The organism is Paraburkholderia jirisanensis (assembly GCF_054782355.1).
In genome coordinates, this window is sequence record NZ_BAAGSQ010000033.1 from 1,239,284 (window position 1) to 1,296,954 (window position 57,671).

General features: G+C 62.0%; 44 protein-coding genes (1 of these 44 cut by a window edge). 22 read left to right on the plus strand and 22 right to left on the minus strand.

Translation table 11 applies throughout. The features are described 5' to 3' along the window. On the minus strand, positions 1-264 hold a 264-nt coding region (locus ACYVNQ_RS37590), incomplete at its 3' end, for a manganese catalase family protein (RefSeq protein ID WP_460910936.1). Between the two features lie 993 nt (positions 265-1,257). Between ACYVNQ_RS37590 and ACYVNQ_RS37595 the strand changes: the two genes are divergently transcribed. Further along, positions 1,258-1,632 carry an MFS transporter gene (locus ACYVNQ_RS37595; protein WP_460910938.1) on the plus strand — a complete coding sequence of 125 codons (375 nt, stop codon included), beginning with the start codon at positions 1,258-1,260 and terminating at the stop codon, positions 1,630-1,632. Further along, positions 1,599-2,240 carry a response regulator transcription factor gene (locus tag ACYVNQ_RS37600; RefSeq protein ID WP_460910940.1) on the plus strand — a complete coding sequence of 214 codons (642 nt, stop codon included), beginning with the start codon at positions 1,599-1,601 and terminating at the stop codon, positions 2,238-2,240. Before ACYVNQ_RS37595 ends, ACYVNQ_RS37600 begins: the two co-directional genes overlap by 34 nt. Before the next feature lie 159 nt (positions 2,241-2,399). Here the strand turns inward: ACYVNQ_RS37600 and ACYVNQ_RS37605 are convergent, their stop codons facing one another. The 3 genes from ACYVNQ_RS37605 to cynR form a co-directional block, all read right to left on the minus strand. Continuing rightward, the gene (locus ACYVNQ_RS37605) at positions 2,400-3,320 is read right to left on the minus strand and encodes a proline dehydrogenase family protein (RefSeq protein ID WP_460910942.1); all 921 of its coding nucleotides are present in this window, start codon (positions 3,318-3,320) and stop codon (positions 2,400-2,402) included. 279 nt (positions 3,321-3,599) lie between these two features. Then, on the minus strand, positions 3,600-4,799 hold the full coding sequence (locus ACYVNQ_RS37610) for a transglycosylase SLT domain-containing protein (protein ID WP_460911274.1): 1,200 nt from the start codon (positions 4,797-4,799) through the stop codon (positions 3,600-3,602). A 114-nt stretch (positions 4,800-4,913) separates the two neighbouring features. Further along, positions 4,914-5,810, minus strand: a complete 897-nt coding sequence (gene cynR / locus ACYVNQ_RS37615) for a transcriptional regulator CynR (RefSeq protein WP_460910944.1) — start codon at positions 5,808-5,810, stop codon at positions 4,914-4,916. Between the two features lie 646 nt (positions 5,811-6,456). Here cynR and ACYVNQ_RS37620 point away from each other — a divergent pair. The 5 genes from ACYVNQ_RS37620 (at position 6,457) to ACYVNQ_RS37640 (ending at position 17,190) form a co-directional block, all read left to right on the plus strand. Continuing rightward, positions 6,457-7,587: a VWA domain-containing protein gene (locus tag ACYVNQ_RS37620; RefSeq protein WP_460910946.1), complete on the plus strand. Its 1,131-nt coding sequence runs from the start codon at positions 6,457-6,459 to the stop codon at positions 7,585-7,587. Positions 7,588-7,687: 100 nt separating this feature from the next. Continuing rightward, complete coding sequence (locus ACYVNQ_RS37625) at positions 7,688-9,661, plus strand: SWIM zinc finger family protein (protein ID WP_460910948.1); 1,974 nt, start codon at positions 7,688-7,690, stop codon at positions 9,659-9,661. A gap of 36 nt (positions 9,662-9,697) precedes the next feature. Then, positions 9,698-13,519 (plus strand): DUF4132 domain-containing protein, encoded by a 3,822-nt coding sequence (locus ACYVNQ_RS37630; RefSeq protein ID WP_460910950.1) that lies wholly within the window; start codon positions 9,698-9,700, stop codon positions 13,517-13,519. Between the two features lie 42 nt (positions 13,520-13,561). After that, positions 13,562-14,683, plus strand: a complete 1,122-nt coding sequence (locus ACYVNQ_RS37635; protein WP_460910952.1) for an ATP-binding protein — start codon at positions 13,562-13,564, stop codon at positions 14,681-14,683. After that, the gene (locus tag ACYVNQ_RS37640; protein WP_460910954.1) at positions 14,674-17,190 is read left to right on the plus strand and encodes a DUF5682 family protein; all 2,517 of its coding nucleotides are present in this window, start codon (positions 14,674-14,676) and stop codon (positions 17,188-17,190) included. The genes ACYVNQ_RS37635 and ACYVNQ_RS37640 overlap by 10 nt, the downstream gene beginning before the upstream one ends. Before the next feature lie 154 nt (positions 17,191-17,344). Here ACYVNQ_RS37640 and ACYVNQ_RS37645 read toward each other — a convergent pair whose 3' ends face one another. Beyond that, the gene (locus ACYVNQ_RS37645; RefSeq protein ID WP_460910956.1) at positions 17,345-17,638 is read right to left on the minus strand and encodes a GYD domain-containing protein; all 294 of its coding nucleotides are present in this window, start codon (positions 17,636-17,638) and stop codon (positions 17,345-17,347) included. Between the two features lie 192 nt (positions 17,639-17,830). After that, positions 17,831-19,276, minus strand: coding sequence for a DEAD/DEAH box helicase (locus ACYVNQ_RS37650; protein WP_460911276.1), 1,446 nt, complete (start codon positions 19,274-19,276; stop codon positions 17,831-17,833). 391 nt (positions 19,277-19,667) lie between these two features. Here ACYVNQ_RS37650 and ACYVNQ_RS37655 point away from each other — a divergent pair, with 391 nt between their 5' ends. Continuing rightward, on the plus strand, positions 19,668-19,850 hold the full coding sequence (locus ACYVNQ_RS37655) for a hypothetical protein (protein WP_460910958.1): 183 nt from the start codon (positions 19,668-19,670) through the stop codon (positions 19,848-19,850). Between the two features lie 49 nt (positions 19,851-19,899). Here the strand turns inward: ACYVNQ_RS37655 and ACYVNQ_RS37660 are convergent, their stop codons facing one another. After that, a complete protein-coding gene (locus tag ACYVNQ_RS37660) occupies positions 19,900-20,811 on the minus strand; it encodes a CHAD domain-containing protein (RefSeq protein ID WP_460910960.1) in 912 nt (303 codons plus the stop codon). Between the two features lie 239 nt (positions 20,812-21,050). On the opposite strand from ACYVNQ_RS37660, the gene ACYVNQ_RS37665 reads away from it, so the two are divergent. Further along, positions 21,051-21,419, plus strand: coding sequence for an NUDIX hydrolase (locus tag ACYVNQ_RS37665; protein ID WP_460910962.1), 369 nt, complete (start codon positions 21,051-21,053; stop codon positions 21,417-21,419). 44 nt (positions 21,420-21,463) lie between these two features. On the opposite strand, the gene ACYVNQ_RS37670 is transcribed toward ACYVNQ_RS37665, so the two are convergent. From ACYVNQ_RS37670 to ACYVNQ_RS37690, 5 genes are all read right to left on the minus strand, one after another. Beyond that, entirely contained in the window at positions 21,464-21,775 is a 312-nt protein-coding gene (locus tag ACYVNQ_RS37670; RefSeq protein ID WP_460910964.1) for a hypothetical protein, read from the minus strand. A gap of 144 nt (positions 21,776-21,919) precedes the next feature. Continuing rightward, positions 21,920-24,250 (minus strand): alkaline phosphatase family protein, encoded by a 2,331-nt coding sequence (locus ACYVNQ_RS37675; RefSeq protein ID WP_460910966.1) that lies wholly within the window; start codon positions 24,248-24,250, stop codon positions 21,920-21,922. 275 nt (positions 24,251-24,525) lie between these two features. Beyond that, a complete protein-coding gene (locus ACYVNQ_RS37680) occupies positions 24,526-27,375 on the minus strand; it encodes an Hsp70 family protein (protein ID WP_460910968.1) in 2,850 nt (949 codons plus the stop codon). A gap of 11 nt (positions 27,376-27,386) precedes the next feature. After that, entirely contained in the window at positions 27,387-29,249 is a 1,863-nt protein-coding gene (locus ACYVNQ_RS37685) for an Hsp70 family protein (protein WP_460910970.1), read from the minus strand. Beyond that, a complete protein-coding gene (locus ACYVNQ_RS37690; RefSeq protein ID WP_460910972.1) occupies positions 29,246-29,806 on the minus strand; it encodes a DUF2760 domain-containing protein in 561 nt (186 codons plus the stop codon). Before ACYVNQ_RS37690 ends, ACYVNQ_RS37685 begins: the two co-directional genes overlap by 4 nt. 487 nt (positions 29,807-30,293) lie before the next feature. Between ACYVNQ_RS37690 and ACYVNQ_RS37695 the strand changes: the two genes are divergently transcribed. Further along, positions 30,294-32,681: a phosphocholine-specific phospholipase C gene (locus ACYVNQ_RS37695; RefSeq protein WP_460910974.1), complete on the plus strand. Its 2,388-nt coding sequence runs from the start codon at positions 30,294-30,296 to the stop codon at positions 32,679-32,681. A gap of 406 nt (positions 32,682-33,087) precedes the next feature. On the opposite strand, the gene ACYVNQ_RS37700 is transcribed toward ACYVNQ_RS37695, so the two are convergent. The 3 genes from ACYVNQ_RS37700 to ACYVNQ_RS37710 form a co-directional block, all read right to left on the minus strand. Then, a complete protein-coding gene (locus ACYVNQ_RS37700; RefSeq protein WP_460910976.1) occupies positions 33,088-34,533 on the minus strand; it encodes a hypothetical protein in 1,446 nt (481 codons plus the stop codon). 1,027 nt (positions 34,534-35,560) lie between these two features. Continuing rightward, entirely contained in the window at positions 35,561-35,953 is a 393-nt protein-coding gene (locus tag ACYVNQ_RS37705; RefSeq protein ID WP_460910978.1) for a hypothetical protein, read from the minus strand. A gap of 285 nt (positions 35,954-36,238) precedes the next feature. After that, positions 36,239-36,661 (minus strand): CPBP family glutamic-type intramembrane protease, encoded by a 423-nt coding sequence (locus ACYVNQ_RS37710; RefSeq protein ID WP_460910980.1) that lies wholly within the window; start codon positions 36,659-36,661, stop codon positions 36,239-36,241. 511 nt (positions 36,662-37,172) lie between these two features. On the opposite strand from ACYVNQ_RS37710, the gene ACYVNQ_RS37715 reads away from it, so the two are divergent. Both ACYVNQ_RS37715 and ACYVNQ_RS37720 read left to right on the plus strand, forming a co-directional pair. After that, a complete protein-coding gene (locus ACYVNQ_RS37715; RefSeq protein ID WP_460911278.1) occupies positions 37,173-37,814 on the plus strand; it encodes a TonB family protein in 642 nt (213 codons plus the stop codon). Between the two features lie 520 nt (positions 37,815-38,334). After that, on the plus strand, positions 38,335-39,027 hold the full coding sequence (locus ACYVNQ_RS37720; protein WP_460910982.1) for an alpha/beta hydrolase family protein: 693 nt from the start codon (positions 38,335-38,337) through the stop codon (positions 39,025-39,027). Between the two features lie 333 nt (positions 39,028-39,360). Here the strand turns inward: ACYVNQ_RS37720 and ACYVNQ_RS37725 are convergent, their stop codons facing one another. Next, positions 39,361-39,984 (minus strand): LysE family translocator, encoded by a 624-nt coding sequence (locus ACYVNQ_RS37725; RefSeq protein WP_460910984.1) that lies wholly within the window; start codon positions 39,982-39,984, stop codon positions 39,361-39,363. A gap of 162 nt (positions 39,985-40,146) precedes the next feature. On the opposite strand from ACYVNQ_RS37725, the gene ACYVNQ_RS37730 reads away from it, so the two are divergent. Further along, a complete protein-coding gene (locus ACYVNQ_RS37730; protein ID WP_460910986.1) occupies positions 40,147-40,602 on the plus strand; it encodes an Lrp/AsnC family transcriptional regulator in 456 nt (151 codons plus the stop codon). An 18-nt stretch (positions 40,603-40,620) separates the two neighbouring features. Here ACYVNQ_RS37730 and ACYVNQ_RS37735 read toward each other — a convergent pair whose 3' ends face one another. Then, a complete protein-coding gene (locus ACYVNQ_RS37735; protein ID WP_460910988.1) occupies positions 40,621-41,616 on the minus strand; it encodes a LysR substrate-binding domain-containing protein in 996 nt (331 codons plus the stop codon). Between the two features lie 191 nt (positions 41,617-41,807). Between ACYVNQ_RS37735 and ACYVNQ_RS37740 the strand changes: the two genes are divergently transcribed. The 3 genes from ACYVNQ_RS37740 to ACYVNQ_RS37750 all read left to right on the plus strand — a co-directional run bounded on the left by ACYVNQ_RS37740 (position 41,808) and on the right by ACYVNQ_RS37750 (position 45,617). Then, entirely contained in the window at positions 41,808-42,659 is an 852-nt protein-coding gene (locus ACYVNQ_RS37740; protein ID WP_460910990.1) for an aldolase/citrate lyase family protein, read from the plus strand. Between the two features lie 80 nt (positions 42,660-42,739). Further along, positions 42,740-44,392, plus strand: a complete 1,653-nt coding sequence (locus tag ACYVNQ_RS37745) for an L-lactate permease (RefSeq protein ID WP_460910992.1) — start codon at positions 42,740-42,742, stop codon at positions 44,390-44,392. A gap of 70 nt (positions 44,393-44,462) precedes the next feature. Then, positions 44,463-45,617, plus strand: a complete 1,155-nt coding sequence (locus ACYVNQ_RS37750; protein WP_460910994.1) for a CaiB/BaiF CoA transferase family protein — start codon at positions 44,463-44,465, stop codon at positions 45,615-45,617. A gap of 640 nt (positions 45,618-46,257) precedes the next feature. Here the strand turns inward: ACYVNQ_RS37750 and ACYVNQ_RS37755 are convergent. Continuing rightward, a complete protein-coding gene (locus ACYVNQ_RS37755) occupies positions 46,258-47,166 on the minus strand; it encodes a pirin family protein (RefSeq protein ID WP_460910996.1) in 909 nt (302 codons plus the stop codon). Positions 47,167-47,524: 358 nt separating this feature from the next. Between ACYVNQ_RS37755 and ACYVNQ_RS37760 the strand changes: the two genes are divergently transcribed. Continuing rightward, a complete protein-coding gene (locus ACYVNQ_RS37760) occupies positions 47,525-48,190 on the plus strand; it encodes a hypothetical protein (RefSeq protein ID WP_460910998.1) in 666 nt (221 codons plus the stop codon). Beyond that, a complete protein-coding gene (locus ACYVNQ_RS37765) occupies positions 48,187-48,753 on the plus strand; it encodes a hypothetical protein (protein WP_460911000.1) in 567 nt (188 codons plus the stop codon). Before ACYVNQ_RS37760 ends, ACYVNQ_RS37765 begins: the two co-directional genes overlap by 4 nt. 114 nt (positions 48,754-48,867) lie before the next feature. Here the strand turns inward: ACYVNQ_RS37765 and ACYVNQ_RS37770 are convergent, their stop codons facing one another. Beyond that, the gene (locus ACYVNQ_RS37770; protein WP_460911002.1) at positions 48,868-49,632 is read right to left on the minus strand and encodes a bestrophin-like domain; all 765 of its coding nucleotides are present in this window, start codon (positions 49,630-49,632) and stop codon (positions 48,868-48,870) included. A gap of 469 nt (positions 49,633-50,101) precedes the next feature. Between ACYVNQ_RS37770 and ACYVNQ_RS37775 the strand changes: the two genes are divergently transcribed. Further along, complete coding sequence (locus tag ACYVNQ_RS37775) at positions 50,102-51,277, plus strand: porin (RefSeq protein WP_460911004.1); 1,176 nt, start codon at positions 50,102-50,104, stop codon at positions 51,275-51,277. 135 nt (positions 51,278-51,412) lie between these two features. Beyond that, a complete protein-coding gene (locus ACYVNQ_RS37780; protein WP_460911006.1) occupies positions 51,413-51,739 on the plus strand; it encodes a DUF4148 domain-containing protein in 327 nt (108 codons plus the stop codon). A gap of 108 nt (positions 51,740-51,847) precedes the next feature. On the opposite strand, the gene ACYVNQ_RS37785 is transcribed toward ACYVNQ_RS37780, so the two are convergent. Then, the gene (locus tag ACYVNQ_RS37785) at positions 51,848-52,774 is read right to left on the minus strand and encodes a LysR family transcriptional regulator (protein ID WP_460911008.1); all 927 of its coding nucleotides are present in this window, start codon (positions 52,772-52,774) and stop codon (positions 51,848-51,850) included. Between the two features lie 132 nt (positions 52,775-52,906). Between ACYVNQ_RS37785 and ACYVNQ_RS37790 the strand changes: the two genes are divergently transcribed. Together ACYVNQ_RS37790 and ACYVNQ_RS37795 are read left to right on the plus strand one after the other, a co-directional pair. Continuing rightward, the gene (locus ACYVNQ_RS37790) at positions 52,907-53,839 is read left to right on the plus strand and encodes a DMT family transporter (RefSeq protein ID WP_460911010.1); all 933 of its coding nucleotides are present in this window, start codon (positions 52,907-52,909) and stop codon (positions 53,837-53,839) included. Positions 53,840-53,885: 46 nt separating this feature from the next. Then, positions 53,886-55,649 carry a sensor histidine kinase gene (locus ACYVNQ_RS37795; protein ID WP_460911012.1) on the plus strand — a complete coding sequence of 588 codons (1,764 nt, stop codon included), beginning with the start codon at positions 53,886-53,888 and terminating at the stop codon, positions 55,647-55,649. A 53-nt stretch (positions 55,650-55,702) separates the two neighbouring features. Here the strand turns inward: ACYVNQ_RS37795 and ACYVNQ_RS37800 are convergent, their stop codons facing one another. Next, entirely contained in the window at positions 55,703-56,701 is a 999-nt protein-coding gene (locus ACYVNQ_RS37800; RefSeq protein ID WP_460911014.1) for an ABC transporter permease, read from the minus strand. A gap of 7 nt (positions 56,702-56,708) precedes the next feature. After that, positions 56,709-57,671 carry the 3' portion of a sugar ABC transporter ATP-binding protein gene (locus ACYVNQ_RS37805; RefSeq protein WP_460911016.1) on the minus strand. The gene runs 516 nt beyond the window's last position, so only the last 963 of its 1,479 coding nucleotides appear in the window; its start codon lies beyond the right edge, outside the window; its stop codon occupies positions 56,709-56,711.

Here is a 57,671-nt window from a genome sequence, read left to right on the forward strand (position 1 = left end):
TGCAAGCTCGCCCTTCGCGCCGCGGTTGAGCATCGCCACGATCGAGCCGATGATCTCGAGGTGGCTGAGCTCCTCTGTCGCGATGTCGTACAGCATGTCCTTGCGACCCGGATCTTCCTCGGCGACTGCCTGGGTGAAGTAGCGCATCGCAGCGGCAAGCTCGCCCTGCGGACCGCCGAACTGCTCGAGCATCAGATTTGCCAGACCGGGATTGGTCCCGCCAACGCGCACCGTGTACTGCAACAGCCTGTTGTGCATGAACATGAGAGTCTCCGTTTCAGTGAATGCCAGCAACACAGCGCATGGGGTATGCCTGCGAGGACGCGGTCTACCACTGAATCAGGCATGCCACGCACGTTGAGGGTGCGTCACAAGGTGCGCAAGCCGCCATGTTCCTCGTGGCAACAGCAAGACAGTCATGGATTGAGACGATCTGCGCGAACCGGGAAGCATGGCCATCGGAGCAAACACCGTGAAGTTATTTTTTTTAGAAGAACTGGCGTGCGTGACCGCAACACGGTGACGGCGACACATGTAGTAATGCTTTGGAAGCGAAATATTCTCGACGTACTCTGCTTGATTGATGAACCGAGAGTCTCCATACCCGTTTCTCGACGGGCCGAGCACGCCTGGAATGGGCGCATTTACATTGGGAATGCTGTTTCTACATTGTTTGCGGGCAACGCCCGCCTGGGCGGCATTGCCCCTGTCCGGCTCGCCGGTGGGTCGAGGTGAGGTGACCAGACCTCAAACCGTCCGCGCAAATCTGGATTTCACCAGTCTGACTTCGTGAGGGCGCGATCAACGACGTGTTCGGCGCTTACGTGGTTTCGTGCCGCCCGTCCAAATGGGTCTGGGCATGTCGTGGTCGGGTCGTGAGGCATCCGTGTTATCTGCCTCGCAATCCGGCTGCGATCGACTTCAGCGCACACCTCCGGCAGAAGGGTAGGCAGGGTCACTGACAATTGATGTGTCGACGCCCTGCCACCTGAAGTAGTAGACGCCTATGACAATGCACATCAAGCAGATCGTCAATGCGGCTCCGATGACAAGCCGCGCCGTGAAGAACAACCAGGTCGTGTTCGTTTCGGTCGCCCCTGCCTTTCACCAAACATCCACGACTGCGCCACACCTGTCCGGCTCGCCAGTATCCCGTTTCCACTGGACGCCGTAAGCCGGTCTGTCAGGCGCCCCCGCAATGCCTCACGCGCTCATGTCCTAAATCGACCGCAAAATTGTCATTTCAGAAGTCGGCGAATGGACATTATTCTGCGACTCACCGGTGCTGGTTTTTCTTTGTTGCAACGGGCACCCGTAACTTCGTCCTGGCATCAATCCTTCCCGGTGCGTCCGGATCTCCGCATTGTCAGGCAGGTCAGATTGTCACCTCGTAGCGCTGACCTATTGCCGCAATGGCGCAAAAATGACATTCGTGATGCGGCATGGCCTCGCAAGCCGGTCCTTGTTATGGCGCTCGCGATCTTCGTGGCCGGTGACGTGATTGGCGCATCAGCGAACGACATCTCCATGATGTTCTTCAGCCGCGTACTCGCTGGGCTCTATGCCGCGACGTTTTCTCCGACTGCTGTGAGCATGGCATGCAAAACAACGATGCACCCGTCGTCTATGTAGTGGATGACGATCCGAGCGTCCGTACGTCGCTCGACCTGTTGCTACGATCGGTCGGCTGGCAAGTACAAACCTTCACGAGCACCGCGGAATTTCGCGCAAACCATTTCGCACAGCGGCCCGGCTGCCTCGTGCTCGACGTGCGCCTGCGCGGTGAAAGCGGCCTGGTGTTCCAGCAGCAAAGCTACGACCGCCCCACCGTACCGATCGTTATCATTACGGGCTTTGCCGACGTCAATATGTGCAAGCGAGCCATGAAAGGCGGTGCGATCGATTTTCTGGTGAAGCCGTTCGCCGACCAGGAACTGATCGACGCCGTCAGCGCGGCGCTGCTGGCCGATCAAAAGCGGCGCGCCACGGAAAAAGTGCGTCGTGAACTGCGCAGCGAATATGAACAGCTGACACCGCGTGAGCGGCAGGTGCTGTCGTATGTCATCAACGGTGCCCAGAACAAGCACATCGCACTGCGTCTCGGCTTGAGCCTGATTACCGTGAAGCTGCATCGCGCTTCAGTGATGCGCAAGATGAACGCCTCTTCGCTGGCTGAACTCGTGCGCAAAGGCACGGCGCTCGAACTGCCCGTGGTGCCGACGCTGACGACGTCGACCTAAGCCGATATAGCCCGATGCCGTCCACAGCATGATCGATTCGATTACAACCGCCTCTGGACTCGTCTGCATCTCGACCGGTTGAATTCGCAGCCGAAAGCAGCCACCCGAACCGGGGCCAACAATCTCGTCAGCCCCACCCCATCAACCCCGCTGCAACTGCTAGCGCCCCCAGGCGCTACGCGCCATCGCCGCCAGGATATACCCGGCAATTCGCGGATTCTCCCTGATTCGCCGAGTACTATAGCCATACCAGTCATGCCCATAGGGCACATAGACTCGCACGTTAAACCCTTGCGCAAGCAAAGCATCACGCAGTGGTTCGCACACCCCCAGCAACATCTGGAACTCGAATCGCGATCTGTCGATCCGCTCGCTCTGCAGCCAACCGGTCAGTGCATCGATCAGGTGTGCATCGTGCGTCGCAATGCCCACGAACGATCCCGCCAGTATTGCGCTCGAAACGTGCCGAACGAAGTGTGCATTGATCGCGGCTCGATCTCTCGATGCGCCATCGACGAGATGCTCGTTTGCTTCCGCATAAATTCCCTTGCAAATGCGCATACGGCTCTTGCGCGCCTGCAGTGAAACGATGTCACCGTTCGTGCGCGTCAAATACGCTTGAAGCGCGACGCCGACTGCATATCCGTCGGTTTCGAACTTCGAGAACGCATCGAGCGTTTTCTGCGTGCAGCTGATGTCTTCCATGTCGAAGCACGCGCTGATTCCATGTGATGCGGCCGCTTGCAGAATTAAAGAGACTCGCGTCATGCACGCGTCTTCGTCGAGATGCAAGCCTAGCGCGGTCAATTTTATCGACAGCTCGCTAAATTCATTTAGCGCATCAGGCGCCTGAACGAGATCCAGATAATCGCGGGTCATCGACTCTGCCTGATCCGGCGACGACGCAGTCTCGCCCAGCACATCGACGGTTGTTCGGAAGCCCGCTGCGTGGAGCGCGTGGATACGCGAGCGGGCATCACAAAGCGTTTCGCCGGCGATATAGCGGCGGGAGATCTTACGAATCAACGAACGGGGAACGAGCGGGATGGCGTGGGCCGCCATCGTATTGAGAATACGCATGTTGTGGTCTCGCGAAAACGCCGTCGCACGAATCTGGCTGCGGTGAATCGATTCGAACGACCTCTCCGGACTGTTATGCACAACAGGTCCGGGACGAATGCCAGGGCGGATGCAATCACTGCACCGACACGGGCTTTCAGTACGTTTTCAACGGAGGCCAGGCAGCTGCGTACATTGTTCGAGTGGAGCCTTTTGCAGTTCACTACGGTGTGGGCCAACGCCTGCGTTCGTTACGTCAGCAGGCGCGCAAAGCGTAGCACGAACGCCTTCCCTCTCACGTCACTTGGCATTGATGTACCAGAGTGCGTCGGTGTTCAGCGCGGGTTTTGCGTTTTGCGGAACGGCTGCCTGCGGCGCGCCCGCTTGCAAGCTGGCGGGATGTGCGGCTACCTGCGATTGAGTCCCGGAGGACGGCGATGGGCTAGCCGGCGTCTGCCTTGTCGACGGGCTGGAGACATACCATAGCGCGTCCGTGGTGGGTGCATGTGCGCCTTGCACCGCAGGCCCCTTCGAAGCGGTGGGCGCCGGATCCGCCACCTTCGGCGCAGGACCGTGTCCGGCCACCATCGAAGTATTCGCCTCCGTGGCCGACACCCCGCTAGCCGTGCGCATTGCGCGCGCTTCGTAAGATCCGCTCTGGAAGATCAGTGTCTGCTCCGGCCGCCCGATCACCGCGTAGGGAAATTGCATATCCCAGCGCAGCAATACGCGCCCGGTTGGTGTTTCCGCGAAAATGGCCGGCACGTGCTTCATGTCGACGAACTGGACGAACACTTTCGAACCGTCGTCGAACACCTGCATCGGCTTCGCCTGGTCGGCGCCGGTGACAGTCCAGCCAAAATTGTACGCAGCAGACGTGGCGACTACCGCGCCGGACGCCGCCTGGGGGGAAGAAGCCACCAGCTGCGCGGCGGCATGCGGCCGGCCGGTCTGCACAGGCGTGATCTCGAGGCTTGCGAACGGGCTATAGGTTTGTGGCGGCGTAAAGGACGGCGGCAGAATGGGCATAGGTGAATCCGGCGATGCGGCTATGGACTGAACCGCATCATAGACCTTGCGCGCGTAGCTGAGGCGCTTGTCCGGCGACGCTGCGTTATACGCGCCGACCGCATTCCAGTTCGGGCCGAATTGACGAATGTTTTCCGACAGAATCCACGCGCCGACATAAGCATTGGTGCACGGATCGAACAGGCTTTGCTCACTGATTCCTTCGCGGGCAAGAACCGGTAGCCATGAACTGTTGATTTGCATGAGCCCGATATCGGTCGTGCCATTGCTATTGGTATTGACGCGATCGGCTTGCATGCCGGACTCGACCTGGGCGATACCGCGCATCAAGCTTACGTTGACATGTTGAAACGCGGCTGCGTCGTCAATGCAATCTGCATACGCTGTGCGATGCAGGCCGAATAAGGCGACACCGATCAATAGCGTCTGAAGCAGGGCATCACCGATCGAACCGTATTTTTCGAACTTCATAGCCATTGCATTTTCGTTGTCCGGCCGCGTTGAATAAAATGACGCAACCGTGTCGATCAGATTGCGTACCCAGCCAAGCAGCGAAATATCGGCGATGCTGGGCCACGGTCTCGGCTAGCCCTCAGCCAGTCCGTCGTCGGCGATCAAGCCGAACAACAAATCGGAGAATGCTTTCGCAGCAAGCGTGCGAGTGGAACGTTGCCTCGTCAGCAGCGCCACCGTGCGTTCAGGGAGTGGCGGGTCGAGCGGAAGGCTCACCAGACCGCGGTGCTCGCGTAACACCGCCGACGGCAGGATGGTTGCGAGCCGTCCATGCTTGACCGACTTCAGCACAGTGCCGAGCGCATTCGCCTGTAGCATGACCGACGGGCTCACCTGATTCGCGCGGAAATACGCATCCGCAAATTTGCGCACGACAAAGTCCGTGCTCAACAACGCCATCGGGATGTCTTGCAACTGCGCGAGGGTGACCGCCTGGCGGCGCTTCGCAAGCGGGTGACCCGTTGCGACGAGCAAGGCGATGTGCTCGGGGAAAAGCGGATGCGCGTCGATTTCTTCCGAGCGGGCATCGGTAAAGCCGATCCCGAGATCGAGCTCGCCGCGTTCCAGGCCAATCTCGATGTCCTCGAGCGGCCGCTCGCTCGCATCGATCGCGATGGCGGGATAGGCGTTCTGGAAGTGCCGCAACGCTGGGGCAATCAGATGTTCGGCGAACGTGGGAGTGTAGGCCAGCCGCAGCAAACCGCCTGCGAGGTCGCGGACATCATGAACCGCACGTTTGCCGGCCTCGAGGTGTTCAAGCGCCTTTTGCGCATGCTCGATATACACCCGGCCGAACTCCGTCAGGCTCACCACGCGCCCGCCCCGGTCGAAGATCGCGCTGCCGAGTTCGCGTTCGATCTGCCGGATCTGCTGCGACAGCGCAGGCTGCGACACGTGAAGCATTTCCGCGGCACGCGTGAAGTTTTTCACCTCGGCAACCGTCAACACATATCGAAGCGGGCGAAGCATCAAGGTCGCATCCTCCATAAGGCAGGCTTATAGAAATCATCGCAATATCGTCTTGGACTCGGCCGCACGGAAAGCTCAGAATGTCTCACGAGTTGAAAGCTGGCCATGCAAATGAAGGCAAGTCCCGGCGAGGCTTGCCGCACCAGCATTCTACTGTCTACTTTTACAGAGGCCGTGTATGTTGCAGCTTTTCATTCTGGGCGTCGTTGCGATAAGCGCAGGCGCGTGCGCTACCTGGTTGATCGCAGTTTCGGTTTCGCAAAAGGCAATCGCATCCAGCGCGGAAGCGGGGCGCTTTGCCGGACTTGGCGAAGAGTCTGAACAGCCGCACAGGGCACGAGGCAGGCGCCGGGAAGCGAGAGCCGTCGCTCAACCGCACCGGCACGCTGGCCTGGTAAAACGGGTGCGCGAAATGAGTTTGCGTGGCGCACGCGTGCGTTCGATGCAGTGCGTGCGGCGCGCGTAGTCCCGAATTAGATGCGCTTTCTGAAGACACCATCAAGGGTGACTATTTCAATCGCATAATCTCAACGATTTTCATCGTCTGGGGAAAAGACAAACGTATAATCCGCCGCAGACCGGCTATTGCAGCAGTTGCCGCCAGCCAATATCAGAATGACTGCACGTACATCTGCAACTTCCCAGCATGTCTTCCGACGAGACCTTGCGCCGCTGGCGGTTGATCCTGGGCCACTACGCCACCCGTCCGCTTGCCGGCACGGCATTCTCTGCCGATGACTGGAAGCTCGACCAGACTCTCGAATACCTGTACGGCCGCGAATACGAAGGGCGCGGCCTCGCGCGTCGCAATCCCGGCGGCGGTGGTTCGCTCGATCCTGCCCAGTTGCGCGCGATCGACTGGCTGTCGCGCTCGCGCAAGCTCTTTCCGCAAGACGTATTCGAACGCATGCAGACACAGGCGATCGAACGCTACCACCTCACCGAGATCCTCGAAGATCCGCATGTGCTGCGCTCGCTCGATGCTTCGCCGGCCCTGACCCGGGCGCTGCTCGGTATGCGCGGCCGGCTGTCCGCGCAGATGCGTGACGCCGTGCGCGAGATCATCCAGAAAACGGTCGACGAGATCACGCAGCAACTCAAGAAGGAGTTCGTGCACGCGCTGAGCGGCCGGCGCAACCGCTTGCGCCGCTCGCTGATCCCGAGTGCGCAGAACTTCGATGCCCGCGCAACCATTGCGGCAAATCTCAGGCACTACAGCGTCGAGCGCCGGCAGATCGTCATCGAGCGGCCGCGCTTCAGCGCTCGCGTCAAGCCTCATCTTCCGTGGGATATCGTGCTATGCGTGGACCAGAGCGGCTCGATGGCCGACTCCGTGATCTACAGTGCCGTGATCGCCGGCATCCTGTCGGCGCTGCCTGCGGTACGTGTCCGGCTTGTGGTGTTCGATACCGCCGTGGCCGACCTGACGCATCTCGCTCACGATCCAGCTGAAGTGCTGCTAACCGTACAGCTCGGCGGCGGGACCGATATCGGCCGCGCGGTGAGCTATTGCGAGTCGCTGATCTCCAATCCGCGGCGCACCGTGCTTGCGCTGATCAGCGACTTCGAAGAAGGCGCGCCGCCCGGGCCGCTGCTAGCGTCCGTGCGGCGTCTGGCCGAGGCCCGGGTCACGCTGCTGGGCCTCGCCGCGCTCGACGGATCAGCCATGCCGCTTTACGACCGTCAGATGGCGCAGCGTCTGGCTGACCGCGGCATGCAGGTGGCCGCGCTCACGCCGACGCACTTCGCACAGTGGCTGGCTGAAGTGATGAGCTGAGCGCGCAAACATGCCCTGGTTCGACACATACCGCGCCTACGACGACGACACGCTGATCGCGCTCGCCAATGCGGGCCTGCTGCGGCGCGCCGCAAAGGACGTGGAAGCCGGCAAGGTCGGATGGATCGAGCAGGAGGAAGCGCATGGTGTCATCGGCGCCGATGGCCAGCGCGTGCGACTAGACGGACGCGGTCCGCAGCAGGCACGCTGCGATTGCCCGGCTCCGGATCTCTGCAAGCACATCCTCGCCGCCGTGCTGTGGTTGCGCGCGTCGCCGACGCTAACGGCAGCCGATACGCCTGCGCCCACTCAAGCGCCTTCCCAGCCCCAGGCCGTTACGGCAGACCCACTGGCCGAGATTCTCGCGCTGTCGATAGCCGCGCTGTTCAAGGCGGCCGGAGCGGCCGCCGTTCGCCGCGCTGCCGCGACACCCGCAGGCCGCGTCGAATGGCGGCAGCAAGGCGGCGTCCTCGTGATGGAGCTACCCGATCTCGGTCAGAGTTGCCGCTGGATAGCGGGCGCTGGCTTTGCCGGAATGGTTTCCGACGTACCCGCCGCGGAACGCAAGGCGGTGCACCTGATGGCGCTCGTCGCGCTGCGCGACGCGCACGGTCTTGCGCCTAGCTGGCCAGCCGATGTCCAGCCGGCGGCCGCCGAACCGGTGGCCGCACTCACCGCACTCACCGCACTCACCGCGCGCGAGCGGGCATTCCTCTCGCAAGTGGAATCCACGCTGTCCGAGCTGCTGACCGGTGGCCTGTCGCACGTCAGCGAACTGACTTCGGCGCGGCTGCTCGCGCTCAATATGTCGGCACGCGGCGAGGGCCTGCCGCGCCTCGCTGCCCTGTTGCGCAACCTCGGCGGGACTGTCGATCTGCTGGTGCGCCGCGACCATCGTGCCGAGGAACGCGACGCGCTGGCCGCAATTGCGCGCATCCACGCATTGTGTGCCGCGCTGGGCACCGCGGACGGCGAGCTGGCATACGCGCTGCGCGGCCAGTTGCGCAGGGATTTCGACGCCTCGCAAGCGCTTGAACTGCTGCCGCTCGGCGCGCATTGGTGGCAGACCCGCGGCGGCGCGCGCGGACTCACGCTGGCCTTCTGGGACCTGCAGGGCGCCCGGCTGTTGCAGGCCACGCTGGCCCGCCCCGACGGCAGCGACCTCTCGTTCACACGCCAGAGCGCCTGGACCACGCAGTCGATCTGGCCTGGTGCCGGAGCGGCACAACAGATCTGCAACGCAGCCTGGCGCATCGAACAACCGCGGCTTGCCGACGATGGCCGGCTCGCGGTCGGCGGCGCCACGCGCGCGCAGTCGGAGCCGCTGTGGGACGCCAGCGATCCACGCCTGCAAACCCTCGGAATTCACGACTGGGCCGAGCTCGGCGAACGCCTGCGCGCTGCCACGGGTCTGGCCGGCGAGCCGCTCGACAGCGTTCTGCTGCGCCCGGTCAACACGAACCCGCCGCGGCTCGACGAGGCTCGGCAGCATATCGACTGGGCGGTACAGGACGCGCAGGGCCGTTGGCTAACACTTGGCATCCCGGTCGATCCCGCGCATCAAGCGCGCATCGACAACCTCGATCGCCTGTACGCGCGGCGCGCCAGCGTGCTGGCGGTGCTGGTGCAGGTGGAGCGTGCGGCGGCCCAGACCACGCTGCTCCCGATGGCGATCCTCAGCCGGGATGCAAAGAAACGGCTACAGGTCATCTCGCTCGATTTCGCCGAGGAACCGGTACGCCCCACTTCGCTGGGCAACCGCATCCTGCGCCTGCTCGAAGCGCGCCGCGAACAGGCGCCCGCGGCAGCCGCCGCGACACTGACCGCGCGCCTGCTGGCGCCGGTGTTCGAACTGCTCGAAACCCAGGCCGCGACCGGCCGCCTCGGTGCGACCGCATCTCAGGCCGGGCGCATGGAGCAAGCCCGCCAGCCGATCAGTTCGGTCGGGTTCGGGACGCTTGCTGTGGCTTTGGAATCGCATCTGCGCAACCCGGACGCCGGCGGCATGCTGCGGCTGTACCGCTTGTGCGAACTCATGACCGAACTCGATGGGTTGCCGGGCACCGGCCCCTGACACACGAAAACGATACTTCCCTATTCAGGAGGACGCGTGGGCATTCTGGACAAGATACTGAGCGCAGTGGCAAGCAAGGCCGGCATGGGCAAAGGCGACGGCGCGCAGAGCGGCGGCTTGACCGGCGAGCAGACCCGGCACCTCCGGCAAGCGCTGGAACCACTCGAGCAGGCCGGCGCCGGCCTGGCAAGGCAAGCGCTGGACTTCGTGATCGACGGCGGAAATGTCGATGTGCTGCTCGCCTTGCAGCACGCCGCGACGTCCGAACCCGGCCAATGGCTCGGGGCACCTGGCCGCCTGCGCTGGAAATTCCAGCCGTGGCAGAACAAGCCGCTGCTGGAAGCCGGCGGCAAGAGCCTCGAGAACCGCGCGCGCTTCTACGCCAGCCTCGATGCCCAGACCGTGCCGCTCGAAACCCTGGCGCGGCTCGGCAAGTTGCTGGCCGCGGCCGACGGCGGCAAATCGCTCGACCAGCCGGGCGCACCCGTGCCCGACTGGCTGCAGTACCTGGTGAACGACGCGGTGTTTGCGTCCTTCAACGATCATCGTGCGCAGACGGATCTGGTCAAGACCCGACCGGCCTGGGACATCGTGCTGGTCGCAAGGCTGCTCGAGCAGGAAGGACTGGACCCGATGCTCGCGCTGCAACTGGTGTTCGAACGCCGCGATCTGTCCAGCTACTCCCGCAATCATATCGACGGCCTGACCCACCTCCCCGCCGTCGCCGGGTTCATGCGTGCGCATCGCGAAGCGACCGCGGCGCTTCCCGGTCAACTCTCGGCGGCAGGCCGCATCGTCCTTGCGCAGCGCATCGGCAATGACACGGCGCTGCTCAACGACTTCGCGGCGCTGTTCGTGCAGCTCGCGGTCGATGAAAGCAAAAGCGTGCGCGCGCAAGCCATTCCCTATCTCGAAGGCATCGCACAAGCCGAACGGGTGGCTCTGCTCGGCGCCCTGCTGACCGACGGCGACAGCACCGGGCGAACTCAGGCCGCCGAGTTACTGGCGCGCTTGCCCGTCGACGCCGCGCGCGCCCGGCTCGATGCCGCGCTTGCCACCGAGACCAGCAAAGCGGTCCAGCACGCGATCCGCGCCGCACTCTCGCGCCTCGACGCCGCCGGCGACGCCAGCAACGTCGCCCTGCCCGACCCGCCTGTCTGGGCATCGATTCGCGACACCGTGCTGGGAAAAGAAGCGATCCCGCTGCTGAACGAATCCCGCATCGAACTGCTCGAGCTCGCGCGCCGTCGGGCAGACGAGGAAATCGAGAGCAACCAGACCCGGCCGGTCAAACGGAAGTGGCAGCAGGAAGCCTATAAGAACTATCAGAAGTTCAATGACGACGATCTGCGCGCCGTGCTGCGGGTGTTCAACGGCGAGGCCAGCAAGAGCGATCGCGAGCGCGTGAGCAATTCGATGCTCCGGCAGATCGCGATGTACGGCAATCGGCTGCATGCGCTGCCGGAGTTCAGCGCGGCGCACATGATCCGCTGGGCCGCGGCCACGACCAACTGGTCGTTCTGGTTCGCCAACGATTTCCAGCTATGGCTCGGCCGCCAACCCGAAGGCAGTGTCGATCTGCGGGCCTTGGCCGAACTGCTGGTACGCGCCGGTCAATCGATCGACGATGTGGCGAGCGCCGCCCTCACGCCATTCTGGAACCGCCCTACCGCATCGAGGGTGCTGCCGCCCGGGTGCGTCTGGCCCTTCTTTGCCGAGCACCCGGAGTTCATCGACGAGGGCCTGGGACTCACCGCGCCCGTCGAGCGCTCGCACAGGCGCACCGGCTTCGACCTCGGCACCACGCTGGAGACGCTGTGCACCTTTCCCACGATGCCGCCGCGCTGGCTGCCGCGCGTCATGGAAATCGGGCTGGGCGAAGGCAAAACCCACCGGCCGGCCGCGCAGCAGGCGCTGTCGAAGCTGCCCGATATCGGCCGGCGCGTGATCGAATCGCTGACGCACTCGAAGAGCGAGGTGCGCATCGAGGCGGCCAACTGGCTGGCGGAATTACGCCACACGCCGGCCATCGAGGCACTGACGCAGGCGCTCGACAAGGAAAGCCGCGAAACGGTACGCGCCACCTTCCTGACCACGCTGGAAGCGCTGGGCGACGATATCTCCCCGCGCATCGCGCCCGCGACGCTGCTGGCCGAGGCCCGCAAGGGACTGAAGGCGAGGCTGCCCGCGGGCCTCGCATGGTTCCCCTTCGACGCGTTGCCGGCCTGCCGGTGGGCCAATGGCGACGTCGTCGAAGCCGACATCGTGCGCTGGTGGGTCGTACTGGCCTACAAACTCAAGGAGCCCGGCGGCAATGCGCTGCTGACGCGCTACATTGGCCTGCTCGATGCGGCCAGCCGCGAGGCGTTGAGCGCAATCGTGCTGCGCCGGTTCATCTCGCAGGACACGCAGCATCCTTCGCTTGAAGAAGGCATCGCTTTCGCCCAGGCTACCGCGCCGCAGCGCTGGCAGGGCAATCAGCAGCGCTGGCAGAATGCAAAGCCGGAGCACAAACAGTTCTACGAGGCCGAGTACAACAAGTCGCAGGAGCAGGTGTTCGAGGAATGCAAGCGTCAGAAGATGAGCGAGTACCTCGGCAGCGCGATCGGCGAAAAAGGTATCCTGGCGCTTGCCGCGTACGCGCCGGCGCACGAGGCGGTCACGCTGCTGCGGCAATACATGCGCGACCACTACCCGCGGCGCGCGCAACTGGAAGCCATGCTCGAAGCCACGTCAGCCGGCAATGATCCGCTCGTGATCCAGTTGCTGCTCAGCCTGTCGCGGCGCTACCGCACCGCATCGGTACAGGAGAAGGCGCGCGTGCTGGTGCAGCAGATCGCCGGGCGCAACGGCTGGTCGCAGGAGCAACTGGCCGATCGCACGATTCCGGGCGCCGGCCTCGACGAGACCGGCACGCTGGCGCTGCAGTACGGCGAGCGCGTCTTCACCGTGACGCTCGATACAGCCATGAAAACCGAGTTGCGCAACCCCGACGGCAAGGTCGTCAAGGCGCTGCCCGAGCCGCGCCAGACGGACGACGAAGCGCTGATCAAGGAAGCGAAATCGCAGTTCTCGGCGCACCGGAAGGAACTGAAGCAGGTGATCGAACTGCAGACGGCGCGCCTGTTCGAAGCCATGTGCGCCGGCCGCGCGTGGCCGCAAGCCGAATGGCGCGAGTACCTGCAGCGCCACCCGATCGCGGGCCGGCTGATCCAGCGTCTTGTGTGGTTCGAAGTCGACGCGCAAGGCGATATACGCACCAGCCTGCGCCCCACCGAAGACGGCAGCCTGATCGACACGCAGGACGACGAGGTCGAGCTCGCTCCCGACAGCATGCTGCGCGTCGCCCATGCATCGCTGATGGATCCGGAGACGGCCGCCGCCTGGGTTCGCCATTGCAAGGACTACAAGATCACCCCGCTGTTTGCGCAGATGACGCGCCCGACGCCTGCGCTGCCGCTGCGAGACGAGTCCGGCCGCGACGTCACCGGGATCAGTGACCGCCAGGGCTGGATCAGCGATGCGTTCACGCTGCGCGGCGCCTTCACGAAGCTCGGCTACCAGCGCGCGCAAGCCGAGGATGGCGGCTTTTTCTATCAATACACGAAGGACTTTTCGAGCGTCGGTGTGCGGGTGGCAATCGAGTTCTCCGGCAATACGCTGCCGGAAGAGAACGTGCCGGCCGCGCTCAAGACCCTGAGCTTCGAGGCCAGCCAGGTCCGCAACTGGAACGAGCGCATCCTGCCCCTCGCAAAGGTGCCGCCGGTACTGCTGGCCGAAGCCTATGCGGACTACCTTGCGATCGCCGAGGCCTGCGCGGGCTTCGACGCCGACTGGGAAAAGAAGATGCCCTGGTAGCCCGGCAGCGGCATCCGACACCCCTTCATTGACGACATCGCCATGACCGAACACTCTGCATCCGGATCGAACCTCGCCGTACGTCTTCCATCGGAACAGCGCTACGCCGACGAACTCGCGCGCCTCGCCGCCGCCGATCGCGAGCCACGCCCACCCGGCTGGAAGCTTTCGCCGCGAGCGGTGCGGCGTTTCATCATCGGCGACGAGCCGCTGCAGATCAGCCGCAAATTCTATGGCGACGATCCGCTGGTCGATCGCGCCATCGTCACGCTGATGGGCCACCAGGGCCTCATGCTGGTCGGCGAGCCGGGCACCGCCAAGTCGCTGCTGTCGGAGCTGCTGGCAGCGGCCATCAGCGGCGACTCGGGTTTGACCGTGCAAGGCACCGCCGGCACGACCGAGGACCACCTCAGGTACAGCTGGAATTACGCACTGCTGCTGGCCGAGGGGCCAAGCCCGCGTGCGCTCGTGCCGTCGCCGGTGCATCAGGCGATGCAGGCCGGCCGGATCGTGCGCTTCGAGGAAATCACCCGCTGTCCGCCCGAGATCCAGGACGTGCTGATCTCGCTGATGAGCGACAAGCAGATGATGATTCCCGAACTCGCCCGCAATGCCGACGAAGGCGCGCGCCTGCATGCGCAGCGCGGCTTCAACATCATTGCGACGGCCAACCTGCGCGATCGCGGCGTGCATGAGATGTCGTCCGCGCTCAAGCGGCGCTTTAACTTCGAGACCGTCCAGCCGATCCGCGACCACCAGTTCGAAGTCGACCTCGTGATGGCGCAGTTGACGCGCGAACTGGCCGGCGGCGAAGCGCCGGTCGAGGTACCGCGCGATGTGGTGGCGCTGCTCATCACGACCTTCCAGGAATTGCGCGCCGGGCAGACCAGGGAAGGCACGGCCATCAAGGGGCTGGACGCTGTGATGTCGACCGCCGAGGCCGTCAACGTTGCCTATGCGGCGGCGTTGCAGGCGCGGCATTTCAACCATGGCCAGCTCACCGCACGCGAGATTGCCGGGCAGCTTCAGGGCGTGGTGCTCAAGGACAGCCAGGAGGACGTCAAGCGCGTGCGCCACTACTTCGACACCGTCGTGCGGGAGCGCGCCCGCCGCGATGCGCAGTGGAAGGCATTTCACGAGGCGGCGCGCGCGCTATGGCAATAGGGCACGCGTGCGCGGCACTGCCAACGGCGTTGGGCGAAGCCGGTGCACGTCTGTTCGGCGACGGACAGGAGGTCTTTTTTGCTGGCGTCCGGCACCACAGCCCGGCCTGCGCGCTCGCATTGCGTCACATGCTGCGTGAAGTCAGACCGGCGGCGGTGCTGGTCGAAGGTCCCGACGACCTTGGCCATATGCTGCCGCTGCTGCTGCACGAAGACACGCGGCCACCGGTGGCCTTGCTGTGCCAGAGCGCGCCCGATCAGCCGGCGTCGTCCGGCAACGACGCCAGCGATGGAAAGCGCCACGCAACGCGCAGCGCGTTCTTTCCTTTCTGCGACTACAGTCCCGAATGGATCGCACTGCGCGAAGGCGCAGCGCTCGGCGCGCAGGTTGCGCTGATCGATCTGCCCTGGCAGCACAAAGCCTGGCGCGACAACGACCCGGCCGACGGCAGTGAAGCCGCCCGCAGCCTGATGGAAGAACGCCATTTCGCGCACAGCCGCTATCTGGGCGAGATGGCGCGGCGCATGGGCTGCGTCGACCACCACGAGTTGTGGGACCGCCTGTTCGAACTGCGCGCGCCGGCAGCGCGAACCGACTGGCGTGCGTTCTTCACCGATGTTTTCCACTGGTGTGCGATGGCGCGGCTCGATTACGAGCCCGAGGTGCTGGAAGCCGAGGGCAGCCTGCCGCGTGAGCGCCACATGGCCGCGCATATTCGCCGCTGGCGCGCACAGTGCCGCGGCCCCATCGTGGTCGTGACAGGGGGCTTCCATACGCTCGAACTGGTGCAGCAATGGCAGCAGATCGAGCCCCTGCCCGCCTCCGCGCAGACGAGGCGCAACGCCGATGCCTGGCTGATCCGCTACAGCTTCGACCGGCTCGACGCACTGAACGGCTACGCGTCGGGCATGCCCTCGCCCGGGTACTACCAGCAAGTGTGGGATCAGCTAGCCACCGGCGATGGTCCGGGCGACAACCATCGTGACCCGTATGCCGCGGTCGCGATCGAATGCCTGACGCGCTTCGCACGCCAGACCCGTGCCGACGATCACGCCGATGCAGTCTCCACGGCGCTGGTGCAGGCCGCCGTCGCTCAGGCGACACAGCTGGCCGCACTGCGGGGCAACGCAGGGCCGGGCCGGCAAGACCTGCTCGACGCGATCCGCTCGTGCTTCATCAAAGGCCCGATCGACGAAGGCCAGCGTGGCTTCATGGCCGACCTGCGGCGCTTTTTGAGCGGCTCGCAGATGGGCGACATCCCGCCTTCGGCCGGCTCGCCACCGTTGGTGGAAGACGCGCGACGCCTCGCTCGCGCGGCGGGTCTGCGGGTGGACGACAGCACACCGCGCGTGGCCCGGCTGGACCTCTATCGCAAGCCCGCGCATCAGGTTCGTAGCCGCTATTTCCACGCGATGGCCTATCTCGACGCTGGCCTCGCGACATGGTTGACCGGTCCCGACTTCATTGGCAACAGCCGCTTGCAGTTGATGTTCGAGGAGTGGCAAGCCGCATGGTCGCCGCTGGTGGAGGCACGACTGATCGAGCTCGCATCCAGTGGCGCCACGGTCGAGGCCGCCTGCATGGCCAGGCTGCGTCGTGAACAGGACGCGCTGGCTGACCAGGGGCACGCACGCAGCGCCAGTGCCGCTGTGCAGCTGTTGCTGCGCGCGTGTCTGATCGGCCTGCAAGCGCGGCTGCCGCAACTGTTAGCGATGCTGGCCACGCATCTCGATGAGGACGCCAATCTCGGCTCGGTGGTCGAATGCGGCCATCGGCTCGTGACGCTGTGGCGCGCTCGCGAACCGCTTGGCGTGCAGCAGCATCCGGCTCTGCGCGCCTTGCTGGAACGGGTCGGGCCGGCGGCGCTGTTTCTGCTGCCCAACCTGTCACAGGTGGATGAGGCCGGCGAGGCGGGCGCAGTGAGCCAGCTCACGTCTTTGCGGGAATTGTGGCGCCTGCTGGCCGCACTTGAGATGGACGACCGCCTCGACACCGACGATGCGCCACTGCGCGCCCAGCTTGAACGTTTCGCCTCTGCGGTCGACACGCCACCAGCCGTTTGCGGCGCGGCTGCGGCCCTTCTGTTTCTGGATGGACATTGGGACGAGCATGCGCTCGACAGCTTGCTTGGCCGGCACTTCGGCACAGGCTCGGACGCGCGGCAAGCGGTCCGCTTCCTGAACGGCCTGACAGCGGCGGCCCCCGAACTGTTGCTGCGCGTGCCTGTCCTGCTCGAAGGGCTCGATCGGCTGGTGCAGGACTGGGGCGCCGACGCGTTCATCGCGTACCTTCCCGATCTGCGCCGGGCTTTCACGCGTCTCAAGCCACAGGAGACCGCGGAACTCGCCAGCCGGATCGCCGGGCTGCATGGGGCCGAAGGCAGCGCGGCATCGATCGTGCAGATGCATGACGAAACCAGCGAACAGGATCTGCACACGGGCCTGAGGCTCGAATCCGCGTTGGCTGACTGTCTGCGTCGCGACGGACTCGCACGGTGGCTGGAGTGAAGCGGTGCTGAACGCACCGATGGCAAGCCCTCGCCGCATTCCACGTGCTGGATTTCAGCGTCGCGCAACCAGCAGCGCTTCGTGCTGCCGCAGCTTTTTTGCCCGCGCGGTTATCGGCCTGTGATGGCCCGCTTGCCGGCAGGCAGTACGGTCCTTATGAGAGTTTGCCGACAATCGCGCCGAATTCATCCTTCGTGAACGCACGCAGCGTTTGCGTGCGAATGTTGCCCGCGGAGCCGAGAGCGCAACCGAAAGACATGAAGCTTTGCTCATCGGGCGCTTCGATGACCGTGACGATGTCATATCCGCCCAACGTCCAATAGATCTCCTTCATTTCGCAGCCAAAGGACCTGGCCAGTTCCGCTGCCTGACCGGCCCGTTGCGGGCTGTTTTTGACCGTGCGGATGCCCTGATCGGTGAATTGTGAAAGAACCACATAGGTCATCATGATGATTCCCCTTACGATTAGTACGAGACGGGATTCACACGCGCAAGTCAGATCACCAACGGTATCGCGATGGCGTTAGCCGGAAGCTGTTTTGCGCGTAATCAGAGTGTATGCGTCGGGGGCGCAGGCCACCGGGTTTTCGCCATCGTCGTCGTTATTGTGGCCAACGCTGGTGTGACTCACTTCCACCGATCAGGGCTGGCGTTTGCCGCGGCCACCAGCGGGTTTGCCAGTCGGCTTATGTGAACCAACAGCCGGCTTGCCGGCGGGTTTGCTGCGTGGCTTTTTCACACTGAATGGGTTATCGCCGAACAACTCTGCACCTTTACCCGCGGCCACAGCCTGCTTCGCCACGGGCTTCCGTGTGTTTTCGCCACTTTGCGGGCGCGTCTTTTTGCCGGGCATTAGCATGGCGCCTGATGCAGCCTGCGGCACTTTCGGCTTCTTGGGCTTTTTAGGTTTCTTGATGATCTCGCCCGTCGCGCTGGTTTGCGGCACACGGTGTTCGGCTTCAAAACCCGGCTCTTCCTCACGGCGCAGCGTGTGCCGGATCAGCGCTTCGATCGCGGCCAGTTGCGGCGCTTCATCGGCACACACAAGCGACACCGCGACGCCGCTGGCGCCCGCGCGGCCGGTACGGCCGATCCGGTGCACATAGTCTTGCGCCACGATCGGCAGATCGACGTTGATCACCAGCGGGAGGTCGTCGATATCCAGTCCGCGCGCGGCCACATCGGTGGCGACCAGCATACGGACTTCGCCCGTCTTGAAACGCTCCAGTGCACGCAGACGCGCGGGTTGCGGTTTGTCGCCGTGGATGGTGTCGACCGCATAGCCCGCTTCCTCGAGTATGGCCGCCAGGTAGTCCACGCCATTGCGGGTCTTGACGAACACCAGCGCATGCTCCCAGTTGTTCTCAGCCACGAGGTGCATGAAGAGGTCGGGCTTGTTCTTTTTATCCACCGTCACCACCCACTGCCTGATCTTGCTGGCGGTGGCATTGGGCGGGCTGACGCTGATATTGACCGGCTCGCGCAGAATGCCCGCCGCCATCGCGCGGATATCGTCGGTAAACGTGGCGGAGAACAGCAGGGTCTGGCGTTGCGCGGGCAACGCAGCAAAGACGGCGTCGAGTTCGCGCGCAAAGCCCAGATCCAGCATGCGGTCGGCTTCATCCAGCACCAGCGTTTGCACCTGATCGAACTGCACTGCGTTCTGGCGATTGAGATCCAGCAAACGGCCCGGCGTGGCAACGAGCACGTCCACGCCTTTGCGCAACTTCATCATCTGCGGATTGATGCTGATACCGCCGTAGGCAGCCAGAAATCGTAAGTCGAGGCCTTTGCCGTAATCGGTAAAGCTTTGCAGCACCTGCTCGGCCAGTTCACGCGTGGGCACCAGCACCAGAACACGCACGCGATTGCTGGACACCGCTGGGCCGTGTTGCACCAGCCGTTGCAGCAGCGGCAGCGCAAAACCCGCTGTTTTGCCAGTGCCCGTCTGCGCCGCGGCCATCACGTCCTTGCCACTGAGCACCGCGGGAATCGCCTTGGCCTGCACCGGCGTGGGTGTCTGGTAATTGAGGTCCTGCATGGTACGCAGCAAGGGATCGATCAGGCCAAGCGAGGCAAAAGACATTGGCTTATTCCGGGGTAAAGCGGCAATTCTAGCGGGTAGCGCCTGGATACGCTCGCTGTCGACGTGTCGGCGCTGACTCTCGCCAGCGCGGCCATGCGATGCCGCGCGTCGATGGCAGTGAATGACGTGCCATTGGCATTGCGAACCGGTGTGCATCGATTGAAGACGGTTCACCAGGGTGCAACATTTCAATCAAGCAGTTGAGGAAGACGAACATTCTCTTGCACATTGCGGCGGCCAGATCTCAATCGTGCCGTCGCCGATGGCACTCACAGCAAGGAGCTCACCATGCAACCCCTTTCCTCTCCAGGTGACAAACCTCAATCGCGACATTCATGGATACATGCACGGTCTATCGACCGCACGACAAGCATTAACGAAGGAGACAATCATGTCCTGTTTCACAGTTTGTGACTTACTCATAGTCATCCCGATGGCGCTCGCGGGTGCGCTTTTTTTCGACGCATTGCCGTGCGACTCGATACTCAAGTGCAATTCGCTACGGGTAGTAGGCGCCCTGCTCGGTGTCGTATTCACGGTAATGCTGGTCGAAGGTCTGCCGGCGATCATGTAGTGTCGCGCGCAGATTGCTGAGACGTCGTCTATTCAAGCTCGCAGCAGCATCAGGCCACGATGGCCCGGACCCGCCGGGCTGCTGCATGCATTCGCCGGCACTTCTGCTGCGCCAGCCACTGCAGCGATTCCCGCACGATCTCAGGCGAAACCTCGTCGAATGACGTAGCGCGAATCAACGCTTCGCTTGCGGCAATGTCGTTGAATCGCCCCAGCTTGTTCTGCACGGACGTCAACTCATTGATGAAGCGCCCGCGTCCGCCTTTGATAACGGGTTGAAAAAACTCGAGTAGATACCTGAGCTTTTTGCCAGCCTTGCGAACGTCGTGAAGATATTCTTCGCTGGGGGTTTCGGTACGAGCCGCGCGCCGGCTTCTCTTTTGAAGTGCGTGTTGCGCCCGTCGGACACGCTTCCTCGCAAACGCCCGAATCGGGCGATCGCTACGACGCGATTGCAGTGCGGCTTGCGCGCGGTGCAAGACATCGTTCAAAAATGCCTCGACATCGTCGCTTCTGATCAACGTCTGGCTACGCAATACCGCCTGTGCGCGCTTCTCGTGAGCCGCCACGACCAGCGGGTCGATCGACACGCCTGATTCCTGAGCGACTCTCAAAAGATCGCCTGCAACGTCCCAGTCGCGCGTTTCGCCTGCAACCGCAGCGAGACGCTTGAATTCTTCGGTAGCCTGCGCGGTCGCTTCCTCTCCGAGGTAGGGCGAGTATGCCCAGTACAGCGCACGCAGTTTTCTGAACGCGACCCGCAACTGATGAAACCCTTCTTCATTGCCGTGTGTGGACAGCTCTCTTGCCCTTTGCACTGCTTCGGCAACCACCGGCGTCGCGAGTGACGAAAAGGTACTGGCGATCGAACTCGTTTTTGATAGTGATGTACCAGGCCGCCGACGGTCGACTTTGAAGACCGCGTTGAACCGTGGCAACCGCCAGTCGCCATCCATATCCATGTCAGCCTCGAGTGCTGCAAAAAAGGTTCCGAGACCATACCACACCACTTTCGCTTACCACGGTTATTGTGACATTGCGATGAAACAAATTTGAATGTGGTGTGTAAGCCTGCTTTCGCATACGGCAATGCCGCATACCGGCATTTCTGTACTAGGATATCCAGCTATATCAGGCACCGCCGATACGCTGGCGCGTGAGCGCCCCTTGAACATGTCGGGAATGCAAGCAGGAGTCCAGTTTGAAGAGACGCGCCACCGTGATCTGTCGCAGAGGCAAGCGGATTCTTCTGGTCGCACGCAGTCAGTCGAAGTGGGCCCTTCCGGGCGGAATCCTGAAGCGTGGTGAACAGAGTCTGGACGCCGCCCTTCGGGAACTCAGGGAAGAGACACGGCTATCCGGGAAGTCGGCCAAGCATCTGTTCGACTTTCGTGGCAAGCAAAAGCACCACCACGTGTTTTCATGCGAAATCCCGAATCGCGCGAAAGCTCGCCCGAGCAATGAAATCGCCAAATGTCGCTGGGTCCACCTCGACGACATCGTTCGCCTGATGACCAGCGGGCCGACGACCAATATCGTGAAGCTTATCGGTCAACGGCGCAGGAAGTAGCAGGTCGCGAAGGTAGGCAGCGCAAACAAACGCAGGCGCGACTATCAGGCGGTCGCGGCCACGCTTGGGGCCGAAGAGGGTTCCTCCGCTGCCAGATCCAGCGCCGACAGCACGATTCGTTCGCCCGTGCGTGGAAATGTTTTTCGCTCGACAGCCTGAAGAATTCGCCGCCGCCCCAATTCAAAGGCGAGCATTAACTGTCTGGACGTTACGTCGGCGGCGCCGAGCTGCTCGCATACAACGTCCGAGGTCACTTCAAAGGCGCAATAACCCCATCCGAACGCGTATGCCGAAAACCAGAGCGTCGGCCCGGATGAAAGGATCGGCGCCGTCAGGCGGGTATCCTGCTTGTCCATGATCGTCTACCTGTAGGTCCGATGACGGATGGCTATTTTCGCATGGCGCGATACTACCGGGCCACGAAAAACTCGGCCCGGTGAAGAACAATCACACACGTCATGTCACGGGCGACAGCGAACCGCCTCCCGTGACACGCGTGATTACTTGGCAAGCGCCCAGATGTTGGTCTGATTTGCGTCAGGACCCGCGGCTCGCGAGGCCAGCGACGTGCCGGTCACATCGATCGGATTCAGCTTCTGCGTGTAGCCGGCCGGCGTGATGTACGCGTGGTTCATCGGTCGCACGGAGTCGAGGTGAGTATCCGCACTGCCCGCGAGTTCCGGCAGGTTCACGATGTTGGCCGCAATGAACGATTCCGTGTACTTCGCGCGGGCGAGGTACGTGGACGGTTGCACCGGGTCGGCAATCTGGAACATGTCCTGCAGCGTACGCACCATCGAGAAGTGGCTGTACTCATCGCTGTCGACGACATTCGGGTTCAACTGGTTCGTTGCGACACCGAAGATCGAATTACCGTGACCGTGGTTCCCCGCGTTGTACAAAACCGTCGCGGTCGGCGTGAACTTGCCGTTCGCGAACGTGAGCGGTGCCTGGTTCACGTTAGACGTCACCGGGTTCCAGCCACAGCATGAAGTCGAACTCCCCTCCCCTTCGTCGAACATCACGACAATCGCCATCTTGCGTTGCTTGTTGGCCCAGAGCGGCGATGCCTCGATTTTCGTGACCACCTGACGCACGTAATCGTCACCGCGTTGAACGATCTGCGAGCTGCCGCTTGCGCAGGATGGATCAGAACCCGCGCCGTGCATGTCGTCGCAACGGTCGGGGATGATGAAATTCAAACTGCCCACGTCGCCCGACGCGAGGTCGGTGCTGAACTGGTCACTGTTAAAGCCGGCCGGGATCGGGTAAGCCGTCGACTTCGCCCAGTCGGCAGCGGTGTATTGCGTGCCGAAGATGGTGCGTGTGTCGGCGTTGAACTCAGGCAGATTGCGGGTCTGCTGAGAAACCAGGCCTGGGTGATGTTCGGTTTTAAAGAGCCCGTCTGGAACCGGAAAGGCGGTTCCGTTGCCGCCCGGGCCCGTGTAAATGTCCGACACCGCGGCGTCTGCGACGCCATCCGTGCGCGGGTCCTGGCCCGGGTTGATGGATTCGTTATAGGTGCGCCACGTCATGCCGGCCTGCGACAACAGATTGAAGATCGTCGGCTGCTGGAGGATGTTGTGCGAAGCATTGGCACCCACTGCACACGATGCGCTTCCAAAGTCTGGCAGGAGGTGGCCATCCGGTGGCGGCAACGCCCCGGTCGCAACCAGCGGTTGGCCGTCTGAGGCTTTGCCGCCGGTGAATGCGCTATCCGTGGGTGTCGGCGAGCCGCAGCCCCACCAGCTATCGTCTGCGATACCCCAATCGTCGCCACTGCTGAGCGCCACATAGTTCGGCTCGCTCGGATTGCCGGTCGAATAATAGGTGGTGAACTGATTGTTGGCGGTGAGGAACTGGTTGATGAACGGCGCGCTCGCTGAACCGAAAATCCCCGGGGTGCCCGGAACGGGAGCCACGCTGTGGTTCTCGAGCATGATGATGAAGACGTTGTCGTAGCGCGGAATGCCTTCGACGTTGAACGCCGCCTGTTGTGCCTGTGCGAACGTGATCGGCGTCTGCACCTTCGCCGGCGTCACGACGGTCGTGGCGCTCACGCCGGAAGCACCGACTAGCGCCGGGTCGCCACCGGCCACCGCGAGGTTGTCAGGGAACATGTCGCCGCGGTCGAGCTTGGTGGTCGCGTAGGTGTAGCGGTTCGCGAGCTGGTTGTCTTCGTAGAGCACGGCCTGCTGCTCCGCGCCGGCGAGCTTGTTCACATCGCCGAGCACGTCCGCAGCCGGCACCGATACCGACGTCGCACCCAAGGTCGGCGTGCTCAGGCGCGAGGCCAGGTTGGTCTTTTCGGTGGCATAGGTCGTGCCGTTCGCTTCGACGAGGCGCTGCACTTCGCTCGACATCGGGCTGATCACGACGGCCGTTGCGCCCTGGTCGGAAATTTGCGCAGCCGAGGCGCGCAGAATCAGGTGGCTCGCGGGGGCTGCGCTAATCGCGGTGTTGATGGCCTTGGTGCTCACGTCGGCGATCAACTGGCCGGTCGCCGTGGATTGCAGCGTGAAGTGACCTTTGCTGTCGGTCGTCGTGCTCGCTTCCGAACCGTCGCACTTGCCGTCGCCGTTTGCGTCGATGCAGACGGTTGCGCCGGCGTAGTAGCCGGCCTGAAGAATCGGGTCCCCCGTCGTGCTGCCGGGCACGAAGCCAGCGGCAGCAACGACACCTGTAAATGTCTGTGCGGCGCTTGCCGCAGGGCTGGTCGGTGACGCTGACGGATTGTCCGAATTGCCTCCGCAAGCAGTCAGCACACAAGCGGCTGCGATCGACGTGAGAAGCGGCGTAAGCGGCGTACGTTTTGTTGAATTGACCGGCATTGTTTTGAAGAATCCCTGTTGATTGCGCGAGTCCCCGTCTCGTGCTCTTGCAACGACAAATCCGGATTCGCGCGCAGCGTTTTTATTTCAACGATATGTACAGGGGCCGGCGATGTAGTCCGAAGGGCAACTGCGATGGCCACGACCAAAGCAGCGCACGCATTGGATCATTACAGAATGACTATGCAGGGACACTATCCCGACCAATTGCTTGCAGCGGAGATAACATCTGTAATCTGACGTGGCAGGTACATGACGAGCGTGCAGCGCTATGCCTACCCCAGCAACCGAAGCGCCGTCGGCAGCGTTTCACCGAACACACGCGAACTATCCGCTTCGTCGAGGCTCACCACCTCACGCACCATCCGCACCCACGACGCAGCGCCGCTCTGCGTAGCCAGACGGCGCGCCACCGCGTCGCGTGCATCGTCCGGCAGATCCCGCGAACGGTCGCCGGTCAAACGCGCGATCTGCGCCGCCGCGAACGCTGCGGTCTCGACGCGCTTCCAGTCGAGCGCCAGCGCCGCATCGAGCCACGGCAGCGCGGCCTCGGGCGGCACCACGGTATGCGCACTGCCATAGAACGGCAGACGCGCGCCGATGCGCCCGATCGCCCACCAGATCTGCGGCACTTCCGATATCTTCTGCGGCCGCGCGCTGAGGCGCGTCATCAGCTGTTCGACCAGCGCGATCTTGTCTTTCACCGCAATCCGTTCAAGCGATGCCTGCACGCGCATCATGTCCGCGTGGCCAACCTTCAACGGATCGAATGGCAGCTTCTGTTTGCGGATGTTCGCGTCCTGCAGCATCTCCATCGCGTCGAGCAGATCCTGTTGCTCGCTTTCGCCAAGCCCGCCTGCCGCGCGCCGCCACAGCGTCCACCACTCCGACCACACCTGGCTGTCGTGGATGTACTGGATCCCGTCGTCGAACAGCGTCCACAGTTGCGCGACGCGCCATTCGTCAAGCGGATGACCAAAGCCGGGCCGCACGCAATAACCCGCCAGATTGAGCCACAGCCGTTCGTGATCGGCCGACCGGCGCCGGCGTTTCGCGCGCGCCCACAGCGCGTCGAACAGTTCGCGCAGCACCGGCGCGCTCCATTGCTCGCGTGGACCGAGCGCCTGTTCGAGTTGCGCGCGCAAGCGTTTGATGTCGGTGCGCGCAACGCCGGTCACGCGCGCGCCGAACGCGTGCTCGATGGCTTCGAACGCATCGTCGATGCCGCGCGGACGCGCGGTTTCGCCGGGCGCCGCTGAATCGATTGCGCGATCCGATTCACGGCGCAGCTCGAACGGCAATTGCCAGTGTTGCGAAGGATCGTCGGCGGCGATGCACATCACGTCGAGCGTACCGACTTCGCTCATCGACGTGACGAGCCGCACGCGTGTGTCGCTGCGTTGTTGCTGTGCTTGAACCGGTCTCGCACCGTGCGCTTGCAAGACGGTCGCGACCGGCGGCAAGCGTACGAAGTCGCCGCGCTCGAGCGATGTCAGTTCGCCCGCGCGATACCGCGTATCGGCGTTGGTCGCGAGCAACGTGAAGCGCACCGGTTCACCGAGGCGCAGTTCGAACACGCGATCGTCGAGGGAAATGGCGTGACCTTCTTCGGTGCCGCGCGGCAGCAGGCAAATCGCCTGCGCGTCGTCGAGCAGCAGGAAATAGCTACGCGGCGAACCACCGCCGACACGCGGCGCATGGCCCGCGCGCGCGAGCGCATACGCAACCGCACCCCGCGCGACGGCGATATCCGGGTTGGCATTGTTGAGCACGGTGAGCGGCGCGCCGCGCCACGCGCCGAGCGTATCGGCGAGGCGTTGCGCGAGCTTGCCGGCGCGAAACACGCCGCCGTTCAGCAGTAACGTGTCGGGCACGGGCAACACGTCGTCGTTGCCATTGGCATCGGGCGCGCGATCACCCAACGCGTCGCGCGACGGTGCCGCATGACGGGCAAGAAAAGCCGCGATATGACGCGTGACGGCGGGATCGCTTGCATACGGCAGGCCGAATTCGATCAACGCCGCGCGCGAACGGTGCGGTCGCGCGTCCGGCTCGGTTCGCGGGAAAAATCCATCGAGGACGACGCGCTCGACTTCATCGCGCGTCAGATGCGCGGTGCGCGCGCCGCCGATCAGCCGCGAGCCCGCGCCGAGCAGCGTGATCGCGACGGACTCGGGGGCGTCCTCGGCAAGCAATTGTTCCTTTGCGACGCGGCAACGCTCGACCAGTTGCGACAGATCGGCCGCAGTGAGTCTCGCCGCCGCCGGCTCACCCGGTGCGCCTTGCGCAAGACGACTCTCGACCAGCCGCGCGAGCGCGAGGTCCATATTGTCGCCGCCGAGCATCAGATGATTGCCGACGCCGATGCGCGTCATCTGCGGCTCGCCCGATGCGTCGAGCGCCACTTTGATCAACGTCAGGTCGGTGGTTCCGCCGCCGACGTCGCAGATCAATACGAGCCGCGAATGGGCGAGCGATTGCGCGAGTGTGTCGCGATGCCGGTATAGCCAGTCGTAGAACGCGGCCTGCGGTTCTTCGACCAGCCGCAGGGCGGGCAAGCGCGCGCGCTTCGTCGCTTCGAGCGTCAACGCTCTCGCCCCTTCGTCGAACGACGCGGGAACCGTGAGCACGACGTCCTGCGCCTCCAGCGGTGCATCCGGAAAACGCGCATTCCACGCCGCGCGCACGTGCGCGAGATAGCTCGCGCTGGCGTCGACCGGCGACACTTTCGCGACGTCGTCGGTCGCGCCCCACGGCAGGATCGGAGCAAGCTGATCGACGGATGCGTGCGACAGCCAGCTCTTCGCGCTTGCGACGAGACGCCCCGGCACTTTCGCGCCGAGCGCGCGCGCCCATCGCCCGATAACGGCGCCGTTCGCCGGCGACACGTCTTCCGGCCATGGCAAACGCCGATCCGCGGCGTTCAGCTCGCCCTCAGCGGGGTGATAGCGAGCGGACGGCAGCAGCGCCTGGGTCTGCACCTGACCCGGCGCAACCAGCTGCTCGATCTCGAACACCCGGATGTCGCCGTTGCCTGCGTCCGCTGAGCCCGACGAATCCAGCGCGCGGTACGCAACGACCGTGTTGCTCGTACCGAGGTCGATGCCGACCGTGTAGCGCTTCATCGACGGCGCGGTCAGTGTTCGGCCGACGTGCCGCGCACGTCGAACTGCACTTTCCACCGCTCGTTGGTACCGCGCGGAATCGCTTCGAGTTCGAGCGTGCCGGTCTCCGTTACGCGTGCGTGCAGCTTCACCGGCACGACTTCACCGACCGCGCGCCCTTCGGCGGGCAGCGTCGCCTGGATTTCCTCGAGTTCCTGCATTTCGTCGGGCGACCAGTAATCGAGCATCACGCCGACCTGATCCTGCCGCCGTACCGACGAACCAAAGAAACGGAAATGCACCGGCTCGCCAACCACCAGGCCAAATTCCTGCTCCGGCAGCGCCGCGTCGGTGCCCTCCTCCATGCCGAACGGCGCAACGCATAGCGCGGAAATCGGCGGCTCCATGCCGGGTACGGCCGGCATCGCCGATTCGACCGCGACGTAGTACGCGCGTGCCGTGCCGCCGCGAATCCGCACGCCGCGCCCGCGCTTGACGAAGCCGTAGTAAGCCGCGCCACTCGCCACCGCCAGATCGAGATCCACGCCTTCGATCAGACGCGCGGGCGAGCCGCCTTCGGCAGCGAGCCAGCCGTTTAGCGAATTCATCACGCGCTCGACCAGCAGCGGCGACTTGAACACGCCGCCGTTGAACAGCACAGCGGTTGGATGCACGAAGCTCGCGCTCGTACCGTCCGCGGACATAGCGAAACCCTGCATGCCTTCGAGTTCCGCGAGCGCGCCGGCCTGACGGCCGAGAAACGCCGCGAGATGGCGCGTGATGCCCGCATCCTGCGCGTACGGCAAACCGAGTTGCGTGAGACCGGCGCGCGTGCGGCTGGCGGGCCGCGCGGCGGCATCGACTTGCGGGAAAAAGCCTTCGAGGATGATTTGCGTCAGCTCGGCGCGCGTCAGTTCGGTGCGGATCGATCCGCCGATCAGCTTCGAGCCGCGGCTCGGCACGACGAGCGGCACCGCATCGACGGCAGGATCGGTTAGCAGCGTTTCCTTCGCGGCGCGGCACGCATAGGTCAACGCGCGCAACTGCCACGGATCGGCTTGCGTGCCCTGCGCCGCGAGCTTGCGCGCGACAGTATGCGCAAGCGCGAGATCCATGTTGTCGCCGCCGAGCAGGATGTGCTCGCCGACCGCCACGCGATGCAGTTCGAGATTGCCTTCCCGCTCGATCACGGCGATCAGCGAAAGATCGGTCGTGCCGCCGCCCACGTCGACGACGAGAATGATTTCGCCAACCTTCACCTGCTTGCGCCAGTTGCCGCGACTCTTTTCGATCCAGCTATACAGCGCGGCCTGCGGTTCTTCGAGCAGCGTCATGCGTTGATAGCCGGCCGCGTGCGCGGCCTCGGCGGTCAGCTCGCGCGCGGCCGGATCGAACGATGCGGGGATCGTTACCGTGACGTCTTGCGCATCGAACGGCGCGTCGGGATGCGCGTGATTCCAGGCATCGCGCAGATGCGTCAGATAGCGCACTGAGGCTTCGAGCGGTGACACCCGCGTGACTTCGGGCGGCGCATCCGCCGGCAGGATCGCCGCGCGCCGGTCGACGCCCGGATGGCAGAGCCAGCTTTTCGCGCTCGACACGAGGCGGATCGGCGTGCCGGCGCCGCGACTGCGCGCCATTTCGCCGGCGATCGTCTGCGGCGCGGACGCCCACGGTAACGCGAGATCGCCGGGCGCGAGTTCGTCGGGATGCGGCAGGTAGAGAAACGAAGGCAGCAGATCGCGTGCTTCGATCTGGCCGGGTGCGGTCAGTTGATCGATGGCGAGCACGTGTTGCGCGACGGTGTCGCCGTCGCTCGCCGACAGGTCCACATAGGACAACGCGCAGTGCGTCGTGCCGAGATCGATACCGATCGAATAGCGTGCGTCGCTCATAGCGTGACCTCGGCGGGCGCGATCACCGATGCGTCGTGACCTTGCATCAGTTTGGGCAAGCGCACCTCGGTGACGCGCCAGCCGCGATGGCTAAGACTGCCGGTGAACGGCGGCGTGCCGACAACGTTGCCCGTCAGGCGCACGGCGCTCGCATCGAAGCCCTGAGGCAGCGTGATTCGCGCGCCCTCTGCTTCGGCGCGAACCGGTTCGATCGTAAAGTGTTCGCGCAATGCCGTGCGGCAGCCTGCGTGTACCACGCGTGCCGCCGCGCCGATATCGGCGTCGCCGTAGCTTGCAATGTCTTCCTGCACGAAGTCGATCAACCGGGCGTCGCGTTGCAGCAGGCCGAGCAGTTGCAGCGCGGCGTCGGGGGTCGCTTCGCGGATCGTGACCGGCTCGGGAACGGGCGCGGGTGAAGGCGTCGGCGTAGGCGTAGGCGCCGCGCCCTGCTTCAGGCGCAGCACGCCCTCGGCGAATCGCGCGTCACCCAGCACGCCGAAGAAGGTGCCGAAAGCAAGCGAAAGCCTGTCCAGCAATGAAAGATTGGATCCGGCCATGGGAAAAAACTCCTGATTGGCGGCGGCCGTCTGCCATGCCCGCAACAGTGCGGGGATGGTACGGAAACGGGCCCGCAGAAATCTGTAAAACCGCTATTTTGCCTTGTCACCGGCCGATGGTTGGTTGCCGTGGATCTGGAGCCGGGCGTCGAAGGGAATTTACTGCCGGTTTTATTCAAAACGGCCGGGACGGATGACGAGCTATTACATCGACACCATACCGTCATTGTTGCTCCTTATATTCGGCAGTCGTCCGATCCTGACAATTACCGAACCGACAGGTTACGGACGTGCAACAAGACATCCTTGAGCTTCCACGAGTGGGGTCTCGGCAGGCAGCCGTCGTGACGGGCGACATCAAGCATGGAGCGCGACCGATGCATGCGCATCGGGCGTGACAAGCCATGCGGGTGCGCCGGGCGACCGGCTGTGGTGAACGCTATCGAAGGTTTCGACGATCAGCCAGAAAAGAAGGAGCACCTGCACTGTGAACTCCCGCCGCAAATTTCTTCAGAATACCGCCACGGCCGGCCTGTCGGCTGCTGCGCTCAGCGTGTTTCCCCCCAGCATCCGCCGTGCGCTCGCGATTCCCGCGCATCACGAGAGCGGCACGATCAAGGACGTCAAGCACGTCGTGATCCTGATGATGGAAAACCGCGCGTTCGACCACTACTTCGGCACCTATAAGGGTGTGCGCGGCTATGGCGATCGCTTCACGATTCCGCTGCCGAACGGCCGTAACGTGTGGCAGCAGATCGATGCGAACGGCAACGTCGACCTGCCCTACCACCTCGACGAGACCAAGGGCAATGCGCAGCGCGTGACCGGCACACCGCATAGCTGGGTCGACACGCAAAATGCATGGGATGGCGGCCGCATGGCTGCATGGCCGGTGTCCAAGAAGAACCAGACGATGGGCTACTTCGACACCGCTGAAATCCCGTTCCAGCGGGCGCTGGCCGAAGCGTTCACCCTCTGCGACGACTACCACTGCGCGTTCCTTGGCGGCACGCACCCGAACCGCATCATGCATTCGACCGGCACCAACGGTCCGGTGGTTGGCAAGACCTTCGTGAACAACTTCAGCGGCGACTTCGACGTCACCACGTCGGCATCCGCGTACTTCGAATGGAAGACCACCGCCGAGCGCCTCGAAGAGGCCGGTGTGAGCTGGAAGGTGTATCAGAACATCAAGAACACCTACGGCTGCAACCCGCTGCTTGGCTTCAAACAGTTCCGCCAGGCCAACGAGGCGCTGCCGGCGGCGCGTCAGGTCAACACGTCGCTGAGCCAGGCCGCCGAGCCCGTCTTCAACCCGGCCGATGCGGTGGCCCAGCCGCTGGTCAAGGGCTATGCGAACACCCTGCCGACCACCGACACCGACCCGAACACCAACGGCACCTTCGTCGAGGCGTTCGCCGACGACGTGAAAAACGGCCGTCTGCCGGAAGTCTCGTGGGTGGTTCCGACCGACGTCTACTCCGAGCACCCGGGGCCGTCGAGCCCGGTGCAGGGCGCGTGGTTCGTGCAGCAGTTTCTCGATGCATTGACCGCCGTGCCCGAGGTGTGGAGCAAGACCGTGCTGCTCGTCAACTTCGACGAGAACGACGGCTTCTTCGACCACGTGCCGCCGGCCGCTGTACCGTCGCCGAACGGTGATGGAACCTACGCCGGCAAGACCACGCTGCACAGCGCCGAGCTGGGCGTCGAATACTTCACGCATCCGTACGTGACCCGCGCCGACACGGGCGCGACGCCCAACAGCCAGCCGGCCGGGCCGGACGGCAAGCCATACGGCCCGGGTCCGCGCGTGCCGCTGTGGGTCATCTCGCCGTGGAGCCGCGGCGGCTGGGTCAATTCGCAGACCTTCGATCACACGTCAGTGCTGCGCTTCCTCGAAGCCCGCTTCGGCATCAAGGAAACCAATATTTCGAACTACCGCCGGCTGATCAACGGCGACCTGACCACGGCCTTCAACTTCGCGACGCCGAACAACGAGCGGCTGCCGACCCTCGCGGGCGAGAAGAGCAAGGCCGACGCCGATGCGTTGCGCGCCGCGCAGCAGGCGCTGGGGCAGATCGTGCCGGACGCCGGCCGCGGCATGCCGAAGCAGGCGAGCGGTTTCCGTCCGTCGCGAGCGCTGCCGTACGAGTTGCACGTGAACGCGCATGTGGATGCGAGCGCGGGTACCGTCAAACTGTTGTTCGCCAATACCGGACACCAGGGTGCGGTGTTCCACGTCTATGACAAGCTGCACCTGGACCGCCTGCCGAAACGTTATGCCGTCGAGCCGGGCAAGACGCTGGACGACGTGTGGACGCCGGCTTCGACCGACCTCGGCAAGTACGATCTGTGGGTACTTGGGCCGAACGGCTTCCACCGCGAATTCCAGGGCGACCTCAGCGCGATCAAGGGGCGCCGAGCCGCCAATCTGGAAGTTCGTGTGGGTTATGGCTCGCTGACCGGCAACCTGCATCTGCAACTGCGCAACGACGGTGATGGCCACGCACAGTTCACGGTGAAGTCCAACAAGGTCTACGGCTCGCTGCAGGCTTTTCCGGGTCTGCCGTTTCCGGTGTTTGGGCAAGGTCCGTTGGGCTTCGGTGGTTTCCCGGTGCCAGGCTTCGGCGCATGGCCGGCGCCCGCGCCGGTCTCGCGCAACGATCGCTTCGACCATGGCCATAGCTGGACGGTAAGCACCATCGGCGCACTTCCGGCCGCGCTGTTCTGGAACCTCGATCAGACCGGGTTCTGGTATGACTTCGAGATTACCAGCAGCACGGACCGTAGCTTCTTGCGTCGTATTGCGGGGCGTATTGAAACGGGTCGTCACTCGGTGACTGATCCGGCGATGGGGATGATCGACAGCTTCTGATCGAAGTTGTAAGTGACAGGCATCGGGCGTGAGCCCGGTGCCTTTTGTGCGATGGAGGTGTTCAGGTGCGTCGGCTCACGGATGCAGTTGCTCGCCTGAATGGATTTGATCCGTTGCTCCCGCATCTTCCGGATGCGGGAGAACTTGCGTCGCACATTCGGCGCGCAACCGTTAGATGTGAACGGAGTCCGGAATTTCTCGTTGGGTCGATACTGCGGGTGCATTTTCAGTAGCCGTCACGCGACGATGCTTCGGTTCTCATTGCATGACTGTCTGCTTGCGACTCGTTGCGTCTGCTTGCGACCCGTTGCCGTCATTCGGATCTCTGCGACAGCAACGTCCGTTCTCAAGTTGGTGCTGTCGTTCAACAGCTTGCCTGAACAGTTGAGCCGGTGCCACGACCGGCTCAACCTTCGTTACGATCATCTTGAATTGGGTCAGACAGTCTCCTTGATGGACGCCCTATGGTGTAGTAGTCGTAATACTGATCACTTCCATTTCCAATCGCGAGCAGGATGCGGTTCATCATCAAGTGAAGAACCTTGTTCTCTCTAACGAGCCGACTTCCCTTTTCGGGGTCTACGCCACCGCCATGCGCTGCGCGATTTCGGTTTACCCAAACCTCATTTTCAAGAGCATCGATTTTCAAACCAAGGGCTTTAAAAAATTTCTCCATTACTATGCCTTGGGGCGCGTAATTTATATTCTGCGCCTTAGCGGTGAGCAGCCGCTTTTCAGCGTCCGTTAGATCGGTTGCGGAGATCAAAGCAGATATCTTCTTGGATAAATCTTTCCAAGATTTATCGTCAGCCACAATTTTGTATTGGCCTTCAGAGCCGGAGGCTTTAAAGAATGCCTTCTGCAATGATTCTATCGCCGCCCCAAAATGCGCTGCGGCCATGTGTACCGGTGCAGCGAGGGCATGCCAATAGCTCCAGAAGACGCTTTGAAGGCGGTAAACATCGTAAATTCTATACAGGGAAGAAGCCATGCGTTCGAGCAGTTCAGGGGTAATTTCGTGCTCGAATCTAGTGCCTAGAGGTGCAGGCTGCCATGCGTTCAGATTTGCTGCGTCCTCGACTAGGGCATGTCCGCTCCTCGCGGTGAACGATACAGGGTTCCACTCAGCATCGAAGGTGGTGTCACCGAGATAGACTAGAAAATTGCCAAGGCAAAACGACAAGCAATCTCTAATCTTCGCCCTTGTGGGTTCATCCGGCGTGTCCCTATACAAAATAAACCCAGGTTTCAAAATATGCTCGGGCTTTGCTTTCGAGACTCCAATGAACAGTTCGAAACCTTCGATGAACAAATGAACACATGAGCGACTCGACCCTGGGGAGTAGATGGGAACCGACATAACGATTTCCCCTTTTTGACTTTTAAGCGTCCTGCGTTTCTCGCCGGTTCGCTCTACCTTGTCAAAATCCGGCCAGATGAATGGGCCGGACATGTTCTCGACCCATTCGATAATGTACTGGGCATCGCCAGAATCCCCGCGCACCCAATGCAAGGAGTGTATAGACGAGCGCTCATGCGTCGCACCCGTGCTGGCGTCACGCCCGAACGTCTCAGTATAGGCGCGCGGAATGACGCCACATGCGGTTGCCAGAGTGCCGAAGTGACTCCGAAATTGCACCTCCGCCGTAGCTATGTAGACGGTCCCCGCCTTCGGTGGGGCCGCATTAGATTTGCTACCGGGGGCCGAGGTTGTCTCAAGGATAAGATCGAGTGCCTTATCTCGGATAATGGAAAATTCCGTAACGGGCCCACGCAAGGGGCCCTGGTCGCTGACAACGAAACCGCTGCCTGTTATCGCGCTCTCAAAAAACTCCCAATCCCAACAATCCATTGCTACCTCGTGTTTGAATGTCGGGCTGTACTCTTGTTAGTGCTCGACACGACCGTTGCGCATTGTAGGCTCCGTGCCGACAGAACAGGCATTCCTGCTCTGCGCTGATCGACGCATAGCGACTTTTTCACTGCCTCCGCGCGTCGTGAGCACGCCATTTCGTCAGTTGCCGGACGTGATACCCAACCGGCGAGCACTCATGACGTCCATTGGCTCGTCAATGTGGCGGAGCGGACGTTCCACCGCCCGCGTCAAAACGAGAGCCAATGACCGAGGTTGGCCGGAACTCGCCTTACGGCCCAAGACTAGTCCCGGCTGTTATACACAATTCTCACCCGTCCGCGGTCAGCGTATCCGCGAAGCAGTTCATCCGCTCCAGCACTTCCTTGCGTTGGTGAGAAGGTGATACGCAACTGCCTGCTCGAAATCCAGTCTATCCCGGGGCCATTGGTCCGATTGTTTGTGGCCGGGTCTCGAAAGGTCATGCATGCGGCTTGATAAACGACGGGCGCATCAACAACTCGCCGCACAGTTTCAGAGGCGGCCGCCACAACGATCGTGTCCACACAATACGGAGATATGCCTCCTCCTCCGTTTTCGTTGAACAATATAGCCTTATAGGCGCCATCAGGAGACAAGATCGATCGCTGTTCGGAGACGTCTGCGTCGCTAGCTTTTGGGCGAATCCGGCTTAAGGCGCTACCTGCGACATTTGCTAATCCGACGGCCGCAAAAATCAGAATCAAAAGCCTCAAGACTAGCCGTACGGTTTTTCCTAGCATCCTTTGCGTCCTCGTCGTAACCGGGAAGTTGTGAGCCGAAGATTGCTGTTGATCGAGGATACATTGTCGGCGATTGGCGGAGTGGAGTCGAACGTCCCCTTGTGGCCGACCAGCGCCCCCGGTCGGGCGCGGCGATCGCCTAGGTCGGGTGATCTATGCGAAAGACATAAGGCGACCCATTTCGGACTGTCGATGCCCCATAGAACGGACCTTCAAACTCCCGATCCTGCTGACCGTCCCTATGGCTAGGCGGTCGCCGCAATTGCGCGTTGCACATTGGGATCGAAGTGGTTCCTATACCAATCAATCATTTCTCGCACACACGGTTCGCCCGGTGGCATATCTCCCGAGCCTATAAGTTCTGCGCATGCACTGGCCACTGCGGTCAGAATCCGAGCCGTCTCTGGAACATAAGGTAGGTCGAGATCCTTTTCGTGACGCGCGCGAATTACTTCGTAGCGAGCATTCTCGGGCAACGTCCACGCGCTGATCAGAAACTCGTGCACGCTCACTTGCTGACCGTTTACCTGGACATAACGATTGCGGTGCTCTTCGGCATAGCCCGCCTGCTCCAATCGTTCGCAGCTATCGATAGCTGCATTTAAAACTTCACGAATTAATCGCCAATCCGTTTTCATTTCACACCTCCTTGTGTATTCGATCCACTCTGGACGGCACGCTTGTGCGCGACCATGTCGCGATTCCGGTCAGCGATGAGCATACAACAGAGGACTTGACGAAATGGGGTGCACCATTACTGGATGCGGTGATCGGCCATATCAATCTGTACTGGAAAAACCAACGGGCAACTAGCCGCGTGGGCGGGGCGTCTCCGAAAGTACAGAGGTCAATTTCGCCCCCAAGATTCATGACCTTCCCGGAAGACGGAAGTCAGGTATGCTGGTGTACGCAACGTGTGTCGTTCACGCGACTAGAGCGTAATACAACGTGGTGATTCCGTTCCTCGTCGCGTGAACCATCATTGTCACCAAAAATGGACTCCCACCTCGGTGGTCCTCAATGACGAAGGTCGCGGCAAGCACGAGTCCGATGATGAACGTCGTCAGAACATACGCGACGCTATAGGTATGTCCAAGTCCGAAGAGCAGCGCCGATATAACGATTGCAATGGCAGTGCGACAGCCGAATCTGTTAAGCAACCTGATACACGCCCACTGATTCACCGCTGTCTCCAACATCGGGGCGATGAGACAACCGAATAGGATCATCGAACCCAGGCCGTGTTTTTCGAACCCCGGTCCGTCAAATGCCACGCTGGGCACAGTCACGACCGCAAGCGACACAGGCAGCGCCGCCGCATAAGTGAGCAGGAGTGCAATCAACATCAGCCGGATCGACTGAAGCTGGTTTGCCCATGCTATGCAAACAGACCAATATGGTTTGATCATTCTTCGGGTACTTTCCACGGGTGCCGGGAGAGCAGCTAGCCGGCACAACATGAATCAATTGGCTAGACATACGAACGGTATAGGGGGCGCAATACGGCGACTAATTGTCAACGATCCGCGCAGAGTTGTCGAGCGACTGATTGTGGCCGCACTGCGTCCCACGATCAAGCGCGACGATCATCCGGGCTACGCTTCATGCAAAAGGCACGAATGACCCTGAGCGGTCAATTCGACTTGAAGTGCGAATGGCCGCTTGATAGCTATTGTGAGACGTTCGTCAAACACACTGCAATCACCCGTGACCAGTCACTGGAGCATCACATCCTTGATATGCTGCCGCAAAGCCGCCTATGAATGGCGGGGGGAGATAGGGTGCTTACGACTCTTGATGTCGACGGGCGTTCCTAACTTGTCCACATCTACATCGCTTATTTCTTTCAAAATCAATATGAGAAGCAAACTTCGCCTCGCGCTGGCAACGACGATAGCGATAAGCATTGCGAGCGTCCACGCAGAACCATCCGCGCGATATGTGCCGGCCAAAACTATCCCGTGCGAATATGGCCTACCACCGAACGCTCTGTACAGGCTGCCGCCACAAAGCTTGCGCGCCGCTGTCCGGATATCTCTCGATGCGCAGGGTAAGGTGGAGAACGCCGTGCTAGAGCAGTCGTCCGGTGACGCTGCCTTTGATCATCTCGCGATACACGCGTCGCGGCTGGCTGCTTGCAAACCCTTTTCAGGTATAGACGGGAAGACTATTCCAGTAGAGACGAACTTCCTGTTTGCCGTCACTTCTGCCGAATTTCGTCCTGAAGCGTCATCCGAGACGTTTGCGGCAAAGGTCGAGCGTCGCGTTCGAGCCAACATCGTATGGGGCGGACAGGCGGCTCATCTGAAGACGACAATCTCGGTACAGTGCGCTTCTGACGGCAAGTTATTGTCGGCGAGAATATACCGCTCAAGTGGCAATCCGAGATGGGATGCAGTTGCGCTAAGCGCGGTCCAACACTCAGACCCGATGCCGCCAGACTTAGACGGAAAGACGCCAAAAAATTTCAGGGTGACGGTCCAGCCGGGACCTGCTTAAGCTTTTTAGCGCACAACGGTAGGCTCACCCACCCGTGAGCCCGCTCATCTGCTTTTAGAACTGCTCTGTATGCTCGCCAAACGTGGCGGCTACATCTGGCTCAATGGCAGTTGTCCGCCGAATTTCTGCCATTTGAAACGGCAGGCCAAATGCCGCCTTATGGCCGAACCCAGAACTTTCTGTAGCCGGGCATACTCTTCCAGAGAGCCAGATAAATGAACTGCCCCTCGAGAAGTTCCTTTGACGCTGATTGCAGTGTCGTAACAGCTCGCTGGCAATGATGCAGGCATGCTATTACGCTGATGTCTCAAAGCGTGGATCACGCTGCGACCCACAGGTCGGGCCTGCGTCGTCAACCGACACATCGCGACTGCGGCGCCGTTCACGATGGCGCCCGCTCCATGGATCGGCCTGCAAACTCCACTTGCGCAATGCGTTGCCGGAGGCTGCCACAAACACTCCCCGATGCCTCATTGATGCAGAATCGGCGCTAAGGCCACAACGACACGACCTGAATACGATGGACGACCCAGAATCGCTTTCCATGGCACTGCCCGACGGCACCAAGGTCTCTGCGCTCCTCCGGGTGCCGGAGGGCGCGCGAGCCCTGTATGTCTTCGCGCACGGTGCCGGGGCGGGCATGCAGCACGCCGGCATGTCGTCATTGGCCGACGCGCTTGCGGCGGTCAATGTCGCCACATTGCGCTACCAGTTTCCGTACATGGAGCGGGGCTCCAGGCGGGTGGACTCGCCGGCAGTGGCACATGCTGCCGTGCAGGCAGCCGTCGCAGAGGCCCGCCGGCGGCTGCCAGCCCTGCCGCTCTTCGCCGGCGGCAGGTCGTACGGCGGCCGCATGACGTCCCAGGCCCAAGCCATCTCCCCACTCGACGGCGTGCGTGGCCTCGCTTTCGTCGCGTTCCCGTTGCACCCGGCGGGCGCGCCCGGCGTGGAGCGGGCACGGCACCTGGCGGACGTCACGGTGCCGATGCTCTTTCTGCAGGGCACGCGCGACAAGCTGGCGGAGCTTCACCTGCTGAGGCCGGTCGTCGAGACGCTGGGGCCACGCGCCACGCTGCATGTGGTGGACGACGCAGATCATTCGTTACACGTGCGCGCGTCCTCCGGCCGGACCGACGCGGAAGTCGTGCTCGAACTGGCCCGGACGATGGCGGCGTGGTTTTTCGCCGAAGGAGAGTTCGTGCCCGTTACCTGAGCAAGCGCAGGAATGCAGTACGGAGTGAGTGAATTTGTCAGATCCGCTTGCGGTGATTCACCTCCGGAAATCACGAGGGCATGCCTTGATTTGGCCGGTATCGATCCGAGAGTGACCGCTTAGGAATGCGGGCCGAACCAGACTGGCGGCGCGTCGAACGATGCGCACTGGCCGGTCACTCCCCGACGCGGTCGCCCGAAACCGACCCACAGCCGTCCCTCACAAACGCCGAAAACGGACGTTCAAGTAGAGCATCCCGAGCAAATCTGCCAGTAATAACGGCTCAACTTGCTGCGAGAGCTGATACACCACCGGTCGTGACAGGCAACCAACCTAGTGATCGAGTGCGAGCTTTGCGCCCAGCGCAATCAGCATCGATCCCATTACGGCTTCAATCGGTTTGCGCAGTCGGCTGTAGCCGGACTGCACACGATTGGTAGAGAACAACACAGCCATACTGCACGACCAGCCAAACGAAATCACCGCGACGATGCCCAGCGTCGTTGCATGAACCCACGCAGGCGCGTGCGCCGGCAGCACCGTGACGAACAGGCTGCCGAAGAATGCTGCGCCCTTCGGGTTGGTCAGGCCGACCAGCAGGCCGCGGCGATACGCTGCCAGGCTGCTGTAAGCAGGCTTATGTTCGCACGCGATCGCTGCGGCGGCGGGTTTGCGCAGACCTGCAAGCATTTTCGCACCCAGATAAAGCAGATAGACGGCGCCGACGATGCGGATCACGTTGTAGAACCAGGCGAGTTGCGTGAGGACCAGGCTGAGCCCGAAAATCGCGAGGCTGGCCCAGACCAGATGCGACGTACCGATGCCGAGCGCCACGCATAGCCCGCTGCGGCGTTTCACCAGCGCATGCGATGTAATTGCGACAAGGTCGGGACCGGGGCTCACACAGCCAAGAAACATCACGCCGGCCACCGTGACTAGTTGCGCTACATAGCTCATCAAGGTATTTCCTCATCAATTAACGCTGCAGGGAAGGTCTCGATGCGCTCGCGCGAGGGGTGCGAGCGCATTGTTTCCGACGAGGAAATGTTACGATGCCGACGATCGAAGGTGCTCCCTATTTCTTGTCAACGATGTGCAATTCGCGCTAACTTTTTTTCAATGGACGACATCGATCGCAAGATTCTTGCTGAACTGCAAAAGGACGGCCGGCTTACCGTAACCGAACTAAGCGAGCGCATCGGCCTGAGCCTTTCGCCTTGCCAAAGGCGTCTGCGCGCTCTGGAGCAGGAGAAGGTGATCAGAGGCTATCGCGCCACGATCGAGCCTGCGTCTGTCGGCCTGAACTTTTCGGCGATCGTGTTTGCAACACTGCGCCACATGACCCCCGAGGATGTGGCCGCATTTGAACAGGCGTTGCTGGATATCCCGGAAATCACGCGGGCAGACCGGCTGTTCGGCGACCCCGACTACATGCTGCACGTCGTCGCACGCGATCTGGACGCTTTTCAAAAGCTGTATGACCGAAGTTTGCTGGCGCTGCCTTGCCTGCTTCGACTGACTTCGACCATTGTGATGAAAAGCCTTTGTCAGGATCGGCCGCTGCCGCTCTTCTGAGCGGCACACCAAGGCGTTTCAGTCGAGCACCGGGATCCGGCTTGCGTTGGCTCCGGTGGCGGCAAGCGCCGCTTCGTCGGGAGCGGGGCGCAGCGTAATGCCGGCCCACTTGCCCGCTTCGTACTGTTCGCCGATCAACTCGACAATCGCTCTGCGCACCGCCAGCGCCGCCGCGCTGATCGGCAGCGCGCGTGACCAGCACACGCTGACAGGTCGGGTGATCTCCGGCTGCACAATGCGCCGCATGACTGGAGCTGATCGCGGCTCACGTCGTGCCAACGCCGATGCAGGCAAGATCGTGCACGCGAGGCCCTCCTCAGCGATGGCTACCATCGTCGGCAACGAATCGATATCGGCGACGATATTCAGTTCGACGTCTTCGCGTTGAAACGTGCGCTCGATCACGAGGCGCAATCCATTGGTCGGGCTCGGCGCGACGAGTGGCACATTCGCGAGTAGCGAAAGCGCGCACGTGGTGGTGGTTTTGCGCAATGACAGACCGGTATTGCCGAGCACATACAGCTCTTCGTCGAATACCGGGATCACCGAAATGCCGCGTGTTTCTGAATCGCGAAACAGCAAAGCGAGATCGAGCCGGCCGTTCGGGAGCATTTCGCTTATATAGCCGCTCATGCCCTCGAATATCTGCAGCCGGATGCCGGGAAAACGCTTGCGGACGCGCTCGAACAGGGGCAGCGCAAGCACGGCCGACAACGTGGTGGGCAAACCGACCGCCACGGCGCCGGCTTCGCTGCCGCTGTCTTCCCTGACGTCGGTGCGGATCTGCTCCATCTGCTTTAACACGAGCCGTGCATGGCGATAGAGCGCGCTGCCCGCGGTGGTCGGCGCGATGCCTTGTGCGCTGCGCAATAGCAGTTTTGTTTTCAGCTCGCTTTCGAGGCGGGCAATCTGTTGGCTTAGCGACGGTTGCGCAATGAACAGTTTCCCGGCAGCCTTCGAAAAACTCCCTGCATCGATGATCGCGACGAAATATTTGAGTTGCCGGATATCCAATTTCCGATCCTGAGGTTTGCACCGTGGGACGCAATACGCAATACGCAACACGCCGCAGCACACCGCAGCGCGCAGCGAAAGCTCGGCCTATAGGATAGGCCTATATCCCATAGTTGCCACTGGTATTTCCGCAATGGCGGCGTGGCCGCTAGATTGGCGCTATCCGTACAACAACCCGAGACGCTCTTTCGATGTCCTCCGGCACACCCTTATCGATGCGCGCGCACAGCCGACTGCGAAGTTGGCTGTTCACGCCGGCCACGCACCCCGAACGATTCACAAAGGCGCTGCGCTGCGGCGCCGACGTGCTGATCGCCGATCTCGAAGATGCCGTGCCGCCAGACCGGAAAGCACTTGCTCGCGACCATGTGCGAGCGCTGCTCGACGCGCCCGAAGACGGATTGCTGCCCGCGCTCGCGGTGCGCATCAATACGCCGCTCACGCGTCACGGCATGGACGATCTGTTGATGCTACTCGATGCGGCGCGCGCACCGCGCTTCATTCTGCTGCCGAAGATCGAGGCCGCGCAACAGGTTTTGCACGTGAATGCGCTGCTGGCCGAGGCCGGCAAAAGCTGCGCGCTGGTGCCGATGATCGAATCGGCGCGCGGTATGGAAGCGATCGAGCCAATCGCTCAGGCGCGCGCCAATCTTGCGGCAGTGATGTTCGGCGCAGCGGACTATGCATCCGACGTCAACGTGCAGCCGCAATCGCTTGCATTGCAATGGGCCCGCTGCCGGGTGGCGCATGCCGCCAATGCAGCCGGGGTGCCGGCGCTCGACGCGCCGTGCTTTGCGCTGGACGATAGCGCGCTGCTCCAGGCAGATCTGAACTTCGCTGCAGACAATGGTTTCACCGCGAAGGCAGCGATCCATCCCTCGCATATCCAAGCAATCAACGCGGCATTTACGCCGTCCGCGCAGCGCATCGAATGGGCGCAACGCGTTATAGAAGCGTGCGACGCGGGTGCCGGCGTGGTCGACGGACGCATGGTCGACGAGGCGATTGCGCGCGAGGCGCGCCGCGTGCTGGCAATGCAGTAAGCCTGCCGCCCCGCCTGGCGGTTGCCACGCTTCAAACACAGCAAAAAAGACGCTCGTCGACGAGCGAAGGAGACGCCACGATGTACACACAGATTTTCGATCCGGTCGCTCATTCGATTGCCGCATCCGCGGCATTGGCGATGCTGCCGTTGCTGACACTATTCCTGCTGCTCGGTGTGCTGCGCATCGCGGCGCGCTGGGCTGCACTGGCCGCGTTGCTGATGTCGATGGCGATTGCGGTGTTCGTCTACGGCATGCCGGCAGGCATCACGGTGAGCGGCGCGGGCGAAGGCGCGGCAATCGGCTTTTTCCCGATCATCTGGATCGGCATCAACGCCATCTGGCTGTTCAAGCTGACGCAGCAAAGCGGTCATGCCGATGTATTGCGCCGTTCGCTGGCTCGCGTGAGCGCAGACCAGCGTGTGCAGGCCGTGTTGATTGCGTTCTGCTTTGGCGCGCTGCTTGAAGCGCTCGCAGGCGGCGGTGCACCCGTGGCGATCTGCGCGGTGCTGCTGATTTCAATCGGCGTCGAGCCGATCAGGGCAGCGGCGGTATGCCTGATTGCCGACACCAGTCCCGTTGCGTTCGGCGCACTCGGCCTGCCGATCACGGTGCTGGCGAAAATCACGGGCTTGCCGGTGCATCAGATTAGCGTGATGGTCGGGCGCCAGGCGCCGCTGCTGGCGCTGTTCATTCCGCTGATTCTGGTGTTCGTGGTCGACGGCAAGCGTGGCCTGAAGGAAGTGTGGCCGCTTGCGATCGTGGCCGGCGTGTGCTTTGCGTTCACACAGTTCGCGGGCTCGATGCTGTTGCCGGTCGAACTCGTCGATATCGTCGCGGCGCTGGCGTGTGCGGGCGCGTCGATCGTGTTTTTGCGCGTATGGTCGCCAGCGGTGCTGCGCGCCGATCTGAGCGGCGCGTGTCATGTCGCGCCTGGGGACGCACCGCACGGTAGCGCAACGGTGTCGCGCGACGCCACGTCGCCGCGCGATCCTGGCGGCGAGGTATTGCGCGCACTCGCACCGTACGTTGCCGTCATTGTCGTTGTTGCGCTGACGCAAATCGATGCGGTCGCTCACGCATTCGGCCGCTTCACTTCCACCTTTCCATGGCCGCTGCTCAACGTCGTCGATCCACATGGCAAGGCTGTGTCCGCGACCAGCGCGAAGTTCGAGTGGCTGCTGTCGGCCGGCTCGATCGTGCTGATCGCCGGTTTGCTGGCCGTGCCGATCCTCCGGTTGCGCATCAAGGTCGCAGCCCGTGTCTATATGCAAAATCTGCATGAACTGCGCTGGGCAGTGTTCACCGTATGTTGCGTGGTCGGCGTCGCTTATGTGATGAACCTGTCTGGCCAGATCGTTACGCTGGGTATCTGGGCCGCCAATGCGGGCACCGCGTTCGCGCCGGTCTCACCGGTGCTCGGCTGGTTTGCCACAGCGCTGACCGGATCGGACACATCCGCCAATGCGCTGTTCGGCATGCTGCAATTCACCACCGCGCATCACACGGGCCTGTCGGATATCTTGCTCACGGCCGCCAATACGTCGGGTGGCGTGGTGGGCAAAGCGATCTCGCCGCAGAATCTCGCGGTCGGCGCAGTGGCAGTCGGCATGATGGGCCGCGAAGGCGTGCTGTTTCGCCGTGTGGCGGGCTGGACCGTGCTGATGATCGCGGCGCTCAGTCTGCTGGTCTGGCTGCAATCCACGCCGGTGCTCGGCTGGATGGTGCCGTGACACGCCATCGCGCACGCAACACGGCTCGCCGTTTGCGTGTCGCGCAACGAACCACTCCAAGGACAGGATCATGAATCACCCACTGGACGACATCACTGTAGTTTCCCTCGAGCAGGCCATAGCCGCGCCGCTCGCGAGCCGTCATCTTGCCGACTGGGGCGCGCGCGTGATCAAGGTCGAGCGGCCCGATACGGGCGACTTCGCACGCAATTACGACACGGCGATGGACGGCCTGTCGAGCCAGTTTGTCTGGGTCAATCGCTCGAAGGAAAGCATTGCGCTCGACATCAAGACCGACGACGGGCGCGCAGCGCTCGAAGCGCTGCTGGCTCGCGCCGACGTCTTTATTCAGAATCTCGCCCCCGGTGCCGCGCAGCGCCTGTCACTCGATGCGAAGTCGCTGGTCGAGCGATTTCCGCGGCTGATTGCATGCGATATTTCCGGCTACGGTTCGGGTGGCCCGTACAGCGACAAGAAGGCCTATGACCTGCTGGTGCAATGCGAGGCAGGCTTTCTTTCGATCAACGGCACGCCGGATACGCCATCAAAATGCGGGCTGGCGATTGCCGACATCGCGACCGGCATGTATGCGCTAAACGGCATTCTGATGGCGCTGCATCAGCGTGCACGCACGGGCAAGGGTGTGGCTTTCGAGGTGTCACTGTTCGATGCGCTGACCGAGTGGATGAGCTATCCGGCGTATTACACGCGCGGGCGCGGCGAGCCCGTGCCGCGCAGCGGAGCACGCCATGCGACGATCGCACCGTACGGCCCGTTTCCAGCCGGTGACGGCAAGACGGTGTTCTTCGGTATCCAGAACGAACGCGAATGGCGCAGCTTTTGCGAAATCGTGCTCGGGGATGCCGGTATCGCAACCGACCCACGTTATGTGACAAATTCGTTGCGCGTGGCCAATCGCGAAGTGCTCGAAGCAACGATCAGCCAGCATTTCGCAGCGTTGAGCAGTAGTGAGGTGGCCGTCAAGCTCGATCGCGCGGCGATTGCCAATGGCCGAATGAACGATGTCGACGCCCTTCTCGAGCATCCGCAGCTACGCGAGCGTCAACGGTATCGCAGCGTGATGACGGAGAGCGGGCCGCACGACATGTTCGTGCCGCCGGTCACGATCGCAGGCATCGAACCGGTGATGGGCTCCGTGCCGGCGATTGGGCAGCATACTGCTGCGATTCTCGATGAGATCGGTATGGGGAGCGCGGCGCCCTAAACACACTCATCACTCCCATGAAAAAATCGGTTTGGCTCCTTCTCATGCTCGCCGCAATCTCGTGGGGGATCTGCTATGCATACGTATCCAGCCCCATACACTTTGGCTGGCTTGGAACCTTGCTCGCATCAGCCGCAGGGATACTCGCGACAATATCTGCTTACCAGACAGAAGAGAAAGCACATACTCGCGGCGGCACCGTATACAAGTCCAAATCGCCGATTCGGTTTCTCCTCGCGCACCTCTTGCTGGGCGTGTTCCTGATGGTCATTGCGCTCCTTAGCGCTATGGGTTGCCTTGGATACGCGAGTGGCTCGTAGGAATCTACGGGGCTAAGAATTGTTACCGATCGGTGGACGGTGTGACCGGTTGAATCCGCAACCCACAACTTCCATTCAACTCTGCGCTACCTTGATGCCGATCATTTTTGTCCACTAACTGCGCCTGAGGAAACTATCGACGTTCTTGCGCGCTTCGCCTGAAGGCCGTCACGCCCGGCATAGGGAGGAGACCTCCGAGCGTCGACGCTGAGATTTTAGCGAGCAGTCCAACATGGCCGATCAGCGCCTGACGCGGCCGGCAAATTCCGACCCTGAACAGCCCTTCACATTACCGAATTGCAGTCGCTAAACGCGCGTGGCTAGCCTGGCGGCGTGGCCGACATCTGCCTGACGACCTGGGCCGCCCGCTCAGGAGTCAAGCGGCCATCCGCACGCATTTGCGCGCCCAGCCGCGCGATCTCCTGCTCACCACTCTGCAGAGCTGCGGCGCTCGTATGAACGGAGTAGTAGCCCTCGACAAGATCGAACCGGCTTTGCGCAGCGGATCCCAACACGAAATCGCAGTGCTCCCGTGCAATGAAGTCGACAGCGCCCTCGGAGGGTTCGAACACGACCAGCTCCCCTTCCGAAACGGGCTCGCCCGCTTCGAGGGATCCGGAATAGACGGCGATCCACAGCACGTCTTGACCGTGAGGGGGGGTATAGCGCCAGTGCTCGCCTGCGCTTAAGCGAACGTGTAGGTACGTCATTTGCAGCGCACCGCCGATCTGACTTTCCTGGCCGTTCAGACTACCGAGCAAGACACGCGCAGGGCCGTCCTTGGGAATGTCTTTGGATCGCCGGAATATCTCGAATGGGGTGCTCAATTCGAGATCAGGCGGTAACGCAATCCACAATTGAAAGAGCGTCAAGGGGCCGTCCCATTCCATAGGGCCGCCATGCCATACACCGCGACCCGCCTGCATCCATTCGATGTCTCCCGCTTCCAGTAAGTTCGGCTGCCCCCTGCTGTCCTGAAAGCGCAGCGATCCTTGCAAGAGTGTGGTCAACGTTGCGATGCCGGAATGGGGATGGAGCGGAAACTCCTCTCGTGAAGAAGGGCCGAGCGCGTCGTAGCTTAGCAACACAAAAGGCTTGATCAGTTGCCCAATATCCGATGGGCTTACCAGACGCGCGCCCCACCTGTTGGTTTTTCCCCTGGTTCGCTGCACGATCCGGCGAGATGATTTCGAGCCGACTGTTGCCCGAGCGTTTGCTGCTGATTCCATGAGCCCTCCGCTTTCGTCAATACTGAGGTGATTCCGTGTCTGGTCGCACTCGCACAAACGCTTTAGCGTGAGTCGTTCGAGCGCGGTGCAGGCGCGCGATTTCAACCATCAAAACGGTTGTTTCACCGGTTCTATTCCCTGCAGAGGGCACTGTCGCGTTTAAAGATCGTACGAGCGAAGGCTGCCGGGGTCCAGTCCGATCTGGTCAGAATCAGAATGCCGGGGCAGCGTCGTTGTGAACAGACGGTGCGGGATACTCACTTATGAAATAGTGTCAGCAATCGAAGTGCCGATGTCGACTGGCGGTTCGCGGCCGAGCAGCGACAAATGCAATCAGCATAAATAGACCGGTAGAAGTATGCCATTCACTCTAAAGAAGAAGCTCACCGCTGCCGATAACAAACAAGTCTTTGCTAAAACAATCGCACGGGAGACAGTTTTGATAAAGGGAATCCGGTTGAGCGCCGGTGTAATTGCATGTGTGATGCTAGGCGGCTGCGCGACGCGGACACTGGTTGCGCCGCCATTGCCTGAATCACGATTGGGCGTCGCGAGCTACGCTGAGATGTCTTACCAGCCTCTCGAGCCAGACGAAACGGAGACCGTCCGCTTTGACGAGAATACATCGCCCGTAGCAAGGTTCGCCGATGGTTTGGGCGTGTACGCGGCGTTTTCGATCAAACCGCAACAATCAGCAAGCACGCTGCGCATTCGCACATGGCTTTCGAGTGACTGGTTGTCGCTCGCGACGGTCGTTAAGCCATATGTAGTTTTTCTCGACGCGGAAAAGCACGTGATCAGCGATGTCGAGTCCTTTAAATCCATCGATGGGTCGTCCTTCTTCCTGGGTGGCTATAAGCAGGGCTACTTTCCGGTTCCACAGGGCAGCCGGTACTTCGTCATCTATTCAGCCGCATCCGAATCGGACCGAATGGTGATAAGGGCTCAGACGGGTAAGTTGTGGGGAATCCCGAATGCTTACCACGGCAAGGTTGACATCAAACAGGAAACGCCGCCTCAATGAAGAAGAACGACTTGTTGAAAGTACGCGTTGTGCAAGCCTTCGTATTCTCCTTGTTAACCTTGATGGGGGGATGTGTTACGACGACCTATTCGCCACCCGCGGGAGTGCCGACCGCGAATATTCGCTTTCGTGAGATTGGCTTGGGCGGCTTCTTTTTGTACGAGAGCCCTCCGCTTCCACAGTGCTACTTGCCCAGTGATTCACGCGGCGGAGAACCCATCGGCGTCGCGGACGTTCCGCCTAAGAACGAAGGGATTATCCTGATTCCTTCGCATCGAAAGCAGCCACGTCTGGGGATGCCTATCGACGGCGCTTATATCGACAGAAGCTATTTCGAACTCAAGATGCGGGCTGATCATCTATTGACGTTGCGAATTGCGCTACCCGGGCGAGACCAGTACGACACCGCATTACGGTTCACGCCAAAGGCTGGTGATAACTACGAAATCACCGTGGTCGACGCACGACCGAAGAAGGTCGAGGTCTTTCATATCGACACGCAAGATGGGCGCTACGTGAAAGAGCGGGTTCAGGATGTCGAGATTATTCGACGGTGTTCGTAAGTAAGCCCCAAGGATCGTGCATGCCTTTCAGCCGCAACCGAGAGATCCTGGCGTGTATTACGACGGCCGGCGGTGAGGCTAGCTGCCGCTGCGAATGCAATATTCACACGTGAATCATCGAGTCAATGACTGAAGCAACCTTGCCAGATCCAAAGGCTGCACGCGAATAATTCCGCGCCGTGGGCTATCGATATCTGCAATGAGAGCCAGCGATAGCGCAACTGTCACGGGCAAGATAGTGATGAGCAGGCTTCTGCGCAGCCTCCCTTTTGTGCCGTAGCCCTGCACGACGCACGCCAGCAGCGCGATGAGAATCATCAGAAACCATGCGCCGAGTGGAATGTGATTGATCCGCGCTGCCTCGGAATAATCCTGCGAATTGAGCACGTCGTTCATCCCGGCAACGACAAGGGCGCCGATGGGCGTGGGCTTGTCCTGCGCCACCTGGGTCGCAAGTCGCCACAAGTCGGCTTGAAGGGCAGATGTGTCGTGGTGAATGCGTTCGAGTTCTTCCCGGTCTCGCGTAACAAAATCGGCAAGTCTGAGCTCGGTGTAACGGACCAGTCCGGCTTTTATCTTCGCGCCGATTGCCGGATCGGCGAGATCGGCTCTCGCGTACTCCGTTCCTATCGCGTTGGCTTCGCCTTCCTCAAGGTTCTTGCGCTGGTCATAGCGGCCCACCGCCATCGAAACGCTGAAGCCGACCAGTAATGCAAGCAGCGTCAGCGTAGCGGTCTGGATAATGTTGAAATCCTCGCGAGCGTCGTCCGGGATTGTCGCAATACGCCGCAATACATAGGCGCCGAGCGCTACCGCCCCGACGAAAAGTACGAGGAGAATGACAAACAGCACCGCTGGATGACTGACAAACGACGCCATACGACGCCTCCGTTACAACGGTTGTTTAGCTTATCGAGTGCACATTTGAAATGATATTGGCCTTTGGTCCAACAACTATGTGACAGTCCGGTATCGGCGACAGCAAGTCCTGCATAATCGAAAGCTTCTGAACCCGTAGAATGGCACGACCTGCGCCGCATCGAACCCTGCCGAGCCTATCCCACGCGTCGCAAGCTCACGACACTCCACCCGGCCCTTTAGCGGCCAACAGCCCCTTTCCTGTCATAGCCACGCCGCATAGCCGCTGCAAACAGCAGCCCAACCCGCATCGCCAAAGGCCTGTTTAGATTTCGTGACGGAAGGCTCCGCAAACTGAAACTGAGCCTTCCATCCCGTGCTTTCGCATCTGCCGCACCATACGCTCCGCGCTTTAAACGAGTGCTGATCACTCAACGGAGAAATGTCAGTGAAAACAAATGTAATTGTGCGGAAGCTGCGATACGCAGCTATGGCGTCGACCCTGCTCGCGGCCGGAGCGGCACACGCGCAAAGCAGCGTGACGCTTTTTGGCTTGATTGATACGGGTGTTGTCTATCAGAACAACGCGCGCGTCACGCCTTCGAGCGCCACATCGCCCGGCGCCAGTTCGTGGTCGATGCAAAGCGGCAATGTCTTTACGTCGCGATGGGGCTTGCGAGGCACCGAGGATCTCGGTGGCGGGCTTAGCGCAGTCTTCTGGCTGGAGAACGGCTTTAACGTGGACACCGGCGCCTTGAAGAATGGTGGAGATCTGTTTGGGCGTCAGGCATGGGTTGGCATTCGCTCCACCCAATACGGCTCGCTTACGCTAGGCCGTCAATACGACCTCATGGTGGACTATGTTGCGCCCCTGTCCGCGACAGGTTCGGGCTTCGGCGGCAACCTGGCCGCGCACGTGTACGACAACGACAACCTGAACAACGATTTGCGCCTGAACAATTCGATCAAGTTCAATAGCGTGTCGTATGGCGGCTTCAAGGCCGGTGCGATGTATGCGTTCTCCAACCAGTCGGGCAACTTCAGCAACAACAGCGCGTACAGCCTCGGCGCAAGCTACACGTACGGCCCACTTAATGTTGCTGCCGCCTATCTGGAGATCAACCGCACTGCGCAGCCTGATCTCGCCAATGCAACGGGCGCGGTTAGCACCGGCGATGGCGACCAGTTGACGACCGGCGGCAGACAACAGATCTACGGCGCCGGTGCGCAGTACAAGTTCGGTAAATCATCCGTCGGCGTCGTGTGGACCCACTCTGTCACTGACAACATCACCGGGATTTTCCAGGATGGCAGCACCAGTGTGGGTGCGCTTGGCGGCACGGTCATGAAATTCGACAACTTCGAAATCAATGGCCGATACTTCGTGAGACCCGATTTGAGTCTGGGCGCGTCGTACACCTATACGACCGGTGAGTTTGCCGGAGCGTCAAAAGGCTTCACGTCAGCCGCGCCCCATTGGAATCAGGTTATGGCGCAAGCCGATTATGTGCTTTCGGAGCGCACCGATATCTACGTTGAGGGTGTATACCAGCGAGTGAGCGGTGGAAATGGCAACGGGGCATTCGACGCAAGTATCTTCACCCTCGATCCTTCCGCGGGGAATGAACAGGTGGCAGTCGCCGTCGGCGTGAAGCACCGGTTCTGATCACGCCCGGATTCAAGCGGTTGAATGCATGAGCTTAGCCGCGGCCTAACAAAAAGTTCATCTGTTTCATGGCGGTTCGATATGACGCGAGGATCATCCTTGCGTCATCACAACGTCGCACAAGGAGCAGATGACATGAAAACCTTCTGGAAAAAAACCACGGTGGTGCTTTGTGTATTGTTGGCAAGCGGCGCAGCCTCGGCCAGTACCAAATTGACGCCTCGCGAATGCAACGACTATCCGTTCACGCCACTGAGCAAACCGGTCACGCATGCACAACTGATGCAGGAACTCGGCGAACTCGAATCGGTGGGTTACCAGGCAGGAGGAGGAGACGGCAGTTACTATCCATCGGAAATCGACGAGGCAGAAGCGCGGCTCAAGCTGAAATACCGCGCCGATTGCCTGGGTGAGAACGTAAAGGTGCCGACCTCCCCTATTATTTACGGCAACAACGATTAATGTCTGTCCAGCGCGCGTGCGCGTCGATCACAAGCATGCGCACGCGCGATCGGTCAATTCTCGTTGTGAATCTCAACCGGGAATCCTGTGTTGTCGTTCACATCGCGCTCATTCACTCACAGCGTCACGCAGATGGCTTGCGAGATAATCAATCAACGCCCGCACCTTCGGCGGAAGAAAGCGGTTAGGCGGATACAGCAACCAGACAGGGCCCACATAAGGGTGCCCTTCAAATTCCCAATCGGCGAGCACCTGAACGAGGCTGCCGTTCTGCAGCGCCTCTGTTGCAGCGAAGTCAGGCAAGCTGGCAATACCCACCCCCTGCAACGCAGCCTCGAGCCGAGCGCCCACATGATTGGCGCTATAACGCCCTCTCACTTCAAGCGACTGCGTCTGGGTGTCGCGCCGGAACTGCCATCGGTTGTCATCGACCGTTTCGCCGAGATACAGGCATTCGTGCTGCTTGAGATCGCGTGGCACAACCGGCGCGCCGTGCACTTTCAGATAAGCCGGCGACGCGCATAGCAGCCACGTAACAGCCCCGAGCCGGCGTGCGGCCAGGCCCGGCGGAGGTGAACGGGTCAGGCGTATCACCATGTCGACGTCGTCACGTAGCGGATCGACCTCGCGGTCGGCGAAGATCAGCTGCACGTCCACCTCGGGAAAGCTGCGCAGAAATCCCGGGATCAGCGGATGGATGACCAACTTGGCGAATGCAACCGGTGCACTGACGCTGACTTTGCCGCGCGGCTCGCCCACCACTTGCCCAGCGACATCGACCGCACCCGACGCCGCGCCCACCATGTCGCGGCAATACCGGTAGACCTGCGCGCCCGAATCCGTTACCCGGACGCTGCGCGTCGAGCGCTCCAGCAAGCGCGTGCCGAGCGCTTCTTCGAGGCGTTTGATCTGCCGGCTCACCGTCGACGGCATGCTGCCCAGCTGGCGCGCGGCCTCCGAGAAGTTGCCTGCATCGACGACACGGGCAAACGTCGCCATGTCCGGCAATAGCGCAAAGAGTTCATTGGGATTCATTGTCGTGCTCACGGTGGCCGACGCATTTGTGCGTTTTCGACATAAAAGATGTTCCCCGCGCCACGATTATAGTTTTGCGCGCAATACTCGACAATCCGGACTGTTCTAGCAAAGAGAGATAGAAGGTCCGCCATGTCGAAACAAAAGCGCTTGCTCTGGATATCCGACCTGATGTTGCTGGCGGTAGCCATGGTGTGGGGCACGAGTTATGGGGTCGCGAAAGGCGCACTCGCTTTCTTTCCCGTGCTAGGGCTGTTGGCGCTGCGCTTTGGACTGACGTTTATCGTGCTGTCGCCCGCGTTGCGTTCGCTGCGGCACGCGAAGCCATCCGAGCTAGCCGGCACGCTTGGCACGGGTGCACTGCTGCTCAGCGTGCTGCTCGCCGAGACGTTTGGACTGTCGCTGACGCGCGCTTCGAACGCAGCGTTTCTGATCAGTTTGTGTGTGGTGTTCACGCCGCTTGTCGAATGGGTGCTGCTGCATCGAAAGCCGTCGCGCGTGGAGGGTGTTGCCGTCTTGTTGTCGTTGGCCGGCGCCGCGCTGGTGAGTGGCGGTGTGTTCATTCCAACCGCGGGCGACGCGCTGATTCTTCTGGCTGCGGTACTGCGCGCGTTGATGATCTGCGTGACAAGGCGCGTGATGCGCGACTCGACGCTCGCTCCGCTTTCCGTGACTGCCGTTCAGGCAGGCACCGTGATGTTCGGCAGTGTCGTCGCTGCGCTGGTGTTTTCGTCGCAGCCGTGGCCCGCGCTGCCGTCGTTGGCCGGGCACGGCAGCTTCTGGATCAGCATCGGTTATCTGGTGGCCGCCTGCACCCTGTTCGCGTTCTTCGCGCAGAACTTTGCCGTCAAGCGTAGCAGCCCGACTCGCGTCGCGTTGCTGATGGGAAGCGAACCGGCGTTCGGCGCGTTGTTCGCATATGTGTGGCTCGGGGAGCAGTTGTCCGTGTGGGGCTGGGTTGGAGGTGGCTTGATCGTATTTGCTTCGCTGCTTGCGACTGTGCGTTGGCAGAAACGTGATGGCGTCCCGGTCGATCTGCGTTCGGTGGTTTCTGGTGATGCGTGACGGGCAGACTCTCCAACGCTCGGCCACTTGCCAGGTGCCCGCGCGCATGGAGAAAATTCCCTTCGAAGCGCTGGGAGGTCGTTGGTTCGTCGTAATATTCACGATGCATCATCCCGTGTCCCTAACTTGCCGCGCTTTCATGAGTGCCATTTATCTGTCCTCCAACCCGAAACCTCCCAATCGAACCCGCGGCTCGCTTGGTGCAGCGTGCCGCGCGATAGCGAGGGGGCGCACGCCGGTTGCGATCGCACGCCGGCTTCTGGCCGAAGCGCGCGGCTGGACCGGCGCGTCCCATGGACTGGTGAAGCTCGACGCGCGCGCGACGCATGACATCGACGCATATGCGGCACCCGGGATCGCAGGGCCGGCTGAAGCTCACCGGAAGCATCTGTCGACGCCGGCGCCGCTCGCGTCGATCGATCCCAACCTGCTTGAGGAAACCGAGATCAGTTTCGGCGTTTCGTCTGCGGAACAAGGACAGACCCACCACGCCCATCCGATCGTCATGAGTGCGGTGCTCGAGGCTTCGGGCAAGCGGATAGGCATGCTGCGGGTCGAGCTTGCGGTCGGACAGCCCGCCAACCAGGCCATGATGGAAGCGCTCGAGGTGCTTGCCGCGAGCAGCGCGCAGGCCATCGCCTGTCGGCGGCTCGATGAGCGGCTCAAGGCCGAAAGGCGCGTGCGCGCCGCGGCGGAGGAAACCCTGCGCGAAACGCACAACGCGATGATCAAGCATCAACAGGTCGGCCGGATGGGCGACTTCCGGTTCAACACGCGCACCGGGGAATCGTTTGGGTCACTCGAATGCTACAAGCTGTTTGGTTTCGATCCCGCGCTCCCTGAGATCGACTTCGGCGAATGGACCTCGAAGATCGTTCCCGAAGACAGGCAGCGCATCATCGATACGCTGGCGGACTGCGTGTCGCGCGGCGCGCCGCTCAAGTTCGAGTACCGCATCAAGCTCGACGGCGAAACGAAATATATCGCGTGCGAAGGGGCGCTCGATGTCGACCACGTCGGCGACCCGACTTACTACGGCGTGGTGACGGACGTCACCGACCGGCGGCGTCATGAGGAACGGCTCAACGAAGCCCGGCAGGAACTGGCGACAGCATTGCGTTTCGCTTCGCTCGGCGAGCTTGCGGCATCGATCATCCACGAGGTTAGCCAGCCCATTACCGCCATCCGGCTCGCAGCGGCGGCGTCCCTGCGTTGGCTCGATGTGCCGGGTAGCGAAAAGGAAGTCCGCGACGCCTTGCAACGGCTGTCAGCCGATACCGTCCGTGCGGCCTCCTTTATCGGCGGCCTGCGAGCGCTCTCGCGTGGCGCCATCACGCAACGCGTCGAGATCGATATTGTCGAGGCCGTGCGCGAGGCGCTCACGCTGATCGAGGGACGCGCCGCGCGTGAACGTGTCGCCGTGTTCGCGTCCATTGATCACACAGCCATCCCGGTTCGCGCCGATCGCGTTCAGATCCAGCAGGTCGTGGTCAATCTCGCGAACAACGCACTGGACGCCATGTCGCAGAACGGCGAGCACGTCCGGCAACTGCATATCTCGTGCTTCAAGCCGGACGCAGCCTGTTTCGGCATGTCGTTCGCCGACACGGGGCCGGGCTTCGTCGCCGCCAGTCCGCAACAACTCTTCACGCCGCTCTACACCACCAAGACCGAGGGTATGGGGCTTGGCCTCACGATATGCCGCAAGATCATCCTTGCGCATCACGGCGAGATCAGCGCGCGCGCCAACCAGCCGCGCGGCGCGATCTTCGAATTCAAGATTCCGCTGGGAAGCAGCGCGGACGAATAAATCCTCTTTCCGCAGCCACAGTTCGGCCGCGAGGCCATCGCAGCGCCCACCGCCTACTTGATAATCCCGATCTTCTTGCGATCGATCGTCACGAACACCGACGCGATCAACACCACGCCCTTGACGATGTTCTGCAGATACGGATCGACGCCCGCCATATTCATTCCGTTCGACAGGATCGTGATGATCAGCACGCCGAGTATCGTGCCCTGCACGCTGCCAAGGCCACCGGTAAGGGGCGTGCCGCCGACCACCACCGCAGCGATCACATCGAGCTCGAGCCCTTCGCCGAGTTGCGAAGTCGCAGCCATCGCACGCGCGCTTTGCAGCAGCCCCGCGATACCGCACAGCAGACCGAGCAGCGCAAACATCAGGATCTTCACGCGGTCCACGCGAATGCCGGTCAAACGGGCCACGCGCTCGCCGCCGCCGGTTGCCTTCAGTTCACGCGCAAAGATCGTGAAACGCATCGCTACCCAGCCCAGCACCACGACACCGACCGCAATCCACACGGCGTTCGGCACATCGGCGAAGCGGCCCGTGTAGAAATCGAGAAAGCCTTCGCTCTCGATCGACACCGGCGCGCCGCGCGTGAAGTACAGCACGATGCCGCGATACACCACCATCGTGCCCAGCGTGACGATAAACGACGGCACCATGCCTTTCGCCACCACGAGGCCGTTGATCAATCCGCAAGCGAGCCCGACGAGGGCGGCCGGCACGATCGCGAGCACCCCCAGCGTATTCGAACTGGACGCCGCGGCCAGCGCCGCCAGTGCAACGATCGACCCAACCGACAGGTCGATGGAACCGGCAATTACGACGAAGGTCATGCCAAGCGCGGCAACCGCGAGCACCACGGCCTGCTGCAGCACGATCAATGCATTGCCGGTGGTTAAGAAGCGCGACGAACTGAGCGAGAACGCAATGCACAGCACCACCAGCAACAGCACCGGAAAGGTTCGTCGCAACATCTCGGGCCGCCCCGCCGCTGCAGCCGTGCTGGCGGAGGTGTCGGAATGCTTGCGCAGGGAAAAGGACTGGCGGTTCATGGTCGTCTCATGTCATGAAGCGGACGATGGCGGTTTCGTCCGGCGTCGCACCGGACGCGAACACGTGCTCGACGCGGCCGCCGCGCATCACGGCGAGCCGGTCGGAGAGGCCGATCAATTCGGGCAGGTCGTCGCTGACCAGCAGCACCGCGACGCCCTCTTCGGCCAGTGCGCGGATCACGCGGTAGATTTCGATGCGCGCGCCGATGTCGACCCCGCGCGTCGGATTGTTGAGCAGCAACAAACGCGGCGCCACGTGCAGGCACTTGGCCAGCACCACCTTCTGCAGATTGCCGCCGCTTAGCGTGCGGCACGCGATATCGGCGTGCGCCGCCTTGATCATCAGTCGCGCGCTGAGTTCGGACGCATCGCGCTGTGCCGCAGCCGTATCGAACACGCCGAAGCGGCGCGGCGGGCGCGCCATCACGACGTTGTCCAGCACGCTGAAATCGGCGATCAGCCCTTCGCCGCTGCGGTCGCCCGGCAGATAGGCGACGCCGGCTTGCCACGCCGCCGCGGGACGCTTCGGCGCGTACGCACGCGCGCCGAGTTTCAGCGCGCCGTGTTGCGGCGCGAGCACGCCCATCGCGACCTCCAGCAGCGCTTCGCCGCCGCTGCCCTTCAGGCCGGCGATGCCGACGATCTCGCCACCGTGCACGTCGAGACTCACGTCGCTCACGCGGCCAGCGACGCTGAGATCGCGCACTTCCAGCACGACTTCGGCGGGCGGACGCTGCGCTTTAGGTGGAAACACATGGCCTGAGATATCGCGGCCCACCATTCGCGCATGAATCTCCGCAGGCGCGATGTCGGCCACTAGCGAACCGCCGGCAAGACTGCCGTCCTTCAGGATCGTCAGCCGGTCGGCGACCTGCGTCACTTCGCTCAGATGATGCGACACGAACGCCACCGACAGCCCGCGCCCCTTCAACGCGCGAATCGCCTTCAGCAGCGCGTCGACTTCGCGGTG

Coding starts and splice junctions, on each gene's coding strand:
- ACYVNQ_RS37595 (WP_460910938.1), top strand. CDS start 1,258: ATGGACATTATTCTGCGACTCACCGGTGCTGGTTTTTCTTTGTTGCAA.
- ACYVNQ_RS37600 (WP_460910940.1), top strand. CDS start 1,599: ATGCAAAACAACGATGCACCCGTCGTCTATGTAGTGGATGACGATCCG.
- ACYVNQ_RS37605 (WP_460910942.1), bottom strand. CDS start 3,320: ATGCGTATTCTCAATACGATGGCGGCCCACGCCATCCCGCTCGTTCCC.
- ACYVNQ_RS37610 (WP_460911274.1), bottom strand. CDS start 4,799: ATGAAGTTCGAAAAATACGGTTCGATCGGTGATGCCCTGCTTCAGACG.
- cynR (WP_460910944.1), bottom strand. CDS start 5,810: ATGCTTCGCCCGCTTCGATATGTGTTGACGGTTGCCGAGGTGAAAAAC.
- ACYVNQ_RS37620 (WP_460910946.1), top strand. CDS start 6,457: ATGTCTTCCGACGAGACCTTGCGCCGCTGGCGGTTGATCCTGGGCCAC.
- ACYVNQ_RS37635 (WP_460910952.1), top strand. CDS start 13,562: ATGACCGAACACTCTGCATCCGGATCGAACCTCGCCGTACGTCTTCCA.
- ACYVNQ_RS37640 (WP_460910954.1), top strand. CDS start 14,674: ATGGCAATAGGGCACGCGTGCGCGGCACTGCCAACGGCGTTGGGCGAA.
- ACYVNQ_RS37645 (WP_460910956.1), bottom strand. CDS start 17,638: ATGATGACCTATGTGGTTCTTTCACAATTCACCGATCAGGGCATCCGC.
- ACYVNQ_RS37650 (WP_460911276.1), bottom strand. CDS start 19,276: ATGTCTTTTGCCTCGCTTGGCCTGATCGATCCCTTGCTGCGTACCATG.
- ACYVNQ_RS37655 (WP_460910958.1), top strand. CDS start 19,668: ATGTCCTGTTTCACAGTTTGTGACTTACTCATAGTCATCCCGATGGCG.
- ACYVNQ_RS37660 (WP_460910960.1), bottom strand. CDS start 20,811: ATGGATATGGATGGCGACTGGCGGTTGCCACGGTTCAACGCGGTCTTC.
- ACYVNQ_RS37670 (WP_460910964.1), bottom strand. CDS start 21,775: ATGGACAAGCAGGATACCCGCCTGACGGCGCCGATCCTTTCATCCGGG.
- ACYVNQ_RS37675 (WP_460910966.1), bottom strand. CDS start 24,250: ATGCCGGTCAATTCAACAAAACGTACGCCGCTTACGCCGCTTCTCACG.
- ACYVNQ_RS37680 (WP_460910968.1), bottom strand. CDS start 27,375: ATGAAGCGCTACACGGTCGGCATCGACCTCGGTACGAGCAACACGGTC.
- ACYVNQ_RS37685 (WP_460910970.1), bottom strand. CDS start 29,249: ATGAGCGACGCACGCTATTCGATCGGTATCGATCTCGGCACGACGCAC.
- ACYVNQ_RS37690 (WP_460910972.1), bottom strand. CDS start 29,806: ATGGCCGGATCCAATCTTTCATTGCTGGACAGGCTTTCGCTTGCTTTC.
- ACYVNQ_RS37700 (WP_460910976.1), bottom strand. CDS start 34,533: ATGGATTGTTGGGATTGGGAGTTTTTTGAGAGCGCGATAACAGGCAGC.
- ACYVNQ_RS37705 (WP_460910978.1), bottom strand. CDS start 35,953: ATGAAAACGGATTGGCGATTAATTCGTGAAGTTTTAAATGCAGCTATC.
- ACYVNQ_RS37710 (WP_460910980.1), bottom strand. CDS start 36,661: ATGTTGATTGCACTCCTGCTCACTTATGCGGCGGCGCTGCCTGTGTCG.
- ACYVNQ_RS37715 (WP_460911278.1), top strand. CDS start 37,173: ATGAGAAGCAAACTTCGCCTCGCGCTGGCAACGACGATAGCGATAAGC.
- ACYVNQ_RS37720 (WP_460910982.1), top strand. CDS start 38,335: ATGGACGACCCAGAATCGCTTTCCATGGCACTGCCCGACGGCACCAAG.
- ACYVNQ_RS37725 (WP_460910984.1), bottom strand. CDS start 39,984: ATGAGCTATGTAGCGCAACTAGTCACGGTGGCCGGCGTGATGTTTCTT.
- ACYVNQ_RS37730 (WP_460910986.1), top strand. CDS start 40,147: ATGGACGACATCGATCGCAAGATTCTTGCTGAACTGCAAAAGGACGGC.
- ACYVNQ_RS37740 (WP_460910990.1), top strand. CDS start 41,808: ATGTCCTCCGGCACACCCTTATCGATGCGCGCGCACAGCCGACTGCGA.
- ACYVNQ_RS37745 (WP_460910992.1), top strand. CDS start 42,740: ATGTACACACAGATTTTCGATCCGGTCGCTCATTCGATTGCCGCATCC.
- ACYVNQ_RS37750 (WP_460910994.1), top strand. CDS start 44,463: ATGAATCACCCACTGGACGACATCACTGTAGTTTCCCTCGAGCAGGCC.
- ACYVNQ_RS37755 (WP_460910996.1), bottom strand. CDS start 47,166: ATGGAATCAGCAGCAAACGCTCGGGCAACAGTCGGCTCGAAATCATCT.
- ACYVNQ_RS37760 (WP_460910998.1), top strand. CDS start 47,525: ATGCCATTCACTCTAAAGAAGAAGCTCACCGCTGCCGATAACAAACAA.
- ACYVNQ_RS37765 (WP_460911000.1), top strand. CDS start 48,187: ATGAAGAAGAACGACTTGTTGAAAGTACGCGTTGTGCAAGCCTTCGTA.
- ACYVNQ_RS37770 (WP_460911002.1), bottom strand. CDS start 49,632: ATGGCGTCGTTTGTCAGTCATCCAGCGGTGCTGTTTGTCATTCTCCTC.
- ACYVNQ_RS37775 (WP_460911004.1), top strand. CDS start 50,102: ATGGCGTCGACCCTGCTCGCGGCCGGAGCGGCACACGCGCAAAGCAGC.
- ACYVNQ_RS37780 (WP_460911006.1), top strand. CDS start 51,413: ATGAAAACCTTCTGGAAAAAAACCACGGTGGTGCTTTGTGTATTGTTG.
- ACYVNQ_RS37785 (WP_460911008.1), bottom strand. CDS start 52,774: ATGAATCCCAATGAACTCTTTGCGCTATTGCCGGACATGGCGACGTTT.
- ACYVNQ_RS37790 (WP_460911010.1), top strand. CDS start 52,907: ATGTCGAAACAAAAGCGCTTGCTCTGGATATCCGACCTGATGTTGCTG.
- ACYVNQ_RS37795 (WP_460911012.1), top strand. CDS start 53,886: ATGGAGAAAATTCCCTTCGAAGCGCTGGGAGGTCGTTGGTTCGTCGTA.
- ACYVNQ_RS37800 (WP_460911014.1), bottom strand. CDS start 56,701: ATGAACCGCCAGTCCTTTTCCCTGCGCAAGCATTCCGACACCTCCGCC.